General features: G+C 70.6%; 47 protein-coding genes, 2 tRNA genes and 2 pseudogenes (1 of these 51 running past the window's edge). 19 read left to right on the forward strand and 32 right to left on the reverse strand.

What is annotated here, in order from left to right; all coding sequences use genetic code 11:
- Positions 1-143 precede the first annotated feature (143 nt).
- The 7 genes from TA90_RS03880 to TA90_RS03910 all read right to left on the reverse strand — a co-directional run bounded on the left by TA90_RS03880 (position 144) and on the right by TA90_RS03910 (position 9,066).
- Positions 144-572 carry an ArsR/SmtB family transcription factor gene (locus TA90_RS03880; protein WP_231550650.1) on the reverse strand — a complete coding sequence of 143 codons (429 nt, stop codon included), beginning with the start codon at positions 570-572 and terminating at the stop codon, positions 144-146.
- A 447-nt stretch (positions 573-1,019) separates the two neighbouring features.
- Positions 1,020-1,604: a DUF4395 domain-containing protein gene (locus TA90_RS03885; RefSeq protein WP_082031397.1), complete on the reverse strand. Its 585-nt coding sequence runs from the start codon at positions 1,602-1,604 to the stop codon at positions 1,020-1,022.
- Positions 1,601-2,002, reverse strand: coding sequence for a thioredoxin family protein (locus TA90_RS03890; RefSeq protein WP_043534712.1), 402 nt, complete (start codon positions 2,000-2,002; stop codon positions 1,601-1,603). Before TA90_RS03890 ends, TA90_RS03885 begins: the two co-directional genes overlap by 4 nt.
- Before the next feature lie 190 nt (positions 2,003-2,192).
- Positions 2,193-5,675, reverse strand: a complete 3,483-nt coding sequence (locus TA90_RS03895; protein WP_147513366.1) for a hypothetical protein — start codon at positions 5,673-5,675, stop codon at positions 2,193-2,195.
- Positions 5,676-6,104: 429 nt separating this feature from the next.
- Positions 6,105-6,368 carry a GlsB/YeaQ/YmgE family stress response membrane protein gene (locus tag TA90_RS03900; protein WP_043534747.1) on the reverse strand — a complete coding sequence of 88 codons (264 nt, stop codon included), beginning with the start codon at positions 6,366-6,368 and terminating at the stop codon, positions 6,105-6,107.
- Between the two features lie 122 nt (positions 6,369-6,490).
- Positions 6,491-7,852 carry a 3'-5' exonuclease gene (locus TA90_RS03905; RefSeq protein WP_043534714.1) on the reverse strand — a complete coding sequence of 454 codons (1,362 nt, stop codon included), beginning with the start codon at positions 7,850-7,852 and terminating at the stop codon, positions 6,491-6,493.
- An 86-nt stretch (positions 7,853-7,938) separates the two neighbouring features.
- On the reverse strand, positions 7,939-9,066 hold the full coding sequence (locus TA90_RS03910) for a DNA adenine methylase (protein ID WP_052450480.1): 1,128 nt from the start codon (positions 9,064-9,066) through the stop codon (positions 7,939-7,941).
- 230 nt (positions 9,067-9,296) lie between these two features.
- Between TA90_RS03910 and TA90_RS03915 the strand changes: the two genes are divergently transcribed.
- Positions 9,297-9,950 (forward strand): iron chaperone, encoded by a 654-nt coding sequence (locus TA90_RS03915; protein ID WP_197067839.1) that lies wholly within the window; start codon positions 9,297-9,299, stop codon positions 9,948-9,950.
- On the opposite strand, the gene TA90_RS03920 is transcribed toward TA90_RS03915, so the two are convergent.
- Positions 9,902-10,792 (reverse strand): LysR family transcriptional regulator, encoded by an 891-nt coding sequence (locus tag TA90_RS03920; RefSeq protein WP_052450481.1) that lies wholly within the window; start codon positions 10,790-10,792, stop codon positions 9,902-9,904. The two genes, TA90_RS03915 and TA90_RS03920, sit on opposite strands and share 49 nt — an antisense overlap.
- 70 nt (positions 10,793-10,862) lie before the next feature.
- Between TA90_RS03920 and TA90_RS14900 the strand changes: the two genes are divergently transcribed.
- Both TA90_RS14900 and TA90_RS14905 read left to right on the forward strand, forming a co-directional pair.
- Complete coding sequence (locus TA90_RS14900) at positions 10,863-11,354, forward strand: EamA family transporter (protein WP_197067840.1); 492 nt, start codon at positions 10,863-10,865, stop codon at positions 11,352-11,354.
- Between the two features lie 15 nt (positions 11,355-11,369).
- Complete coding sequence (locus tag TA90_RS14905) at positions 11,370-11,843, forward strand: EamA family transporter (protein WP_074015272.1); 474 nt, start codon at positions 11,370-11,372, stop codon at positions 11,841-11,843.
- Between the two features lie 33 nt (positions 11,844-11,876).
- Here TA90_RS14905 and TA90_RS03930 read toward each other — a convergent pair whose 3' ends face one another.
- Entirely contained in the window at positions 11,877-12,482 is a 606-nt protein-coding gene (locus tag TA90_RS03930; protein WP_043534715.1) for a TetR/AcrR family transcriptional regulator, read from the reverse strand.
- Between the two features lie 49 nt (positions 12,483-12,531).
- Here TA90_RS03930 and TA90_RS03935 point away from each other — a divergent pair, with 49 nt between their 5' ends.
- Positions 12,532-13,353 (forward strand): class I SAM-dependent methyltransferase, encoded by an 822-nt coding sequence (locus TA90_RS03935; RefSeq protein WP_043534716.1) that lies wholly within the window; start codon positions 12,532-12,534, stop codon positions 13,351-13,353.
- A 100-nt stretch (positions 13,354-13,453) separates the two neighbouring features.
- Here the strand turns inward: TA90_RS03935 and TA90_RS03940 are convergent.
- The 10 genes from TA90_RS03940 to dnaA all read right to left on the reverse strand — a co-directional run bounded on the left by TA90_RS03940 (position 13,454) and on the right by dnaA (position 24,838).
- Positions 13,454-13,526 (reverse strand) — tRNA-Ala (locus tag TA90_RS03940).
- Positions 13,527-13,618: 92 nt separating this feature from the next.
- Positions 13,619-13,756, reverse strand: a complete 138-nt coding sequence (locus TA90_RS14910; protein ID WP_187120088.1) for a DLW-39 family protein — start codon at positions 13,754-13,756, stop codon at positions 13,619-13,621.
- A gap of 32 nt (positions 13,757-13,788) precedes the next feature.
- A tRNA-Ile gene (locus TA90_RS03945) sits at positions 13,789-13,865 on the reverse strand.
- 105 nt (positions 13,866-13,970) lie between these two features.
- Positions 13,971-14,372, reverse strand: coding sequence for a DUF3566 domain-containing protein (locus tag TA90_RS03950; protein ID WP_052450482.1), 402 nt, complete (start codon positions 14,370-14,372; stop codon positions 13,971-13,973).
- Positions 14,369-17,095 carry a DNA gyrase subunit A gene (gyrA, locus tag TA90_RS03955; RefSeq protein ID WP_074015276.1) on the reverse strand — a complete coding sequence of 909 codons (2,727 nt, stop codon included), beginning with the start codon at positions 17,093-17,095 and terminating at the stop codon, positions 14,369-14,371. Before gyrA ends, TA90_RS03950 begins: the two co-directional genes overlap by 4 nt.
- Positions 17,096-17,192: 97 nt before the next feature.
- The gene (gene gyrB / locus TA90_RS03960) at positions 17,193-19,229 is read right to left on the reverse strand and encodes a DNA topoisomerase (ATP-hydrolyzing) subunit B (protein WP_043534752.1); all 2,037 of its coding nucleotides are present in this window, start codon (positions 19,227-19,229) and stop codon (positions 17,193-17,195) included.
- A gap of 345 nt (positions 19,230-19,574) precedes the next feature.
- On the reverse strand, positions 19,575-20,276 hold the full coding sequence (locus TA90_RS13085) for a DciA family protein (protein ID WP_052450483.1): 702 nt from the start codon (positions 20,274-20,276) through the stop codon (positions 19,575-19,577).
- Positions 20,269-21,555 carry a DNA replication/repair protein RecF gene (gene recF, locus TA90_RS03970; protein ID WP_043534717.1) on the reverse strand — a complete coding sequence of 429 codons (1,287 nt, stop codon included), beginning with the start codon at positions 21,553-21,555 and terminating at the stop codon, positions 20,269-20,271. Before recF ends, TA90_RS13085 begins: the two co-directional genes overlap by 8 nt.
- Positions 21,556-21,566: 11 nt before the next feature.
- Complete coding sequence (gene dnaN / locus TA90_RS03975) at positions 21,567-22,703, reverse strand: DNA polymerase III subunit beta (RefSeq protein WP_043534718.1); 1,137 nt, start codon at positions 22,701-22,703, stop codon at positions 21,567-21,569.
- A 686-nt stretch (positions 22,704-23,389) separates the two neighbouring features.
- A complete protein-coding gene (gene dnaA, locus TA90_RS03980) occupies positions 23,390-24,838 on the reverse strand; it encodes a chromosomal replication initiator protein DnaA (RefSeq protein WP_043534719.1) in 1,449 nt (482 codons plus the stop codon).
- A 447-nt stretch (positions 24,839-25,285) separates the two neighbouring features.
- Between dnaA and rpmH the strand changes: the two genes are divergently transcribed.
- The 9 genes from rpmH (at position 25,286) to TA90_RS04030 (ending at position 33,332) form a co-directional block, all read left to right on the forward strand.
- A complete protein-coding gene (gene rpmH, locus TA90_RS03985; protein WP_043534720.1) occupies positions 25,286-25,423 on the forward strand; it encodes a 50S ribosomal protein L34 in 138 nt (45 codons plus the stop codon).
- An 11-nt stretch (positions 25,424-25,434) separates the two neighbouring features.
- On the forward strand, positions 25,435-25,794 hold the full coding sequence (gene rnpA / locus TA90_RS03990; protein ID WP_043534721.1) for a ribonuclease P protein component: 360 nt from the start codon (positions 25,435-25,437) through the stop codon (positions 25,792-25,794).
- Positions 25,791-26,267 carry a membrane protein insertion efficiency factor YidD gene (gene yidD, locus TA90_RS03995; RefSeq protein ID WP_082031405.1) on the forward strand — a complete coding sequence of 159 codons (477 nt, stop codon included), beginning with the start codon at positions 25,791-25,793 and terminating at the stop codon, positions 26,265-26,267. The genes rnpA and yidD overlap by 4 nt, the downstream gene beginning before the upstream one ends.
- 11 nt (positions 26,268-26,278) lie before the next feature.
- Positions 26,279-27,643 carry a membrane protein insertase YidC gene (yidC, locus tag TA90_RS04000; RefSeq protein ID WP_043534722.1) on the forward strand — a complete coding sequence of 455 codons (1,365 nt, stop codon included), beginning with the start codon at positions 26,279-26,281 and terminating at the stop codon, positions 27,641-27,643.
- Positions 27,644-27,727: 84 nt separating this feature from the next.
- Positions 27,728-28,339, forward strand: coding sequence for a Jag family protein (locus TA90_RS04005; protein WP_052450484.1), 612 nt, complete (start codon positions 27,728-27,730; stop codon positions 28,337-28,339).
- 203 nt (positions 28,340-28,542) lie between these two features.
- Entirely contained in the window at positions 28,543-29,121 is a 579-nt protein-coding gene (rsmG, locus tag TA90_RS04010; protein ID WP_052450491.1) for a 16S rRNA (guanine(527)-N(7))-methyltransferase RsmG, read from the forward strand.
- A gap of 198 nt (positions 29,122-29,319) precedes the next feature.
- Positions 29,320-30,150 (forward strand): ParA family protein, encoded by an 831-nt coding sequence (locus tag TA90_RS04015; RefSeq protein ID WP_074015278.1) that lies wholly within the window; start codon positions 29,320-29,322, stop codon positions 30,148-30,150.
- 727 nt (positions 30,151-30,877) lie between these two features.
- Positions 30,878-32,284, forward strand: coding sequence for a ParB/RepB/Spo0J family partition protein (locus TA90_RS14175; protein ID WP_407921578.1), 1,407 nt, complete (start codon positions 30,878-30,880; stop codon positions 32,282-32,284).
- Between the two features lie 394 nt (positions 32,285-32,678).
- Positions 32,679-33,332, forward strand: a complete 654-nt coding sequence (locus TA90_RS04030; protein ID WP_043534758.1) for an HAD family hydrolase — start codon at positions 32,679-32,681, stop codon at positions 33,330-33,332.
- 153 nt (positions 33,333-33,485) lie between these two features.
- Here TA90_RS04030 and TA90_RS04035 read toward each other — a convergent pair whose 3' ends face one another.
- From TA90_RS04035 to TA90_RS04065, 7 genes and pseudogenes are all read right to left on the reverse strand, one after another.
- Positions 33,486-34,478, reverse strand: a complete 993-nt coding sequence (locus tag TA90_RS04035) for a D-alanine--D-alanine ligase family protein (RefSeq protein ID WP_043534725.1) — start codon at positions 34,476-34,478, stop codon at positions 33,486-33,488.
- Positions 34,479-34,556: 78 nt separating this feature from the next.
- A pseudogene (locus tag TA90_RS04040) lies at positions 34,557-35,896 on the reverse strand (aminotransferase-like domain-containing protein).
- A gap of 113 nt (positions 35,897-36,009) precedes the next feature.
- Positions 36,010-36,441, reverse strand: coding sequence for a thioredoxin family protein (locus TA90_RS14915; RefSeq protein WP_082031409.1), 432 nt, complete (start codon positions 36,439-36,441; stop codon positions 36,010-36,012).
- Positions 36,390-37,328: a thioredoxin-disulfide reductase gene (gene trxB, locus TA90_RS04050; protein WP_043534726.1), complete on the reverse strand. Its 939-nt coding sequence runs from the start codon at positions 37,326-37,328 to the stop codon at positions 36,390-36,392. Before trxB ends, TA90_RS14915 begins: the two co-directional genes overlap by 52 nt.
- 30 nt (positions 37,329-37,358) lie before the next feature.
- Positions 37,359-41,201, reverse strand: a complete 3,843-nt coding sequence (locus TA90_RS14920) for a murein biosynthesis integral membrane protein MurJ (RefSeq protein WP_231550654.1) — start codon at positions 41,199-41,201, stop codon at positions 37,359-37,361.
- 161 nt (positions 41,202-41,362) lie between these two features.
- The gene (locus TA90_RS04060) at positions 41,363-43,621 is read right to left on the reverse strand and encodes a DUF6049 family protein (RefSeq protein WP_043534727.1); all 2,259 of its coding nucleotides are present in this window, start codon (positions 43,619-43,621) and stop codon (positions 41,363-41,365) included.
- Positions 43,621-44,085 carry an NUDIX hydrolase gene (locus TA90_RS04065; RefSeq protein ID WP_231550655.1) on the reverse strand — a complete coding sequence of 155 codons (465 nt, stop codon included), beginning with the start codon at positions 44,083-44,085 and terminating at the stop codon, positions 43,621-43,623. Before TA90_RS04065 ends, TA90_RS04060 begins: the two co-directional genes overlap by 1 nt.
- 298 nt (positions 44,086-44,383) lie before the next feature.
- Between TA90_RS04065 and TA90_RS04070 the strand changes: the two genes are divergently transcribed.
- From TA90_RS04070 to TA90_RS04095, 6 genes and pseudogenes are all read left to right on the forward strand, one after another.
- Entirely contained in the window at positions 44,384-45,946 is a 1,563-nt protein-coding gene (locus TA90_RS04070; RefSeq protein ID WP_082031413.1) for a CCA tRNA nucleotidyltransferase, read from the forward strand.
- A gap of 47 nt (positions 45,947-45,993) precedes the next feature.
- On the forward strand, positions 45,994-46,674 hold the full coding sequence (locus TA90_RS04075) for a TetR/AcrR family transcriptional regulator (protein WP_052450486.1): 681 nt from the start codon (positions 45,994-45,996) through the stop codon (positions 46,672-46,674).
- Entirely contained in the window at positions 46,667-47,620 is a 954-nt protein-coding gene (locus TA90_RS04080) for an ABC transporter ATP-binding protein (protein ID WP_052450487.1), read from the forward strand. Before TA90_RS04075 ends, TA90_RS04080 begins: the two co-directional genes overlap by 8 nt.
- Positions 47,617-49,212 carry an ABC transporter permease gene (locus TA90_RS04085; RefSeq protein ID WP_147513369.1) on the forward strand — a complete coding sequence of 532 codons (1,596 nt, stop codon included), beginning with the start codon at positions 47,617-47,619 and terminating at the stop codon, positions 49,210-49,212. The genes TA90_RS04080 and TA90_RS04085 overlap by 4 nt, the downstream gene beginning before the upstream one ends.
- A 93-nt stretch (positions 49,213-49,305) precedes the next feature.
- Positions 49,306-50,770 (forward strand): annotated as a pseudogene (gndA, locus tag TA90_RS04090) (NADP-dependent phosphogluconate dehydrogenase).
- 98 nt (positions 50,771-50,868) lie between these two features.
- Positions 50,869-53,067, forward strand: coding sequence for a transglycosylase domain-containing protein (locus TA90_RS04095; protein ID WP_052450488.1), 2,199 nt, complete (start codon positions 50,869-50,871; stop codon positions 53,065-53,067).
- Positions 53,068-53,284: 217 nt separating this feature from the next.
- Here TA90_RS04095 and rplI read toward each other — a convergent pair whose 3' ends face one another.
- The 6 genes from rplI to TA90_RS04125 form a co-directional block, all read right to left on the reverse strand.
- Positions 53,285-53,743 (reverse strand): 50S ribosomal protein L9, encoded by a 459-nt coding sequence (gene rplI / locus TA90_RS04100; protein ID WP_043534729.1) that lies wholly within the window; start codon positions 53,741-53,743, stop codon positions 53,285-53,287.
- A gap of 23 nt (positions 53,744-53,766) precedes the next feature.
- A complete protein-coding gene (gene rpsR / locus TA90_RS04105; RefSeq protein WP_043534730.1) occupies positions 53,767-54,009 on the reverse strand; it encodes a 30S ribosomal protein S18 in 243 nt (80 codons plus the stop codon).
- Positions 54,010-54,159: 150 nt separating this feature from the next.
- Positions 54,160-54,756, reverse strand: coding sequence for a single-stranded DNA-binding protein (locus tag TA90_RS04110; RefSeq protein WP_043534731.1), 597 nt, complete (start codon positions 54,754-54,756; stop codon positions 54,160-54,162).
- Positions 54,757-54,809: 53 nt separating this feature from the next.
- Positions 54,810-55,100, reverse strand: a complete 291-nt coding sequence (gene rpsF, locus TA90_RS04115) for a 30S ribosomal protein S6 (RefSeq protein WP_043534766.1) — start codon at positions 55,098-55,100, stop codon at positions 54,810-54,812.
- 255 nt (positions 55,101-55,355) lie between these two features.
- Positions 55,356-56,798, reverse strand: coding sequence for a GuaB1 family IMP dehydrogenase-related protein (locus TA90_RS04120; protein ID WP_043534732.1), 1,443 nt, complete (start codon positions 56,796-56,798; stop codon positions 55,356-55,358).
- Positions 56,799-56,866: 68 nt separating this feature from the next.
- Positions 56,867-57,671 carry the 3' portion of an MATE family efflux transporter gene (locus TA90_RS04125; protein ID WP_231550652.1) on the reverse strand. The gene runs 548 nt beyond the window's last position, so 805 of the gene's 1,353 nt are visible here — the last part of the coding sequence; the start codon falls outside the window, past its right edge; the stop codon is at positions 56,867-56,869.

The following is a 57,671-nucleotide window of genomic DNA, read 5'->3' on the forward strand; positions in this document are numbered from 1 at the left end:
GTCCTGCGTCGTCGTGGCGGTCGCGGGCAGCGGGGATGCGGGGGCCGGGCCGGTCGGGGTCGTCGGCTGCACGTGGTCGGGAGCCTCCACGGGGTCGGGGGACTGCCCGGGGTCGGGGGACTGCCCGGGTGCCGGTGGGGTGCTCACGAGGCCGCCCCCTCCGCCGTTGCCGCGGTGCGTGCCACGGCCCGGTGGTGGGCGGGGACCTCGTCGACCATGTGCTCGGCCTGGAAGAGGGCCTGGTGGATGAGGGTGCGTGCGTGCTCGTCGACGAGGCGGTAGTAGACGCGGGTGCCCTCCTGCCGGGTCGCCACCACGCGCGCCCAGCGCAGCTTCGCCAGGTGCTGCGACACCGCCGTGGGCGGTCGGCCCACCCGGCTGGCGAGCACGCCGACGGGCAGCTCCCCGTCCTCCAGTGCCAGGATCAGCCGGACCCGCGTCTCGTCGGAGAGCAGCGAGAACACCTCGGTGGCCAGGGCGACGTGCTCGTCGTCGGCGGTGCCCGGGGCCAGGACGTCTGCGCCCGGGTCGGGGAGGTCCGTGCCGGGAGCGGAGGGTCCAGCGCTGGGCACGGAAGGTCCGGCGCCGCGAACGAGGCGGGCCCCCACGGGCGCCGACCGCCGGGGGCCGGGACCCGGAGCGCTCACCTGCATGTCTGCATCCATGTGCAGATAACAGAAGCCTTGCCTCAGTCGGAGGAAGCCCTTTCGTCCCCTGCCGGGAGGTGGGCGGTGGTCCCACCGGAGTGACGTGGCGCCCCCGTGCCCGGGGAGGGGGTCCGGCCCCCACCGGCCCGCCGGGCACGGGCCCGGTCGTCGGGGGCCCGATCGTCGGGAACCCGGTCGTCGGGAACCCGGATCCGCGGGGTCGTCGAGGGCCGTCGCCGCCTGGTCCAAGGACCACGCAGCCACCAACTGATCCACCGACGGTCCCCGGTCCCGACCGGGCACTGACCACGCCGCCCCACCGGACCCATCCCCGGTGGGGCGGCGTCGTCGTCCAGGGGGTGATGCCTCCCCTCAGCCCGCCGATGCCCTCCCCCGACCCACGAGCCCGGCCCGCAGCAGGAGGACGTGGAGCTGGCAGCCGAGGCACAACCCGAAGGCAGCGTTGAGGAACGCCGCAAGGAAGGCGATCGCGGCCGAGACCACGACGGCGTGGGGCACCCCCACCAGCGCGAGCGCCAATCCGACCCCGGTCACCAGGAGGCCCACCCCCTGGGCGAAGGTCGGCGGAGCCGCGTCCTCGAGCTCGTCGGGCGGGGACAGACGCGGGCGCACCAGGCGTTGGAAGAGCAGACCCCAGGGATGACGTCCCACCCCGGCGAAGGCACCCCAGGCGAAGAGCACGACCAGCACCGCGAGCAGGACGAGGGCCGCAGTGCGGGCCCCCTGCAGGTCCAGGGCAATGGTCACCAACAGCAGCACCGAGGTGATCGCGGCACCGAAGCGCGGACCACGGGGGTCGACCCGGGTCGGGCGTATTCCGGCGCCGTTGGGTCCCCCCGCGGGGAGCGGGGCATGCGCGTCGGGGGGCGAGGTCCGCCCCACAGCCCGGGCACCACCCGTCGACGAGGACGGGGAACTGTCGGGTGAAGTGGTCATGCTGGCACCTCCAGGAGCTCGTCGATGGCGTGGGTGAGGTCGTCCCGCGAGGGTGCGCCGACGATGCGTCGCCGGACCCGGCCCGACCCGTCGACCAGCAGCAGGGTCGGCGTGCTCGCGACGTGGAAGCGGTCGGCGATGTCGGGGCGGTCGACCAGGTCGATCTCGCGGTGGTGGGCACCGGGACGCTGGTCGACCACCCCGCGCACGAGGCGCGCAGTCCCGGGGCAACGCGTGCACATGGGCGTGGACAGTTGGAGGACGGTCAGGCGGGAGTCGGGCTCAACGAGGTCGACCGCGGCTCCCTCCGCGTGGCGCACCCGCCCCTGACGGACACGGAGGACCACCCCGATGAGCACGCCCACCAGGACCAGGCCCGCAAGGACCGCCAGCGTCATGGTGGTGACGCTACGGGCGTTCGCACACGTGCGCGACCCCAGTCCTGCGCACCGGATGATTGTGAAAGATCCTCTGGGAAGGCATCCGAGGGGACCCGGTGCGAGCGAGGTCGGCACACAGCGGGGCGGGGCAGTGCCCGTTTCGTTCCGGACACTGCCCCGCCCCTGCTCCTCGGCCGAGAGCCCCGACTCAGCCGCGACGCCTGCGTGAGGCGAGCGTCAGACCCGTCCCACCGGCGGCGAGAAGGCCCAGTGCAACCAGGACTGCGGTGGACAGACCCGTGTGGGCCAGGCCCGTGGACTCCGACTGGTCAGACCCCGAGGCTGAAGACCCCTGGGTGGCGGAGGAGTCTCCACCGTTCGTCGACCCGCCGTTGTCGGACCCACCATTGTCGGACCCACCGTTGTCGGTGCCGCCGTTGTCCTCCGACCATGCGGGCACCAGGACCGAGGAGCCCGCGACGGGGATGTCGACGCTGTCGGTCAGGCCACCCTCGCCCACCGCATCGCCGGAGAGCTTGACGGAGGTCCCGTCGATGTCGACGTCGAGGGACCTGCCGAGGTACTTCAGGCCAGTGACACCGCCCGTGGCACCATCGAGGCGCACCACCGTCGGGGTGCCCTCATCGACCCGGTAGCCATTCGCGATCCAGATGTTGTCGATGTAGTTCGAGATCCCGAACAACGAGGGCCGGACACCGCTGGCGTTCGGCGTGCCGCCCGCCTTGTGGTCGCCGGTGGAGTTGTACACCTCTGCGAACCAGCCGGACTTCACCATGTCCCTGTTGAAGGAGTTGACGATGACCGTGGCCATGTCGCGCAGCTGTGCCACCGAGTAGGAGTCCGTCGAGGTGCTGGCACCGGTCGCTGCTCCGCCGATCGCCTCACCGTCCAGGAGTCCGTAGGTGGTGAGCTGCATGTCCGGTGCCTTCACCGCGAAGTGTCCGAGGCCCGCCAGCTGCTCGGTGTCGTCGTAGTCGCGCATGTACCGCTCCATGACCTTCTGGCGGTACTCGTCGTCCAGCTGGTCGGCGATCAGTGCGGTCGTCGTGTAGAAGGACCATCCGGCCTTGACCCAGCGCCCCTCCTGATCGCGGTAGTCGGGCCCCTCGGTCGGGTCCGACCACGGGCTCGAGGTCCGTGAGGTGTCGAGGAAGACCTTCTGCACGGTCGGGAAGACAGTTCCCTCGCTGTTCTGCGTGGTCGGGAAGAACCAGTCCTCGTAGTCCTTGGTCAGGTCCGTGATCATCGTCGTGAAGGTGGTGGCGTCGTCCTCGTGGCCGAGCAGCTCCGCGATGCGGGACCCGAAGTTGAGGTCGTAGATCAGGGAGGCGACGAACTCCGCGTCACGCTCATCCGTGTAGTTGTTCGAACCGTAGATCCACCGCATGTTGTGGCTCGCCCAGATGAGGTTGGCCCGGAGGTTGTCGTAGATCGAGGCCAGCTTGTCCTTGTCACCCGTCACCGAGTAGAGGATCCAGGCCGTCTGGGCCTTGCGGGACGGGAGCGACTCCCCCTTGAGGGCGCCGATCACCGGGCTCGAGTCCGTCCCCACACCGTTGGTGTCGGTCGGCTCTGCGCCGGTCATGGAGACCGACTCCATCATGCCGATGAAGGAGTCCCAGGAGGCGTCCGGATCGGTGTAGACGAGCTGTTGCATGCCCAGCAGGGAGTCCCAGCTGGCCACGTTCCTGGTGCCAGGGGTCCCGTGCATCCACAGCGAGGGCTTGCCCGTGCCCAGCTGCAGGTACTGGTTGCCGGTCTCGGGTGTGGCCGGGAGGACGTTCATCTCCAGGTTGACCCATGCCTTGTAGTAGAACGACTTCATCTGGTCGGCAGTCACTCCTCCGTCGGCCACCCGCTGGATCGAGTAGTCCTCGACCGCGGGGACACTGGAGACGTAGCCGTCCCAGAAGGACTGCCAGTGACCGAGTGAGCCCGCGGCGCGCGAGGCCGCGCCGAGTGCTCCGGCACGCGAGTTGGACGGCCCGTCCGCGTCGGACGGGGACAGCGCGTTCCCGGACTTGGCGTTGATCGCCCAGCCGACGCCCACGACAGATTCGGCATCCGCGGACAGGTCCGCGGTCCAGAAACCGGAGGTGGTGGTCGGGGTGGCCGAGGCCCCCATGTCCCGCTCCGCAGCTGCCTGGGAGCTGTAGAAGGTGGGCACGGACCCCTCGGGCAGGGCGATCGTCCGTGTGGCGTGCTCACCCACGATGGTGATCGTGTTCGAGGTGGAGTCGTAGGTCGTGCCGGACCCCTCGAAGGCTCCGCCGACGACGGGAACGGATCCCTCGGGAAGCCCCTCGGGATCGATGGAACGCACGAAGGCATCGACATCGGTGGAGTCGAAGTACTCCTCGGTGCTGATCGTGCCCGAGCTGTAGTGCCCGGTCATCGACAGGGAGGCCGGGGTCCAGGAGTAGTCCACCGAGTCGGCCTGGGAGAGCACCGCGGCCGAGGACGAGGCGTGGACCGACATCCGTCCGAAGGTGGTCGAGGTGCCCTTCCCGATCTGGAACACCTTGATCGAGAACGTCTTGGTCCCGGTCCAGCCCGTGATCTTCTGGAGGTCGAACACCAGCTCACCGGTGTCGGTGGTGTCGTGCCGCACCTCCTTGTCCCCACTGCCGTCATTGACCTTGAGCGCCCACTGACCACCTGTCATCGAGTCGACGTGGACCGACAGGTAGGGGGTGGCACCCAGGTCGGCCGTGATCGCCTTGGACTGCACGTAGCGGTAGTTCTCCCCCGCCTTCGATGACAGCGCGAGGGTGGCGGCCCCGTCTGCGGCCGTCAGGGAGATGTCCGAGTTCTGGGGGGTCCACCCGGCCGTCGTCTCGAAGTCGTCGCTCCAGGCCACCGCGGTTCCGGAGTCCGTCCTGATCGACATCGACTTCACGGTGACCGACGGCGCCGGACCTGACCCACCGTTGGAGGCCCACAGCTTGATGCGGAAGGGGGTGCTCGCGGAGATCTTGTTCGCCTGCATCGCCGCAGCCAGGTCGAAGGTCTGCACGGACTCCCCTGTGGAGGAGGTGTCGGCGACGACCGCCGTCTGGGCGTCGTCGCCGTTGCCGTCGGCGGTGTTGAGCTTGATGGCCCACTTCCCCGTCACGGAGGGGACGACGATCTCCAGCTTCGGGTTCGTCGCGGGGTTGATGGTGATGGGGTCCGAGTAGGCGGCCGACCAGTTCTTCCCGTCCAGGACGCGCACGGTCATCCCGTCCTGACCGACGGTCGCCGTCGCGCCGCTGAGCGTGTTCCACACCGAGGCGGAGGAGTCGAAGACCTGGTTCCACAGGACCTTGTCGCTGCCGGGATCCGCAGTGGATCCCTCGCCCTCGGCGGGCCGCAGGTAGGTCGTGAGCACATCCGCGGTCGACACCGCATTGTCCCAGGCATAGAACCCGGTGGACAGGGGCAGGTCGGTCCCTGAACTCCCCTTCAGCTCGGTGCTGGCACCGGAGGTGTAGGGGTTGAGGACGACCCTCGACCCGGGTACCGACAACCAGCGCTGCTGGGTGGCGCTGGAGTCCGACAGTGAGGCGTTGGTCGCCCCGCCACCGGTCTGCGGTGCCTCAGCAGCTCGTGCCGCTGCCGGGACCCCGACCGCGCCCGCCACGAGGGCGAGGACTGCGGGGACGACAACTGCGTGACGAGACAGTCTCATCAGCTCGACATCTCCTTCGATGGGACGGGAGCCGGGACGGTCACCCGGCTCTGCGAAGGTCCCGACGGCGCCGTCAGCCATCGACAGAGGTGCCTGAACAGCCTTGGTCCTGCATGGTCCACCTGTTACCGAAACGCTTCGCTTCCTGAGAGTCTAGCCCATGCACCTCGCTCGGTGTGACGCCCCGGACCCGCATGTCCGCCACGCACCGGGGCCGGGAGCCACCCACACCCCGACCCGGGGGCTCCCCCCGGGCGCCCACCCCCCCGGCACGGTCCCTGCGGCCCGCCGCCCGGACCACCACCTGACGGACGTGGGTGGACACGGAGGAGCCCCGACCCGGATGGGTCGGGGCTCCGATGGTCAGCGGGTACGTCGGTACCCGTCGCGAGCTGCGACAACACCGACAGTCCGATGACGTGTGCGGTGTCAGCGCTTCCGGCCGGTGAGCGCCCCGTAGATGAGCAGGACGATGATCGAACCGACGATCGCCATGATCCAGGCGCTGAGGGACCAGAAGTCCTGCATGACGTCGACCTTGAAGATCAGGCCGCCGAGCCAGCCGCCGACCATGGCACCGATGACGCCCAGGATGAGCGTCGCGAACCAACCACCCGGCTGGTCACCGGGAATGATGGCCTTCGCGATCGCCCCTGCGATCAGGCCCAGTAGAAGGAATCCCAAGAATCCCATGATGTCCATCCTCTCTTGATGTCGATGGGAAGCATCAACACCCCAACCCTCACACACCCTCCCGGGGGTCGCATCCGCTGGCGTGCGGGCACCTGCTCCGCGCACCGTCCGACAGCCGGGTCTCAGCGGACCTCCGCACCGGTCACGCGCTCATCGAGGAGCCTGACCATCGCCTCCTCCGTGATGATCGGGATCCCGTACTCCCGGGCCTTCCGGGCCTTTCCCGACATCGAGTCCGGATCTCCCGCCACCAGCACCTTGGCGGACCGACGAATCCCACCTGGTTCGAGACCGGCCCCGAGGATCCGCCGCTCCCACTCCTCCCGGGAGAGCAGGCGCGGGCTGGTCACCACCACGCGGTCTCCCGCGTCGAGCACCAACCCGCGACCCGCCCTGCACGGCCTCGGGGAGCCCGGGGAGCCCCCCATCCGTCCGTCGCCCGCCACGCGGCCCACCCCACCCTCGGGAGTGGCTCCCCGTCCCGTCTCCGTGCCGACGGAGCGCAGGGTCCCGGACGCGATTCCGGCGGGGACGCCGAGCAGCCGTGCCACGGCCGTGAACTCCTCGACCTCGGAGTCCTCCAGGACACCGTCCTCCCATGCCGCACGGGCCAGTTCACCCAGGTAGCGCACGTGCAGGTCGAGGAGCCCCTGCTCCGACAACCCCGAGCGCGCCGCGAAGCCCAGCAGTTCCGCCTGCTCGGACTGGCTGAGACACCGGTCCAGGAGCGCCCTGTCCACCAGGGCGAAGTACTCCTCGGCGTCGGCGCCGTCCGCGGTGTCCCTCGTGCCCACCGCCCGGGTCATCCACCGCGAGCCGGCCCCACGCGCAGCGGCTCCGTCCGCACGCGTCCACCGTGCGCGACGGGGACCACCACGGGGACGTTCCGTGCCGGGGTCCAGGGGTGAACCGTGCCCGTGGGGCGCCCACCCGCAGAAACCGTCGACCTCCCCCAGTACATCAGCCCAGGGGAGGGACCCACCCGCCCTCGTCAGGTAGTACCCGAAGAGCTCTGCGGTGGCCCTGGCGTCGCCCAGCGCGGAGTGCGCGTTGCGGAGGTCGACACCCGCCGCGGCGCAGCAGTCCGCGAGCCCGACGCTCGGTACCGACAGGAAGCGGCGGGCGTTCCTCATGGTGCACACCGACGGCGGCACCGCGCCAGTGGCCAGGCGTCCGGCGCGGACCATCTCCGAGGTGAGGAAACGGACGTCGAAGGAGGCGTTGTGCGCGACCAGGGCCCGCCCCTCCAGGACCTCCTCCAGGTCCTCGGCGACGTCCCGGAAACGGGGTGCCCCCAGGACGTCGGAGGCAGTGATGCCGTGGACGCGGGTCGCACCCACGTCACGGCCCGGATTGACGAGCGTCTCCCACTCGTCCTCGACCGAACCGTCAGGGTGCAGTGCCACGACACCGACCTCCACGATCCGGTCGGACCTCGGGCTGAAACCGGTCGTCTCCAGGTCGAAGACCGCGTATCCCCGCATGGGTACCCTCCCGTTGCGCATGTGTCCGTCCAGGTTCCCACGTCGTCCGCGTCCGGGGACGGTCCATTCCGGCGCGGTACCGGGCGTCAATCCCGGGGACGGGCGCGTGGTGGGGCGGACACGGACCCGAGGGACCCGGGGAGGTCCGCACCTGGCACCACCCCCGCCGTCGCCGCCCCCGCCGCGGACCCGACGCGCTCGGTCGGACCCGCCACGAAGAGGTACTCCGTGTTGCGCAGGTGCGAGACGCGACCGACCTTCTCGCCCGAGGCGTTGAAGATCCCGATCTGGGCGCCGACGTAGCGCTTGGAGTCGAAGGCCAGCACCCGTACGTCCTCGTACCCCGCGGTCCGCAGCGAGTGCACCATGTCTCCGGGACTGACCCAGGACTCGTCGTTGTAGGAGACGACCAGGACCTCCGCGCGGGCGCAGGCAATGATCCCCGCGAGCGCGACCGGCATCTCGCGCTTGCGGTTGAAGACCGACTTCGTGGACTCGTCCCGGCTGTCCACACGCTTGTTCGCGACCCCGTAGTGTTCGGGGGCGTCCCACCGCACCAGCGTCTCCCAGACGTGGTAGTTCGTGAAGTACCGGTGCTGGTTGTAGGGAGGGTCCAGGTACATCAGGTCCACGGTGGGCAGGGATCCCACGAGCTCCACGGCGTCCCCTCGAACCGCCCGACCGGGGCCCTCGAGGAGGTGGGGGGCACGCAGCTCGAGGGCGTTGTGGGACCGCGGGGACCAGGTCTTGAGGTAGGCCATCTGCATGCCGGTGGTGGAGTCCACGCGGTCCGCCGCCTCGACGAGGCTGGTCAGGAGGACGGGGAACAGGGGGGAGTCCCGGTACTCCGCCTCCAGCACGTCACGGATCGCGTCGATGCGCCGACCGTTGGCGGGCTGGATGTAGCGGGCGTCCTCGCAGAAGGTCCGGGTGAAGTAGCCCCGCCGTCCCGGCAGTGCGGACAGGCGTGCGAGGGCGTCCCCGACCTCTTCCCGGTCGACATCACGGGCATCGGTGGCGACGTAGCACTGGGCCAGGACCTCGGAGTAGGTCGCGATGTCGCAGGCGGTGACGTGCAGACCACGCCTCTTGAACTCCTGCGCCACCCGGGTGGTACCCGTGAAGAGGTCCACGGCCGTGGTGGCCCCGGTGGCCGTGGCGATCCTCCCCAGGGCGGGGACCAGTGTCCTCTTCGACCCCAGGTACTTGATCACGTGGGAAGTCTAGGTGCGCCCCACCCCCGGGGGAGGTCCGTCCGGCGGTCAGTGGGACACGGTGCTCCCCACACCCCGTGACCACCCCGACGCGACGAGGGCGGGAGCGACCACTGACCGCACCGGTCCCTCCGCGCGCGCTGGCGCACACTGTCCCCTAGCGTGGACACCGACCTCCGGACCGGCACCGACGCCGGGCCCGGTCCACCCATCCGCGGAGGAGACCACTGATGACCACCCAGGACGAACCCACCGAGTTCACCGCGGGGGAACGCGCCGCGATGAAGGAACGCGCGAAGGAGCTCAAGGCGGCGCGGCCCGGGAAGGGCCGGGCCAAGGTCGACCCCGAGGTCGCCGTGCTCGAGAAGATCGCGGAGATGCCCGAGGACGACCGGGCCATGGCGGAGAGGATCCACGCACTCGTCAAGGAGCACGCCCCGGACCTCGGCACGAAGACCTGGTACGGCATGCCCGCGTACACCCGCGACGGGAAGGTCGTCTGCTTCTTCCAGGCGGCATCGAAGTTCGGCGCGCGCTACGCGACCTTCGGTTTCGTAGGGCGCGGCCCATCTCGACGAGGGCGACATGTGGGCGACCTCCTTCGCCCTCCTGCACATCGGGCCGGCCGAGGAGGAGCGCATCGTGGAGCTCCTGGAGAGGGCCGTGGGCTGAGGCCATCCCCGGCGGTCGTCGGGGCCCTGACCGAACGGGTCGACCGCCGCGAGCATGCTGGCGCCGTCACGCGGCGCATCTCCGACGGGGCCGAGCGGCTGGACACCCCGTCGCGGCCCACCTCGGTCCCACGTGCGGCCCGCGGCGAGGATTCCTGTCAGTGTCATGGTCCCGGGTGGGGGGTCGAGCTCATGGGGGGACCACTCCGGTAGAGCTCGGTGACGAGGTCGATGAGGCTGTGGACGAGCGGTGGCGGGTCGTCCCTGCGCCAGGCGATGGAGACGGGGATTCGGGGCCCGTCCGCGATGAGCCGGTAGGTGACGCCGGGTCGGGGATAGTGGGCACGGGTGGCCTCCGCGGTGGTCCCGACACCCTCGCCGGCGGCGATCGCGTCCAGCCATTCGTCGACGTCGCCGGTGTGCACGACGGAGTGGGGTCCCTGACCCGCTGGCCAGAGATCGAGGTGGGTGGTGCCGGTGCGGGCGTCGATGAGAACGGTGCGCCCGGCGACCTCGGCCATGCGCAGGCTGCGCCGACTCCTCCAGGGGTCATCGGTGGCAAATGCGACGAGGCGTCGCTCCAGGCCCACGACGACGGAGGCGAACCGGTCGGAGTCGACGGGGGTGCGCACGACGGCCGCGTCGCAGTGGCCCTCGGCGAGGCCGGAGGTGGTCGTGTTCGCGCGGACGAGCGCGAGACGTGTTCCGGGATGGGTGCTCACCCATCGACGTTGCAGGGCGACGGTGTGGCTGCCGAGGGCGGCCCACGCATAGCCGAGCCGGAGGCTGGTACGCCCCGAGCCGGCCACGTCGGCGATCCTGTCGGCCTCCACGAGCACCCGTCGGGCCTGGTCGGTGACCGCCAGGCCGACCGGGGTCGGGACGCTGTGCCGGGGCCCGCGACGGATCAGGGTGACACCGAGGTCGTTCTCCAGGGCCTTGAGCGTCCGGGAGACGGCGGCCTGGGAGACCCCGAGGTCGATGGCCGCGTCCGTGAACGTGCCTGCGTCCACGACGGCGACCAGGGCACGGAGGTGAGCGAGCTCGACTGCCATGCGCCAAGCGTATGGCACTGCTGGTGCTTTGCATTTTGTGGATGGTTCCCGTGTCCATACGTTGCTGTCCATGGAGAAGACGGAAACATCTGCACCTGCTGCGCGGCAGCGGGTCCTCGGGGTCGCCACGATGCTCCTCAGCACGCTGTCCAACCAGGTCGGGGCCGGCCTCGGTTCACTCGCCTTCCCTGCCCTCGGACCACTCGGTGTCGTCTCGGTGCGCCAGCTCGTCGCCGCCGCCGTGCTGGTCCCGATCGCCCGTCCACGTCTCCGCACCCTCACGCGGCGCCAATGGTGGCCGATCCTGCTACTGGGAGTGGTCTTCGGGGTCATGAACATCGCCCTGTACTCCGCCATCGACCGGCTCGGCCTCGCCCTGGCCGTCACCCTTGAGTTCCTCGGGCCCCTCACCCTGGCTCTCGCCACCTCGAGGCGGCGACCCGACGCGGTCTGTGGACTCATGGCGGCAGTCGGCGTCGTCCTCATCACCGCCCCGAAGCCGTCCAGCGACTTCCTCGGGATCGGCCTGGGACTCGCCGCCGCCGCTGCCTGGGCCGCCTAAATCCTGCTCAATCAGGTGGTCGGTGCCCGCATCCCCGGGGGGCGCGGTACCTCGGCCGCCGCGGGCGTCTCGGCCCTCATCTGGGCGCCGGTCGCCGCTGTGACCTTCCTCCTCCGACCCCCGACCCCGGGGGCGCTCCTGCTGGCCGTGGCCTGCGGGGTGCTCTCCTCGGCGGTGCCCTACCTGGCCGACCTGGTCACACTGCGCCGGGTGCCCGCCTCCCTGTTCAGCGTCGTCATGAGTACCAACCCCGTACATGCGGCCCTCATCGGCTGTCTCATCCTGGGAGAGGCACTCGCCGTCAACGAGTGGGTCGGCATCGCCGTCATCGTCACCAGCAACCTCGTCGTCACACTCCTGCCCGGTCGGAGTGGGGACCGTGTCACCGGGATCCCCTCGGGCACCCGCGTGCTGCCGCCCGCACGCGGACGCGGTGTCCACCGCCCACAGCGCGCTGGGCAGTGGCGTGCTGCCGCGCCAGACAGCTGAAGCGTCAGGATCTCTGCGAAGCAGACAGTCCTGTCACCGACGCTCGGTGACGCCGGGCTCGGCGCCGACGATGATCCCCTCGACGACCTCGTGGACGGCGGACTCGTCCGGCGGACCACCGAGTTCGGCCGCGAAGAGCAGATGCCCCGTACCGATGAGCGCGTTGGCCAGTACAGCGGGGGTGGCGTCGGCACGGATGCGGCCGAGCCGCTGTTCGGCAACCAAGTACTCCGTCAGGCCGCCGGCCGCCTCGGTGAGCATCGGAACTCCTTGACGAGCCCCTGTCCGGAGCCGCGCGCGAAGCCCGTCGCGGGAGAGCACGAGTCGGACGACTGCCAGCCCCAGCGGGTCGAACAACCGAACGAGCGCCGTCGAGAGGTTCTCGATCACGGTCCGTCTGCCAGCTCGGTCGCCCAGGTCGACCGACATCGCGTCGACAGCAGCGATTCGCTCGCGAACGAGTGTCGCGAGGAAGTCATCGAAGTCGGCGAAGTGCCGGTGCAGAACGCCTTTGGCGACACCGGCCTCCTCGGTCACGGTCCGGCTCGTGAGACCTTCTGGTCCGTCGCGGAGCAGCACCCGCTCCCCAGCGGCGAGAAGACGGGAACGCGCATCGCGCAGCGCCACTCCGGTAGGCATCGCACTCCGTCCGCTTGTGAATGGGCACCCGCCCACTTAGAGTGGGCGCATGGTCACTCTACCTCCTGGGACTCCTCCGGCGGACGACGCCCCGCACAACCACCGCGAACTCGCTGAGTCATTCGGATCGGATGCCGACAAGTACGATCGCGCGCGGCCCCGGTACCCCGCCCCACTCATCGGCGCCATCGGCGATCGACTGCCGGGTCCCACGGTCCTCGACGTGGGAATCGGCACCGGCATCTCCTCCGAGCCGTTGCGCCAACGCGGACTCTCCGTGCTCGGCGTCGAGCCCGATCCGGACATGGCGGCGCTTGCGCGCGCCAAGGACTTCTCGGTCGAGACAGGACGGTTCGAGGACTGGGACCCGGCCGGTCGGACCTTCGACGGCGTGATCGCCGGGCAGACCTGGCATTGGATCGACCCGGACGCAGGGGCGTCGAAGGCCGCGAGCGTCCTGCGCCCGAGCGGTCAGATCGCGCTCTTCTGGAACCTGGGACTCCCATCGCCAGAACTGGCTGCCGAGTTCGCCGAGGTCTTCGCCTCCCTGGACACGGGTCTCCCGTTCAATCCCTGGGCTGCCGCGCCACGCGCCGACCCCTACGGTTCGATCATCGACCGTGCCGGCGCCGGTCTGCGTGCGACCGGCGCATTCGGGCCGGTCGAGCGTCTGGCCTTCGCGTGGCAGTCGACCATCGGGCGTGATGCCTGGCTTGAGCGGGCCTCGACCTCGGGCGGCATCAACCGTCTTCCGCAGGACAAGCTCGACACGCTCCTGCGAGGGATGGGGACGGCGATCGATGCCGTTGGCGGGACACTGCTGATCGACCACACGACGGTTGCGGCGCTGGCCGAACGGCTGCCCGACTGATCCGTTGGGGACGAGGAGGCAACCCTCCGGCTCGCGGAGCCGTTCGCCCTCGTGCCGGGCGGGAACGCCCTTGTCAGGGGTTCGACCGTGTCCGGAACTGTGGAGCCAACGGGACTCGAACCCGTAACCCCCTGCTTGCAAAGCAGGTGCGCTACCAATTGCGCCATGGCCCCTCGAGTGACGGGACGCGAGCCCCGCACGTGTGCCGGTGTCACGGACCTCCCGATCCGGCGACTCCGACCCCGCCCTCGTGCGCCCTCCGGGGTCAGAGCCCCGAGGGATCGTCGGTGACGGACCTCCACAGGTCGGCGTTGGTGGACAGGTCCTCCATGACCTGACGGACGACCAACCCCATCGCCGCAGCGGTGCCGACGGCAGCAAGGGTCGTGATCCACTTCTTCACGGGGGGTCCTCCACATCTCCGCCGACTGCGGATGGTGGGCCTAGATGGACTCGAACCATCGACCTCAGTCTTATCAGGACTGCGCTCTAACCTACTGAGCTATAGGCCCTCCGTGCCCGTGCGGGCACCGGACAATGCTACCCGAGCCCCCCGCCGGCGACAAAACCGCGTCCAGTGAACTGGACCACCGGCCAGCACCGCGGGGAACGGTGGGTCACTCGTCCATCAGGGAGACCCGGACACCGCCCACCAGGGAGGCGATGACGTTGTACAGCAGGGCCCCCAGCGTGGAGATCGCCGTCATGATGATGACGTTGGCGACGGCGAAGACCGTCGCGTAGGACACCACCTTGGGCAGCTTGACGTAGTCGAGCAGGGCCACGAACTTCGTGGCACTGATCTGGTTGAGGAAGTCCTCGATCGAGGAGAAGACGTGCATCCCGTCCAGCATCGCCCACACGACGATCGTGGCGATGACCGTCGCGATCCCCATGGCCACCGAGAGCAGGAACCCGACCTTCATCACGGTCCACGGATCGACCCGGGCGACCACCAGGTTCACCTGGCGCGGCGCGTCCTCGGAGATCTCGATCTCCGTCCCGACGCTTGCACTCATTCGTCACCCTCCTCGACGCCGTCCTGCCCCGACGCTACAGCGTCAGGAGTGCTCCCGTCAGCCGCCCCACCGTCCGTGGTCCCCTCCGGGTCCACAGTTGTCCCCGGGACGGACGAGGGCGACGCGTCCTCCCGCGACGCTGCGGGCGCCCCGGCGGTGCCGTCGGCGGCAGGTGCCTCCGCCGGGGTGTCCGTCGTGGTCGACGTGGGGTCGCTTGCCCCCTCCTCGCCGTTCTCCTCGGGCAGTTCGTGCTCGGTGTTGCGGGTGATGGCGATGATGCGGTCGTGCTCGTCGGGCCGGGCGAAGATCACACCCATCGTGTTGCGTCCGGTCGGACGCACGTCCGCCGCACTGACCTGGACGAGCTTGCCGGACTCCGTGATGACCATGACGTCCTCGTCGGGGTCGACGATGAGCGCACCCACCAGCGCGCCGCGCTCCTCGACCAGCTTGCCCACGCGTACACCGAGGATCCCACGGCCCTTGGTCGGGTACTCCTCGACCGGGGTGCGCTTGGCGTAGCCGCCCTCGGTGACGATGAGCAGGTCCGCGCCCTCGCGCACGACCTCCATGCCCAGCAGCTCGTCGTGACCGCGGAAGCGCATGCCCTTCACCCCCGAGGTGGAGCGCCCCATGGGACGCAACTGCTCGTCGGAGGCGGTGAACCTGGAGGCCTGTCCCTCCCGGGAGACGAGGATCAGGTCGTCGTCGGCGTTGACGATCTGGGCGGAGACCAGCTCGTCGGGTGTGCCGTCCTCCTGCTCACGCAGGTTGATGGCGATGATCCCGCCCGAACGCGGGGAGTTGTACTCCGACAGCCGGGTCTTCTTCACCAGTCCGGACTTGGTGGCGAGCACCAGGTACTCGGCCTGGTCGTAGTCCTCGATGGCCAGCACCTGGGCGATGGTCTCCTCCGGCTGGAAGGCGAGGAGGTTCGCGACGTGCTGACCCTTGGCGTCGCGGCCGCCCTCGGGGATCTCGTAGGCCTTGGCGCGGTAGACGCGCCCGAGGTTCGTGAAGAACAGCAGCCAGTGGTGGGTGGTGGTGACGAAGAAGTGCTGGACCACGTCGTCCCCGCGCAGCTGTGTCCCGCGCACACCCTTGCCGCCACGCCGCTGGGAGCGGTAGGCGTCGGTGCGGGTGCGCTTCGCGAAGCCGTCGCGGGTGATGGTGACGACCACGTCCTCCTGGGGGATCAGGTCCTCCATGGACATCTCCCCGCCGTAGGGCAGGATGCGTGTGACGCGCTCGTCGCCGAACTTGTCGACGATCTGGGCGAGTTCGGAGGAGATGATGTCGCGCTGGCGCTGGGGGGTTGCGAGGATGTCCTCGAGGTCCTCCACGCGGGCGCGCAGGGCCTCGTGCTCGTCGAGGATCTTCTGGCGCTCCAGGGCGGCCAGGCGGCGCAGCTGCAGGGCGAGGATCGCGTCGGCCTGGACCTCGTCGATCTGGAGGAGGTCCATGAGGCCGGTGCGGGCCGCATCGGCGGTGGGTGAGCGGCGGATCAGGGCGATGACCCGGTCCAGGTCCTCCAGGGCCTTGAGGTAGGCGTCGAGGATGTGGAGGCGTTCCTTGGCCTTGACCAGCCGGAACTGGGTGCGCCTCTCGATGACCTCCATCTGGTGGCGGACCCAGTAGCGCACGAACCCGTCGAGGCTGAGCGTGCGGGGGACGCCGTCCACCAGCGCCAGCATGTTGGCCGGGAAGGAGTCCTGGAGCTGGGTGCGCTTGTAGAGGTTGTTGAGGACGACCTTCGCCACGGCGTCGCGCTTGAGCACGATGACGAGGCGCTGGCCGTGGCGGCCCGAGGTCTCGTCGCGCATGTCGGCGATCCCGGTGATCTGCCCGGTCTTGACGAGGTCCGCGATCTTGGCGACGAGGTTGTCGGGATTGACCTGGTAGGGCAGTTCCTTCACCACCAGGCACTGGCGGCCGTGGATCTCCTCCACGTCCACCACAGCGCGCTGGATGATGGACCCGCGCCCCGTGCGGTAGGCGTCCTCGATGCCGCGACGCCCCAGGATGGTGGCGCCCGTGGGGAAGTCGGGGCCCTTGATGCGGGCCATGAGTGCCTCGAGGAGCTCCTCGCGGGTGGCCTCGGGGTGCTCGAGTGCCCACTGCACGCCGGAGGCGACCTCACGCAGGTTGTGCGGGGGGATGCGGGTCGCCATGCCGACCGCGATCCCCTCGGACCCGTTGACCAGCAGGTTCGGGAAACGGGAGGGCAGGACGACCGGCTCCTGGGAACGGCCGTCGTAGTTGTCCTGGAAGTCGACGGTGTCCTCGTCGATGTCGCGGACCATCTCCAGCGCGAGGGGTGCCATCCGGCACTCGGTGTACCGGGGGGCGGCGGGGCCCAGGTTGCCGGGCGACCCGAAGTTGCCCTGCCCCGCGATCAGCGGGTAGCGCATCGACCAGGGCTGGACCAGTCGCGCCAGTGCGTCGTAGACGGAGGCGTCGCCGTGGGGGTGGTAGTGCGCCAGCACGTCCCCGACGACGCGCATGCACTTGTAGAACCCCGCCGTGGGGCGGTACCCGCCGTCATACATCGCGTAGAGGATGCGGCGGTGGACGGGCTTGAGGCCGTCGCGCACGTCGGGCAGGGCGCGCCCGACGATCACCGACATCGCGTAGGCGAGGTACGACTTCTGCATCTCGCCCTCGAGGTCGACGGCGTCGACCCTCCCGTGCGGGTCGAAGACCGCGGTGTCCTGGGGGGTCACGGCGGCGTCGCCGTCCTGGGGGGTGGTGCGTGCCTCGTCCGGCTGGGAGGGCTGGTCGCTCACTGTGGATGTTCTCCTTGGGATTGCTCAGGCGCGATCAGGCGTCGATGAAGCGGACGTCCTGGGCGTTTCGCTGGATGAAGGCGCGACGTGACTCCACGTCGTCCCCCATGAGGAGGGTGAAGACCTCGTCCGCGGCGGCGGCCTCCCCGACCTCCACCTGCTTGAGGATGCGGTGGGCGGGGTCCATGGTGGTCTCCCACAGTTCCTGGTCGTTCATCTCGCCGAGACCCTTGTACCGCTGGATGCCACCCTCCTTGCGGTCCTTGGGCATCTTGCGGCCGGCAGCCAGTCCGGCGGCCAGGCGCTCGTCGCGCTCCTTGTCGGTGTAGACGAACTCGTGGGGGGCGTTGGTCCACTTGAGACGGTAGAGGGGCGGCATCGCCAGGTAGACGTGACCACCCTCGACCAGGGGCTTCATGTAGCGGAACAGGAAGGTCAGCAGCAGGGTCGCGATGTGCTGGCCGTCGACGTCCGCATCGGCCATGAGGACGATCTTCGCGTAGCGCAGCTTGGCGAGGTCGAACTCCTCCCCGATGCCCGTTCCCAGGGCGCCGATGAGCGCCTGGATGGTCTCGGAGTTCAGCGCGCGGTCGAGTCGCGCCTTCTCGACGTTGAGGATCTTCCCGCGCAGCGGCAGGATCGCCTGGTGCTCGGGATCGCGTCCCTGCACCGCCGAACCACCGGCCGAGTCGCCCTCGACGATGAAGATCTCGCACACGGAAGCATCCCTGGAGCTGCAGTCACGCAGCTTGGAGGGCATGGACACCGTGTCGAGGGCCGTCTTGCGACGGGTCGCCTCGCGGGCCTTGCGGGCGGCGACCCGGGCCAGCTGTGCCTGCATGCCCTTGGCGACGATCGCGCGGGCGTCCGCGGGGTGGGCGTCCAACCAGTCGTTGAGCTGCTGGTAGACCTGTGTCTGGACGAAGGTGCGGGCCTCGGTGTTGCCGAGCTTCGTCTTCGTCTGCCCCTCGAACTGCGGCTCCGTCAGCTTGATGGAGATGACTGCGGTGAGGCCCTCACGCACGTCGTCACCGGAGAGGTTGTCGTCGCGGTCCTTGAGGAGCCCCTTCTCGCGGGCGTAGCGGTTGATGACCGTGGTGAGCGCCGTGCGGAAGCCCTCCTCGTGGGTGCCGCCCTCCGTGGTGTTGATGGTGTTGGCGTAGGTGTGCACCGAGGAGCTGTAGGACCCGGTCCACTGCATGGCGATCTCGAGGGACATCGTGCCCTCCGGGTTCTCCGACTCGAAGTCGATGATCTCGGAGTTGATGACCTCGGACTTCTTCGTGGAGTCCAGGAACGCGACGTAGTCACGCAGTCCGTGCTCGTACATGTAGGACACACGCCGCACGCCGGGCACCGGGTCGTCGGAGGTGCCGGCCTCGTCACCGGTGATCTCGTCGCCCTCGTCCTGGACGCCGGGACGCTCGTCGGTCAGCGTGATGCGCAGGCCCTTGTTGAGGAACGCCATCTGCTGGAAACGCTGGCGCAGGGTCTCGAAGTTGAAGTCCACGGACTCGAAGATGTCGGGGTCCGGGTAGAAGGTCTGGGTGGTGCCGGTCTCGTCGGTGCCCTCACCGCGCACCAACGGGGTGATGGGGTGACCACCGTTGGCGAAGGACATCCGCCACACGTGGCCCTGACGGCGGACCTCCGTGTCGACCCGGGTGGACAGCGCGTTCACCACGGAGATGCCCACCCCGTGGAGGCCGCCGGACACCGCGTACCCGCCGCCGCCGAACTTGCCGCCGGCGTGGAGGATCGTCATGACGACCTCGACCGTGGGCTTGTGCTCGGTGGGGTGCATGTCCACCGGGATGCCGCGGCCGTTGTCGACCACCCGCAGGCCGCCGTCGGCCAGGATGGTCACCTCGATGTGGGTGGCGTACCCCGCCAGTGCCTCGTCGACGGAGTTGTCGACCACCTCGTAGACCAGGTGGTGCAGCCCCCGCTCCCCCGTCGACCCGATGTACATGCCGGGCCGCTTGCGGACGGCCTCGAGGCCCTCCAGGACCGTGATGTCCGAAGCCCCGTAGGTGTCCTCGCCATTGCCGATGACGACCTCGTGTTCGATGTCGTCATCACCCCGGTCCGTCCCAGTCGTCTCAGCCACTCAGGCTCCCCTCGTCCGTGCGTGCGAACCGAACGCACGCGGGCCACCGTCGGGCCCCGGTCCGACGTCACGCGCCGGACCCCTCAAGGCGCACGAATGCGCGTCCTGATGGTGAATTCTCCGTCCCCATCCTACCAAGGATCTGCGATCCGCCCCCGGTACCCCGGACCTGGGGACAAGCGGGCCAATAGCCTCTGACCAGCAAAGACACCGACGACCAGGCGATGTGTCCGGGGTCACCCGCCGCGGGTGCCGGAGGGACGGTCGAGACGGGGGACCGAGGCGGGTCCCGCCCTCCCCGACCCCTCAGCCGTAGGTGTCCCTCGGGCCCCTCCCGGGCACCGACAGACGGCCCCTCTTCCACGAGGGAGCCGCCGGACCGCGCACGATCACCTGGTCCACCACACCGGGTCCGACCTCCTCCTCGATGCGACGCTCGATGTGGGGCAGGAGCAGGCGCAGCTGCTTGGTCCACGCCGTCGACGAGCAGCGCACGACCAGACGGTGGCCCTCGAAGGTCTCGATGACGCAGTGCTCGGCGACCTGGGCCCCGACGATCGCGGGCCACCTGGCCAGCACGGACCCCATCGCCGCGGGGCCGTCCCAACCGCGCCGGTGCGACATGCGCCCGATCACGGCCCCGAGCGCACGGGGCTCCGCCCAGCGCGTGCGGGAGGCGGCCATCCCCGGTGAACGGTGCCAGGAGGTCGACACGGCCGCCGTGCCGGCCGGGACACCCCCCGCCCCGTCACCGCCGTCGGCCGGCTCGTCCCCGCCGTCGGGGGCGCCCTCGTCGGCCTCCCGGGGTCCGGGGGCCGTGCCCCTGCGTCGCGGTGCACGCCGCAGGTCACCGCGTGCCCGCGCCGCCTCCTGGAAGCGGGCGAGCACGCCGAGCGCGACCTCACCGAGCTCCTCGGGCGTCGGCTCTGCGGCACCACCGGCCGGCGCGGGGCCCGCGGTCCCGCCGTCCTCCCCGTCCAGGGGGACGGCCGGTCCGTCCTCATGCATCCTCGACCACCGACCCCCCCTGCTCGTCGACCCTGACCACCAGGCGGTGACCCTGGAGACCCTCGGGCACATCCTCCTCCACCGCGGCGGTCACGAGCACCTGGTCCGCGCCCGACACCATGCGGGCGAGCCCCCGGCGGCGCTCGACGTCGAGTTCGGCGAAGACGTCGTCGAGGACGAGGATCGGTTCCTCGCCGTCCTGCTCCAGGACGGCGAAGGCCCCCAGGCGCAGTGCCAGTGCCACCGACCAGGACTCGCCGTGGCTGGCGTACCCCTTCACGGGCATCCCACCCAGCTCCAGCACCAGGTCGTCACGGTGGGCGCCCACCAGGTTCACACCGCGCTCGACCTCCCGTCCGCGCACGACGGCGAGGGCATCCAGGAGACGCTGTGTCTGTGCCCCGACATCGGTGAGGTCCGCGGGCCCGGAGGGCGGTGTGTCCGCCTCCCGGGCCGGTCCCCCCGGGTCCTCCGCCACCCCCGCGGAGCCGTCGGGGGCACCTGCGGGCACCGCGCCGTGGTCGTGCGGGTCGATCCGGTCGACGGAGGCATCGAGGGACAGACGCAGGGCGCGCGGGGAGTCCGAGACCTCCTGGTAGGCGTGGGCCGCAGGCTCCCGGAGCCGCTCGACGAGGGCGGCCCTCGCGGCGGTGAGCTGCGCGGACAACGTGGCGAACTGCTGGTCCCACACCTCCAGCGTGGACAGGTCCGGGGACATCCCCCGCCTCATGCGCGCCGAGGCCTGCTTCATGAGCGCAGCCCTCTGCCGGGCGACCCGGTCGAAGTCGGAGCGCACCACCGACAGTGTCGGTCGCAGCTGGGTGGCGAGGTCGTCCAGGAAGTGGCGGCGCACCGCGGGGTCCCCCCGGACCAGCTGCAGGTCCTCCGGGGCGAAGACCACCGTGCGCACCAGGCCGACGATCTCACGCGGTCTGACGCCGGTGCGGTTGAGCCTCGCGCGGTTCGCCCGTCCACGCACGATCTCCAACTCGATGACCTGCTCACGGGGGGCGCCCTCGTCACGGTGCTCGCCCGTCACGAGCTTGACGCGGACCACTGCCCCGCCGGGGGGTTCCTCGTCCCCGTGCGGGAGCCTGACGAGCGCCCCCTCGGCGGCGACGCGGTGGGAGGAGAAGGCCGAGAGGTAGGCGACCGCCTCGACCAGGTTCGTCTTGCCCCGGCCGTTGCGTCCCACCAGCACCGTGGTGCCCGGGGGGAGTTCGACCACCGCGTGCCTGTAGGAGCGGAAGTCGTCCAGTGCCACGTGCGAGACGCGCATGGCGGCTCCGCTCAGATGCCGAAGCGGATCGGCATCAGCAGGTAGCGGAAGTAGGTGACCTCGCCGCCGTCGGCCTTCGTCTGGCCGGTCATGACGGCGGGCTTGGTCGGGTGGGTGAACCCGAACCGCACCCAGTCCGTGTCCGCCACCGTGAGGCCGTCGATGAGGAACTGGGGGTTGAAGGCCGTCGCGATCGGTTCGCCGAAGAGCTCCGCCTCCATGGCCTCCGAGGCCTGGGCGTTGTCGCCCTGTCCGGCCTCGAGGACCACCTGGCCCTCCGAGAAGGCCAGTCGCACCGAGGTCTTGCGCTCGGCGACCAGGGAGACACGCTTGACCGCCTCGAGGAGCGCCTGGCGCTCGCACACGGCCTGGATGGTGGTCGTCTCGGGGAAGAGCCTGCGCACCGGCGGGTAGTCGCCGTCCATGAGCGTCGACGTCGTGCGCCGACCGCCCGCGGAGAAACCGATGAGGGAGGACGCCCCGGGCTGGGACTCCTGGGACAGGCCGATGTCCACGCGGGCTCCCGATGTCATCGACTTGGCGACATCGGTGAGGATCCGGGCCTTCACGAGGGCGGCCTCCGACACCGAGGTGTCCAGGGGCTCCCAGGTCAGTTCCCTCATGGCCAGGCGGTAGCGGTCGGTGGCGAGGAGCGTCATGTTCTCGCCCTCGATCTCGATGCGCACCCCGGTGAGGAGCGGGAGGGTGTCGTCGCGGGAGGCGGCGATGGAGACCTGCTGCACGGCCTGGGTGAGGACCTGGGAGTCGACGGACCCGCGCATCTGCGGTTGGGCAGGCAGGATCGGGTACTCGTCCAGGGGCATCACCGCGAGGGTGAAGTGCGAGGAACCACAGGTGAGGTTCACCTTCTGGCCGTCGAGCGCCAGGTGGACGGGCTGGTTCGGCAGCGACTTCGAGATGTCGGCGAGGAGACGTCCGGAGACGAGCACCTCCCCGTCCTCCTCGACGGTGGCGGGCACCTCGGAGTTCGCCGAGACCTCGTAGTCGAAGGAGGAGAGCGTGAGGACCTGGTCATGGGCCTGGATCCGCACCCCCGCCAGGATCGGGGTCGCTGGACGCACTGGCAGCGCGCGGGCTGTCCACGACACGGCCTCGGAGAGGACGTCACGAGCGACGGTGAACTTCATGCCGGGTCCCTCCAGGATGGTACGGATGTGCCGTCCAACTCTACGCGACCGGGCACGTCGGTGGCGAAACTCCACGGCGCGCGAACGCGAGCCGTGGTGGGAGGGTCTTCCCGCCCCAGGTCGTCGGGGTGGGTGGCCGGTGGGCGGATGGCTGCAGTCGGGGGCCTTGAGGGCTGTCCACATCATTCTTGGAATTACAGGAATCGTCGCCGTCATCGGGGGTGTGGAAACGGTGGACAACCCAGGTCCGTGCAGGTCAGGACGATTTCAGGCATGTGTAGTCACACGGGTGGGATCTGTGGAGGCGCCGTCGCGCGCTGTGGAGGGAAATTGTCGTTCCGCAGGGTTTCCACAGCAGGACCTCGATTGTCCACAGCGTGGGTGGTCCGCGTCCACCGGTGAATCACAACTTGGTCCCCACCCCCCCTCCGACCCCGTCCGGCACCCCTGCCCCGTTCGGGACCGCCCACCCCCGCCCGGGACCCTCGGGGCTGCAGGGGGCGGGCGGTCCGGGGGGTGGGGACCTGGCCGGGTGGTGGCGGTGCGGGCGCAGGGTGTGGCGCACCGCGCCGGGTGGGTGGACGGACGCGGCGCCGGGGACGGTTGCCGACGGGACACCTGGGTCACCGAGGACGGAGGAGAGCGGACCTCAGCGTCGGGACAGAGCGGACCTCAGCAGGAGGGGGTCAGGACTCCCGGGCCTTCTGCTTGATGCGGTTGGTGAGCTCGGTGACGTGGTTGAAGGTCTCCCGCTTGGCGGCCATGAGCTCGGTGATCTTCTTGTTGGCGTGCATGACCGTGGTGTGGTCGCGCCCGCCGAAGGCTGCACCGATCTTCGGCAGGGACAGGTCGGTGAGCTCCCGGCACAGGTACATCGCGATCTGACGGGCCTCCACCATGGTGCGCGAGCGGTCGGCACTGGAGAGCTGGTCGATGGTCACCCCGAAGTAGTGGGCGGTCTGACCCATGATCAGGGCTGCGGTGATCTCTCGGTTCTCGGGGTCGGAGATCATGTCCTTGAGGACCAGCTCGGCCAGGGGCAGGTCGATTCGCTGCTGGGTGAGGTTCGCGAACGCCGTCACCCGCAGCAGCGAGCCCTCGAGCTCGCGGATGTTCGAGGAGATGCGCGAGGCGATGTACTCCAGGACCGCCGGGTCCACCTCCAGGTTCTCCGCGGCCGCCTTCTTCTGGAGGATGGCGATGCGGGTCTCCAGGTCGGGGGGCTGGACGTCGGTGAGCAGACCCCACTCGAAGCGTGAGCGCAGGCGGTCCTCGAAACCGTTGAGCTGCTTGGGCGGCAGGTCGGAGGTCAGCACCACCTGCTTGTTGGCGTTGTGGAGGGTGTTGAAGGTGTGGAAGAACTCCTCCACGGTCTGGGGCTTGTCCTGGATGAACTGGATGTCGTCGATGAGGAGGATGTCGACCTTGCGGTAGCGGCTCTGGAACTCCTCGGCGCGACCCTCGCGGATCGCGTTGACGAAGTCGTTCGTGAACTCCTCCGAGTTGACGTAGCGCACGCGCAGGTGCGGGTACAGCGACAGCGCGTAGTGCCCGATGGCGTGGAGCAGGTGGGTCTTGCCCAGACCGGAGTCCCCGTAGATGAACAGCGGGTTGTAGGCCTTGGCCGGGCTCTCCGCCACGGCGGTGGCAGCGGCGTGGGCGAAGCGGTTGGAGGGGCCGATGACGAAGGTGTCGAAGGTGTACTTCTGGTTGAGGTGCGTCTGGGTCGAGTCGATGTTGACCGCGTCGAGGATCCGTGACCCGTGGGGCTCGCGCGGGGTCTGCAGGGGCGGGTAGTGCTCGTCACGGTCCCGTCCACCGTCCTCCTGCGGACCGCCGGCCGTGTCGGGGGCCCCCCGGTCCTCGTCCTCCTCGGGCAGGAGGGAGGAGTCGACGGTGACCGCGATGCGCACGTCACGTCCGATGGCACCCGAGAGGGCCTCGGTCAACTGCTGGGAGACGCGGGTCTCGATGAAGCCCTTGGTGAACTCGTTGGGGACCGCCAGGAGGATCGTGCCCTCGATGTCCCCCAGGGGCTTGGTCATGCGCACGAAGGAGGCGGCGACCGGTCCAAGGTCCAGGGAATCGAGCGACTGCAGGGCCACGGACCACGCGTCGGAGAGTGCATTGCCCACAGCCGGGACCTCCAGAGACCAGGGGCGGGGTGACGTTCGACACGGGGGTGACGCCCCAGGGTTCCCGCATCGGCTCTCCACATTAGCGTTCCGGAAGTCTGTCCACAGCTTGGGGACAGAGTTGTGGAGAACTTCCCGTCGAATGACAGAAATGTAGTTACACGGCCGAATGCGGCAATGCCGCCGAATTCTCCCTGTCCACACTCCTGTGGACACAACACCCGAATTCACCGGTGTGGACGTCCCCGTCCACCGATGGGTCCACAGATGTGGACAGATGTCCCGTTTCGGCGCCGTTGACGCACTCCGCCGCGGCTCCTAGGCTGGACTCCCGTATGTGCCCGACCTGTGGGCACGTCCGGCCACTCCCTGCGAGGACATCTCGGTGGGAATGGTGCACACCGACCGATGTCCGGGGGCCCGCCCCCGTACCCGAGGAGAACTGTCGTGACCAAGCGGACCTTCCAGCCCAACACCCGTCGCCGTTCCAAGGTGCACGGCTTCCGCCTGCGCATGAGCACCCGCGCCGGCCGTTCCATCCTGGCCAACCGCCGCCGCAAGGGCCGCGCCAAGCTCTCTGCCTGAGAGCGGCGCAGGTGTTGCCGCACGCGCACCGCATGGTCGATGCCGAGGACTTCCGGAGCACGATCCGTCGCGGGTCCCGTGCGGGGAATGCCATGGTGGTCGTGCACTGCCGAACCGACGTGGACTCCGATGAGCGCCTCGTCGGTTTCGTCGTGCCCAAGCGGGAGATCCCCCGTGCGACCGGTCGCAACCGGGTCAGGCGCCAGCTCCGCCATCTGATGAGGGCGCGGGTCGGGGCACTCCCCCCGGGGGCGAGGGTGGTCGTGCGCGTCCACGCAGAGGCCCTCGGTCACGACTCCACCGAGCTGGGCCGCGCCCTGGACAACGCGCTGACGCGTGCCTGGGACCGCTCCCGCAGGTCCCGTCCATGAGCGGACGTCCCGGCCCCGTGGCCTGGCTGCTGATCCAGCCCGTGCGCGCCTACCAGCACTTCATCTCCCCGCTGCTCGCCCCGCGCTGCCGCTACGCGCCGAGCTGCTCCGCCTACGCGGTCGAGGCCCTGCGCGTCCACGGTGCCGCGAAGGGCCTGCTGCTGGCCGCGTGGCGCCTCCTTCGCTGCAACCCGTGGAGCACCGGCGGCGTCGACCACGTCCCCCCACGTGGGCGCTGGCGCGCGGACCCGTGGGTCCCGCCCGAGGACTGGGCCGGCAACGCGGACATCGAGGTGCCGCTCCCCATGGGGTTCACACCGCCCAGGCCTGCGGGCCCGGACGCACCACGCGCGCAGCGGGTGCCCGGCCCCCACTCCCCCACCACCGACGAGGGCGGCGCCGCCCTCGTCCGCACTGACCTCCCGGCCCCGGCCGGACGACCCGTGGACGCCCTGGGCGTCCCGACCACCTGAAGGAGCACCCCATGTGGGAGAAAGTCCTCCACCCCTTTGCCGTCGCGATCGCGTGGCTGTGGGTGAAGATCCACGACGTCCTGAGCCTGGTCGTCGGGTCAGGGTCCGGCATCGGCTGGGTGCTCTCCATCGTGGTGCTGACCCTGTTCGTGCGGGTGCTGATCCTCCCGTTGTTCCTCAAGCAGATCAAGTCCGCCCGCGGCATGCAGGCCGTGCAGCCGGAGCTGCAGAAGATCCAGGCGAAGTACAAGGGCAAGACGGACACGGTCTCACGCCAGAGGATGGCGGAGGAGACCCAGGCCCTCTACAAGAAGCACGGCACCAGCCCCTTCGCGTCCTGCCTGCCGCTGCTCGTGCAGATGCCGATCCTCTTCGCCCTCTACCGGGCGATCTTCGCCATCAAGCCCCTCATGCAGGGCACGTACTCGATCGGCGGCACCCACTACGACGCCCTGGGGCCCATCACGAAGGCCGTGGCCACGGAGATCGACGGGTCCACGGTGCTCGGCGTGCCCCTGTCGCACACGATCCGCGACGGGGACGGCGGACTGGGGCTGTTCGCCTTCGTCGTGATGATCGTGCTGATGGTGGTCATGCAGTTCCTCTCCATCCGCCTCTCGATGACGAAGAACATGCCCCCCCAGGCGGACCCGAACAACCCGATGGTCCGTTCGCAGAAGATGATGATGTACCTGATGCCGGCCATGTTCATCTTCACCGGCCTCGCCTTCCAGATGGGCCTGCTGGTCTACATGGTGACCACCACGGCGTGGTCCTGGGGTCAGCAGGTGTGGACGATCAAGTTCATGCCCACCCCGGGTGCCCCGGCCTACAAGGAGCTCGTCTCCAAGCGCGAGAGGGCCTACAAGGAGTGGGCCAAGCCCTTCTTCTCCGACTACGACCGTGAGCGCTCCGAGCTGGAGGGCTCGCCCGAGCAGGTCGACGAGCTCAACGAGGGCACGCTGGCCGAGGCCCAGCGCCGCGCCAAGGGCCAGAAGGTGGCCAGCGACTTCCCCGAGGTCATGGGCACCGGCGAGAAGGTCTCCGTCTACCGGAACCTCGCGAACCAGGAGTGGACGGTCCTCCCCGACGAGATGTGGATGCGCGGCGTCAAGCGCGCGACCGAGAAGACCCAGGCACAGCGCGCCCAGCAGGCGGGCCGCGAGCAGCCGCGCCGCCTCAGCCGCGAGCAGCGGCGCCAGCAGGCGTTGCGCGAGGAGGAGGAGGCGCGCCAGGCCGAGCGCCGGGAGGCCCGCAAGGCCGGCTCCAAGCCCGCCTCCAACCTCACCCCCGAGGAGATCGAGCGTCGCCGCCAGGAGCGTCGCCAGGCCCGCCGCAAGCAGGGCAAGAAGAAGCCGAACCCGTCCCAGGAGTGAGTTCTGCGGGTCCCGGCCGAGGACGGTCGGGACCCCCGGACCACACCCCCGCTGACATCCACACACACCGCCGGAGGACACATCATGAGTGACAGCACGCAGAAGGACCGCATCGCCCAGCTCGAGGAGGAGGGCGAGATCGCCGCCGACTACCTCGAGGAGCTCCTCGACATCGCCGACCTCGACGGGGACATCGAGATCGACGTCGAGAACGGCAGGGCGTCGGTGGAGATCGTCTCCGACAACCCCAGGTCGATCGACCGTCTGGTGGGGGAGGACGGCCACGTGCTGGATGCGCTCCAGGAGCTCACACGCCTCGCGGTCCAGACGGAGACGGGTGAGCGCTCACGCCTGATGCTCGACATCGCCGGATTCCGTGCGGACCGCAAGGCACAGCTCCAGGCGGTCACCGAGGAGGCGATCGCCCGGCTGCGCGCCACGGGTGAGCCGCAGCGCCTGGAGCCGATGAACCCCTTCGAGCGCAAGGTCTGCCACGACGTCGTCTCCGCCGCCGGCCTGGTCTCCGAGTCCGAGGGTGCCGAGCCCAACCGCAGGGTGGTCATCCTTCCCGCGGAGGACGAGGGCGACGAGGCTGAGGTCGTGGAGGAGGTCGTGGAGGTGACGGACGCGTCGGACGCGGACGTCACCGGTGAGGGCGCGGCGTCCGCCGCGGCCGCCCCGGAAGGGGACGAGTGAGCGGGCAGGCGGAGAGCGACCCCACGGTGGAGGCCCCCGTCGGGTCACCGTCGGACGGGAACGCTGGGGCCCCCTCCGCTGGGGGTCCTGCCGCTGGACGCCCTGGCGCGGGCGGGGACCGTCCCGTCGGAGCGGGTGGCGACGCTGCGGTTGCGGTCCCCACACCCGAGGTCCCCACACCCGAGGTCGAGGATCTCTTCGGACTGTCCTTCCCTGCGGTCGAGGAGTTCGCCCGCATGCTCGAGGACGAGGGCGAGATCCGCGGGCTCATCGGCCCGCGGGAGGTGCCGCGGCTGTGGTCACGGCACATCGTGAACTCCGCGGCGGTCCTGGACTTCCTGCCTCGGAAGGGACAGGTGCTCGACGTGGGGTCGGGGGCCGGCTTCCCGGGCATCATCATCGCGATCGCCCGGCCGGACCTCGACGTCCACCTCGCGGAGCCGATGCAACGCAGGTGCGAGTGGCTGGAGGACGTGGTCGGGGCCCTGGACCTCGACAATGTCACGATCCACCAGGCGCGTGCCGAGGAGCTGCGCGGCAAGGGCAAGGCGGATGTGGTGACCGCCCGTGCGGTGGCCAACATGTCCAAGTTGATTCGGTTGACATCCAAGCTCATCGCACCCCACGGGTCTCTGGTGGCCCTCAAGGGACGCCGTGCACCGCTCGAAGTCGAGGAGGCAGCCGGCGAGCTCAGGCGCCACCACCTGTCGGCCAAGGTCCACGAGGTGCCCAGCATCATGGAGGAGGACTCGACCTACGTCGTGGTGTGTCGGCGGGTCTGAGGTCCGCTCCGCGCAGGCACGGCGCGCGTCGGCCCCGTCGGCGGCACGGGAGCCGTTCCCGCCTGCGTGTGGGGCAGGTTCCCGGACCCGTCCCACGTAGACTGTGCGGGTGGCGAGAGAGGTGGACGTGTGACCGATCGGAATCCTGCGGACACTCCCCTGTCCGCACAGATCGAGCAGAACCTGGCTGATCGCCGGATGCTCGAGGAGGCAGAGTTCCCCCGCCCCGGGAGGCCGGTCGTCATGACGGTCGCCAACCAGAAGGGCGGGGTCGGCAAGACGACCTCGACGGTCAACATCGCGGCCGCCCTGGCCCAGGGCGGGCTCAACGTCGTCGTCATCGACGCGGACGCCCAGGGGAATGCCTCCAGCGCACTGGGTGTGCCACATGGTGCCGGTGTGCCCTCGACCTATGACGTCATCGTCGGGGGGGAGACGCTGGCGTCGGTGCTGCGGCCCTGTCCCGACGTCGACGGTCTGGTGGTGGCTCCCGCCACCATCGACCTGTCCGGTGCGGAGATCGAGATGGTCGATCTCCCCCGTCGGGAGTTCCTCCTGGCGGATGCGCTCTCCGAATTCCTCTCCCTGCACCGGGAGGTGGACGTCGTCCTCATCGACTGTCCTCCCTCACTCGGACTGGTCACGCTCAATGCGTTGGTGGCGACGGACCAGGTGCTGATCCCGATCCAGACCGAGTACTACGCACTGGAGGGCCTCACCCAGCTGTGGTCGACGATCCAGCGGATCTCCCGCGAGTTGAACCCCTCGCTGCGGGTGTCGACGATCCTGCTGACCATGTCGGACAGGCGCACGAACCTCAGCCAGGAGGTCGAGGAGGAGGTGCGCTCGCACTTCCCGGACCTCACCCTCTCCACGGTGATCCCCCGCTCCGTGCGGATCTCCGAGGCACCGAGTTATGGTCAGAGCGTCGTGACCTACGAGCCCCGGAGCACCGGCGCGATCGCGTACCGCAAGGCGGCGCTCGAGCTCAGCCGACGTCTGGCCGGGGGTGGCAGTCCGGTGCTGTGACCACCGTCGCTGGCGGGCGTGCGCGCCGGTCACCGTGGTGCCGATGATCGGTTGGCCCCACTGGTCGGGGCGTGTGTGCGGAGGCGGTGCCCAGGCCCGGCACACGGAGGAGTGTTTCACGTGAAACATTCCCGCTCGGGATTGCAGGGGAGGAGCCCCAGCTTCCGGTGAACGGGCTGCGGGGTCCTCGGGCTGTTCTCAGTTCCGGCAGGCCCACAGCCTCCGGACGGGTCCCGGAGGCCTGGTGGTGGTAGCCGTGGGAGTGGGCCACGCGGGAAGGACAGAGGCCGGGATCCTGCCCCGGGGGCGCCGGGAAGCAGGTTGTGACACTCCGTCGGGGCACCAGTGTCGGCGGTGGATGATGCGACAATGGCAGATGGGTGCGGAGGACCGAATGTTTCACGTGAAACACTCGGTCCCGTCCCGCTGGAGATCGACGATGAGGAGGCTTTCAGTGAGCGCAGAGCGACGGAACGTGTCGGCGGGCGAGGAACACGAGGCGTCGGAACTCGCGGACCGTGACGCCGCAGCTGCCGTCGCGTCCGGTGGCCGACCCACCCGAGGCACATCGGGTGCGACCGAGCGCTCCGGCGGTCATGGTCGTCGGTCGGGACTCGGTCGCGGTCTGGCTGCGCTCATCCCGGCGGAGCAGGATGAGGAAGCGGTTGAGGGCACCCGTCCCCTGGACGTCCTCTTCCCAGGACGGACCACGGAGGGGGGGACGCGGGTGCGGGGAGGCTCCGCGCGGGACCTCCTCGTCCCCGGGACGAGGTCGGCAGCGAAGGGACGGTCGTCCCATCCGCGTCCGACCGGGGCCGGCGGCGTGACCGGACGGGGGTCAGGAGCGGGATCCGGCGGGAGACCCGCACGGGATCGGGCGGACGAGGGTCACGAGCTCTTCGAGGACGTGCTCGCCGAGGCGCGGACGGACGGATCCGCCGCGGCGCGCGGGCGGGACGGCACGGAGGGTGGGCCCACACGCACCGCGAAGGCGCGAGTCGGATCCGCGGCGGGGGGATCGGGGAGTGTGACCCGGGAGGCAGGCACAAGTGTGCCTCCGGTGCACGGAACGGGGTCCCCGGCGTCCGCACCCACGCAGCGTGAGGCGCGACCGGCCCGGGAGGGGGGGAATGTTTCACGTGAAACATCAAGCGTCGCCCCTTCGACCGCTCCGACTGCCGGACAGGTGCCGGAACGCAGCGTCGCCGAGGAGGAGGCGGGAGTGGGAGCCGATGACCTGGTAGCGGTCCCGGGAGCGACCTTCGCGGAGGTGCCGACTTCATGGATCATCGCGAACCACCGCCAGCCACGAGAGGTGTTCGACGAGGAGGACCTCGAGGAGCTCGCCGCATCGATCCGGGAGGTCGGCGTCCTCCAGCCGGTGGTCGTGAGGCCGATCGACACGTCGGACGGCCCCGCACCCGAGTTGCTGGCCCTCCTGGAGGAACGGCCGGACGCCCGGTACGAGCTGATCATGGGGGAGCGGCGGCTGCGGGCCTCCGAGCTCGCAGGCCTCGAGTCGGTCCCGGCGATCGTGCGGCGGACCGAGGACGCGGACCTCCTCCGCGACGCGCTGCTGGAGAACCTGCACCGGGCACAGCTCAACCCACTGGAGGAGGCGTCGGCGTACCAACAGCTCATGGCCGACTTCGGGGCGACCCAGGAAGAACTGTCCCGACGCATCGCACGTTCGCGGCCACAGATCGCCAACACCCTGCGGCTCCTGAGGCTTCCCCCCGCGGTCCAGCGGAAGGTGGCGGCAGGTGTCATCTCGGCCGGACACGCGCGGGCCCTGCTCTCACTGGAGTCGACCGAGGAGATGGATGTCCTCGCGGAGCGGATCGTCGCAGAGGGTCTGTCCGTGCGCACCACCGAGGAGTTGGTCAGACTCGGACAGACCCGGAGGCCTCGCCAGCTCAGGGCCACCCGCGGTCGCCCACTGTCCCCCCTCGGTGAGAACCTGGTCACCCGCCTCGGCGAGGCGTACGACACGAGGGTCACCATCACGGAGGGACGCACCAAGGGCAGGATCGTCATCGAGTTCGCCGGTCCGGAGGACCTCCGGAGGCTCGCGGAGCTCATGGTCCCACTCCAGGGAGACGAGCCTGAGGGCGACGAGCCGAATAGCCTCTGAGCTGCGGAGATAGCCCCGTCTCCGGGGTGATGGGGTGTGACCGTCCACCGGTGGAACCCCGGCGCCCTGCCCCCGGGCGCGGGACCCCACGGCCCCGCCCCGGGCCGCGTGCTGGCCCGGCACGGGGCGAGCCCGTGCGGGACGCCTGCTGCCCGGTGCGACGTGGCTGGAACCACCGTGCAGCGCCCGGGAGGGCGGGGAGCGACCGGCCATCCCCTGACCGCCCAGTCAGGAACCGCTCCACCCCTTGGTCCCCCCGCGCAGGCGTGCACGCGGACCGTGGGAGATGTGCTCCACCTCCCTGACCGTCACGGGTGTGAATCCTCACAGGTCGTACCGCGCACCGTCCTCCGCGGGGACAATGGATGGCATCCACGTGGCGCAGGGGGAAGACATGACTGAAACGGTCCGACACACGACGGCGGTGCTCTTCGACGTCGGCGGCGTGCTGGTCACCAACCGTCCCGATCCCACCCGCGTCGCGCGCATCCTCGGCCTCGACGGTTCCGCCGAGTCGGTGTCCCTGGTGGACCACTCCACCTGGTTCCACCGGGACGCCTATGACGCGGGATGCTCGGACCGGGAGTTCTGGGACAGCGTGGCGGGTGACTGCGGCCTCGGTGAGACCAGTGAGGAGACCCTGGCCGCCCTCGTCGCCGAGGACGTCAGCCGCTCCGAGGACCCCGATCCCGCAGCCCTGCAGGTCGCCCGGGAACTGCACGCCCGCGGGCTCCGCCTCGGCATCCTCTCCAACGCACCGGTGGCGATCGCAAGGGCCATCGAGAACCGCCCTTGGGCGGTCGGGCTCTTCGAGAGCTTCACCTTCTCCGGCCCACTGGGGGAGACGAAGCCGGAACGGGCCATCTACCGACGGGCGGTCCACGACATCGGGGCACCGGTCGAGGAGATCCTCTTCATCGACGACCGCACCCCGAACCTGCGCGCCGCGAGCCTGATGGGCATGGCCACGCTGCAGTGGACCACCGCGCCGGTGGCCCGGGCCGCCCTCGAGGACCTGCTCGACCGGACCGGCGCGCTCGCCTCCTGAGTGGGACACCCGTGCCGACCCACAGGGCGTCGGCCACGGCGCGGCGGCCTGTCCCGCACCTCCGTCGGTGCATCCGCACGTGACGCGCACAGGTCGGGGGACGTGTCCGGCATCCGGCCGGGGACAGGGCCGGGGTCACGGCCGGTGCGACCTTCAGTCCAGCGGCACCGCGGAGCCGCCCTCGTCGTCCACCGGCACGGAACCGGCGCCCGAGGCGGCGTAGGCGACCAGGCGCGCGCACACGTCGGCGAAGGAGCCATCCGCCTCTGCGGCCTGGGGGAACAACGAGGTGTCCGTCATCCCCGGGGCGACATTCGCGTCGATGAACCAGATCGTCGAGCCCCGGACGATGAAGTCGATGCGTGAGAGGTGTCGCAACCCGAGCACGCGGTGGACGTCGACCGCCGCCGCGCTGACGGCCCCGACGAGTTCGGCTTCGAGCCGGGCGGGCACGAAGTACTGCGTGGTGTCGGTCGTGTAGCGGGCGTCGTAGTTGTAGTGGCCGTCATCGGTGACGATCTCCACGGGCGGGAGTGCGACGGGGCCGTCCTCGAGGTCGACGACGGACACCGCGATGTCGTGGCCCTCGACGTACTGCTCGATCATCACCCGCTCGCCGTAGGCGAAGGCGTCGACCATCGCGGAGCGGAGGTCCTCGGAGTCCTCCGCACGGGAGATGCCCAGGGCCGAGCCCCCGTCGGTGGGCTTGACCACCACCGGGAACTCCATGTCGTGCTCGAGGACCTCGAGGACCTCACTGGCGCCGAGCTGGCGGAACAGGGACTGGGGGAGTGAGACCCACCCCGGTGTCGCGAAACCCGCGGCGGCGACGAGGCCCTTGGCAGTGGGCTTGTTCGAGGCGAGCATCGCCTGCACGGAGTTGGAGCCCACGAAGGGGACCCCCAGGCTCTCCAGCAGGGCCTGGAGAGAACCGTCCTCCCCGACCGAGCCGTGCACCAGCGGCCAGATGACGTCGGGGCCGAACTCCTCGACCAGGGGGAGCAGACCCGAGTCGAGGTCGGACACGCGCACCACGTGACCGAGGTGCTGGAGGACGTTGGCGACCCGACGCCCCGAGCGCACCGAGACGTCGCGCTCGTGGGTGAGGCCGCCGGCAATGACGAGGACTCTCAGGGAGGTGCTCATGTCGTGCTCCTGGTGGGGTGTGGATGACGGGGGGAATGGTCCGGGGCGGCTGGCTCGGTGGTGTCCGACCACCAGGGTTCACACCGCATCGGGGCCCGGACCCGGGTCCTCGGGGGGCGTGAGCGGAGAGGTGGCCGCGGGCGCATCGGTGGGTGCTCCACCCGTGCCGAACATCTCCACCAGTTCCTTCTCGGCGTTGACCACCGCGGCGAGACGGCGGACGCCCTCGCGGATCTCCGCGGGGGAGGGGTAGCAGAAGGACAGGCGCATGTGGTCGGCACCGCGACCGTCGTAGTAGAACGCCGTGCCCGAGACGTAGGCGACCTGCCCGCGCACGGCTCGGGGGAGCATCGACTTGGCGTCGAGCCCGTCGGGGAGGGTGACCCAGGTGTAGAAACCACCCGCCGGGGTGGTCCAGGAGCAGTCGGGCATGTACTCCGCCAGTGCACCGAGCATCGCCTCGCAGCGCTCCTGGTACATCGCGCGGAAGTCCTTGACCTGCCCGTACCAGTCGTACTCCGCCAGGTACCCGCCGATGGCCATCTGGCCGACCATCGAGGGGGAGAGGATCGCGGACTCGGAGGCCAGGACCAGTTTGTCGCGGATGGCGTGGGGTGCGTAGGCCCATCCGATGCGGAACCCCGGGGCGAACATCTTCGAGAAGGACCCCAGGTAGACGACACCCTCGGGGGAGTAGGACTTCAACGCCGGCAGGGGATCGGAGTGGAACCCGAGGAGCCCGTACGGGTTGTCCTCGAGGATGAGGATCCCCTCGCGCATGCAGATCTCGGCGATGACGGGACGGCGCTCCTCGGAGAGGGTCACGCCGGCGGGGTTCTGGAAGTTCGGGATCGTGTAGAGGAGCTTGATGTGGCGGCCCTGCCCGCGCAGCTGCGGATCGTGGTCTCCAGGGCCTCGGGGACGAGGCCGTCGTGGTCCATCTCCACGTGGACGACGTCCGCCTGGCGGGCGCGGAAGACACCCAGGGCGCCCACGTACGAGGGCGACTCGGCGAGCACCACGTCACCGGGATCCACGAAGAGCTCGGTCATGAGGTCCAGCGCCTGCTGGGAGCCGGTGGTCACCACCACGTCGTCGGGGTCCGCGCCCGCGATCCCGTCGTAGGACATGACCTCGGTGATGCGCTCGCGCAGGACCTCCCAGCCCTGCCCGGAGCCGTACTGCATGGCCACGGTGCCGTCGCGCAGGATCAGCTGCTTGGCGGACTCCGCGAGGTCCCTGATGGGCAGGTCCTTGAGGTTGGGCATGCCACCGGCCAGGGAGACGACCTCCGGGCGTGAGACGACGGAGAACAGCGCCCGGATCTCGGAAGCTCGCAGGTTGTGGGCTCGCTCGGCGTAGGAGCCGAACCATGGATCGAGCCTGTTGCCCTGCGTGCCGCCCGAGGGGCGTGTCATGTCGCTCACGGGACCTTCCTCCGTCGCTGTGGCGCAGCCCGGACGGGCCGCGTCCCCCCAGTGTGCCACCCGACACGGGCGTCCTGCGACGCGCGCTGCCGCACCCGGTGACCTCAGGTGCGGGGGGTGAGGAGGGCGCGCAGCTCCGCCTTCGGGCGGGCGCCCACCAGCCGGGCGGTCTCACGGCCCCCGGTGCACGCGAGGTAGCAGGGCACGGCGGTCACGCCGTGGGCGCGGGCCACCTCGGGGTGCTCCCCCACGTCCACGGTGAGGACCAGGGCCCGGCCCGTGAGTTCGCGGGCCAGCTCCCCCACGACGGGTTCCATCTGCCGGCACGGTGCGCACCAGTCCGCGGTGAAGGCGAGGAGGACGGGCACGGCGGAGGTCAGCACGCGTTCCTCGAGGTCGCGCGGTTCCTGCAGGCCGCCGGACCCCCGCCGGGCGGCCGGGTCCTGCGGTGGCGGCCCGGGGGGAGGGGTCGGGAGCGGTCGGCTCACCGGCCCCGGACGGCCAGCCAGCGCTCCGCGTCGAGTGCCGCGCGGCACCCTGAGCCGGCTGCGGTGATGGCCTGACGGTAGGTGTGGTCGACGGCGTCCCCGCAGGCGAAGACGCCCTCGAGGTTGGTGCGCGTCGAGGGCTCCTCCACCTTGATGTACCCGGCGGGGTCCAGGTCCACCTGCCCGCGGACGATCTCGGTGCGCGGGAGGTGCCCGATGGCCACGAACACGCCCTCCACGGGGAGGATGGTCAGGGTCCCGTCGGTGGTGGAGCGCAGCTGCACACCCTCGACGTTCTCCTCACCCAGCACATCGGCGACCTCAGCGTTCCAGGCGAAGTCGATCTTCGGGTCCGCCTTGGCGCGGTCCACCATGGCCTTGGAGGCGCGCAGGGCGTCGCGCCGGTGCACGACGGTGACGTTGCGGGCGAACCGGGTGAGGAAGGTGGCCTCCTCCATGGCGGAGTCGCCCCCGCCGATGACGGCGAGGTCCTTGTCACGGAAGAAGAAGCCGTCACAGGTGGCGCAGTAGCTGACGCCGCGACCCGAGAGGCGTTCCTCACTGTCCAGGCCCAGGTGCCGGTACTCCGAACCGGTGGCCAGGATCACGGCCCGGGTCAGGATCTCCTCGTCCTCGACGAGGACGCGCTTGACGTCACCGGTGAGGTCGAGCTCGGTGGCGTCGTCGAAGCGGACCTCGGCCCCGAAACGCTCGGCCTGCTCGCGCATGTGCTCCATGAGGTCGGGCCCCATGATGCCCTCGGGGAAGCCGGGGAAGTTCTCCACCTCGGTCGTCGTCATCAGGGCACCGCCGGCCGTCACCGACCCTGCCAGGACCACCGGCGCCAGGCCGGCCCGGGCGCAGTAGATGGCCGCCGTGTAGCCGGCGGGGCCCGATCCGACGATGACGACGTCGTGCACGGTGGTGTCACTCATGGAAGGAGGTCTCCTTGTCCGTCGGTGAACTCACTTGAGGGAGAGTTCGTAGATCCACGCCCAGTTCTGGCCGTCGGGGCCCGTCGGCATCGTCCTGAACGACAGTGACAACGCGGAGAGCTCCGTGGGCTGGGCCAGTTTGATGGTCGTGTTCGGACTCAACGCGGAGGTCGCCAACTCTGTTCCCGTGCGCGGGTTGGAGGGGTCGGTGACCTCGCGCACCACGAGCTCCCCGCCCGAGGTCTCGGGGGCCATGGTCAGGTCGATCTCGGAGACCAGGGCCTTCTCCTTGAGGGTGAGGAGGATGGTCACGGTCTGTTCCTCACGGAACTGGTTGAGGTCGTAGGAGCGCGAGTGCCACTGGGTCGTGGGATCGCCGTCGATGAGGTTCATGACGGAGTCGGGGTTGTCGCCGCCGTCGTCACGCCAGGAGAAGATGGTCGGCGTGGCGATCTGCGGGGCCGCGACCGGGGTCTCCGACTCCGAGGGCTCGGGGCTCTGGCCGGACTGCTCCCCGCTCTGGGACCCGGACTGCTCGCCGGACTGTCCCGACAGGTTCGGGATGTCGAGGTCGCTGCCGATGGGCGTCAGTGCGGTGCGCACCCCCCAGAAGCCACCGCCCAGGACCAGGACCAGGGCGAAGACGAGGGCGGGGACCGTCGGGTCGAGGCGGCCACGCGAGCCGCTCCTGCGTGCGGGACCACTGCCGCTGGGGCCGTCGCCCCGCGGTGCCGCGCCCGACGCGGAGGAGGGCGGCTGGGGGGGTCGGCCACCCCCGGCACCGGAGCCTGTGACGGGGGTGGGCGCGAGGACCTCGGTACGTGTGGAGGTGTCGTCGCCCGGTGTGGCCGCCGGTGGTGTGGCGGGGATCCGGTGGGGGCCGGGGGCCGCTCCGAGGACGGTGGTGGACTCCTCGTCCCCCGTGAGGACGGGGGACCCGCCCTCCGTGGGGATGTGCCCGTCGTCGCCCGGGTGGGACGGGACGTCCTCCGGGGTGGGCGCCACCTCGTCGGGGGGCACCGCGCCGTCGGGCAGGCCGCCCGTGGACGTGGCAGGGGAGTCGGTCGGTGCGCCGTCAGCCGGGGTCCCGGCCGGGGACGCTGTCGGGGTGTCCGGGCCGGGCAGCGGGGGAGTGGTGTCCCCCGGCCCGTCGCCGGTCGGTACCTGCGTCAAGGGGACCGGGCCCGCGTCGGGCCGGGTGGGCTCGGCGGAGGTGGGGGTGGCCGAGTTGCGGAGCGCCTGACGGGTCCTGCCCAGCCAACTCGAGAAGGACCGGCCCGCCGTGGCCGCCAGTGTGGTGCCGGCGGCGAGCATGCCCGCGCCCGCCGGCGCCCCGGGTGCACCCGGCTCCGTGGACACCGGTTGCGTGGGAATGGCTGCCGAGGGGGGTGCCGGGAGGTCGGCGGGGAGCTCCTCGCCCCTCCGGCCCGTGTCCTCCGGCGCAACCCCGTCAGTGTCCGAGTCCGGTGCGGCGGGGGTCGCGGACGGGTGGTCCCGCTCCGCGGGGGTACCGGGGAGGCCACTGCGGTCCTCGCCGTCGGGGGACGACGGGACGGGCCCTGCCTCCGTGTCGGCGAAGGTCGAGGGGTCGAAGGGGATTCCCGGGGGCGGGGGCGCGGGGAGCACGTCGGCGCCGTCGGTCCCGTCGGCGGTTCCCGTCACGTCGTCGTCGGGAGGTGTCCCCCCGGCCGGCGCCCACTCCGGCGACGGGCCCACCGTGTGCGGACGGGCGTCCGCATCGGCGGTCGGTGTCGCTGCGGTGGACGTGGGCGTTCCCCCCTGCGGTGACGGCGGTGCGGGCGGCTCGGTGCCCGCCCGGTCATGCCTCACGTCCGGGTCCTCGGCCGCCTCGTGCTCGGGCGCCGTGTCCTGGGCCGGGGGAGGCGTGGTCGCCCCCGTGGGGCGCAGGATCTCGTCGAAGGACGGCAGGTCGGTGCCCTGGGGGCTTCCGGCCCGGCGGACGGAGAAGCGGGGGACCACGGGGAACTCGCCGGTGTTGGTCGGGTCGCTCGCCGACCAGGCCGTGCCGACGGACGACCAGGTCAGCGCGTCCTCGTCGGGGGTCGGGGCCGTCCCAAAGGGACCTGTCCCGCTGTCGGCACCGGCATCGCCGTCAGCACCGGTGTCGCGCTCGTGCCCGGCACCGTCCTGGTCCCGTTCCATTGCGTCCTCCGTGGCTCGCCCGTCCTGTGTCAACCCATTATCACCGTCCGCGCCCCCGGATCGCCCCACCATGACGCGGCGCAGCGTGGCGGGCAGGGGGAGGCGGCGGGCGAGGGAGGGCAGGACCTGGCCCGAGTCCTCGGGATCGATGAGCCGGAGCACGAGTGCGTAGACGGCTGTGACCACCACGGCCACCACCAGGAGCTTGCAGCCGGCCATGAGGTAGCGCACGAGTCGCGACCCCGGGTCGGAGACGGGACCGAGCAGCGAGATGACCCCCAGGCCGACCAGGAACCCCGCCACGGCGGCGATGAGGAACTTGAGGTACGAGGCGATGATGCGGCCCGGATTGACCTCACGGACCACCCGCGCCACCCAGAAGACCGCGATGAAGCCCTGCAGGAGACGGCACGCCGTCTCCCCCAGCGCCGCGCCCGCGGTCCACCACTGGGGTCCGGCCAGCGCGAAGACCGACCACCCGACGGCCACCTGGAGCAGGGTCGGCACGATGCCCATGAGGAACACGGGGCGTGCGTCCTCCAGGGCGAAGAACACCCGCTGGCTCATGAGGACCATGCCCGTGGAGGCGACCCCGGGCATCAGGGCGAGGAGGACCCAGGAGTACGCCTGGGCCACCTCCGGCGTCGTGCGCGGCGGCAGGGCCAGTTGCATCATCGGGACGGCGCCGGCCATGAGGATCGCCGCGGCGAGCAGGGAGAGCAGCGTGATGAGACGGACGCCCTGGTGGTAGTTCGCGGCCACCGTCTCCCCGTCGTGGTCGGCAGCGGCGTCCGCGAGGCGGGTGAAGATGGCCGTGGCCAGTGACACCGAGATCAGCGACTGCGGGACCATGTAGATCATGAACGCCGTCGTGTAGGAGGCGATGCCCGCCATGATGAGGTTCGTGCCGGCGGCGTGGGTGTCGACCTGCGTCGCCAGGTTGGAGGTCGAGAGGATTCCGATCTGGCTGATGCCGAGCGTCGCGAACGTCCACCCGGCCACCTTCGAGGCGGACCCGAAGGACGTGCCCCGGAAGTGGAAGTCCGGACGCAGCTTCACACCCGCCCTGCGCATGGGGAGGATCAGCACGAGAGCCTGGAACACGACGCCGATGGTGGCGGAGCCCGCCAGAACCCAGAACTGGGCGGAGGTGAAGTCCTCCACGCGGAAGATCCCGTCGTCGGGCGCGGCGCCCCACAGGAGGAGGAATGCGACGAGGCCGGCGATGCCCACGACGTTGTTGACCACCGGTGCCCACATGTAGGGGCCGAAGATCCCCCGGGCGTTGAGGAGTTCCCCGAGCAGGTTGTAGAGCCCGTAGAAGAAGATCTGGGGCAGGCACAGCAGGGTGAAGGCGATGCTCAGAGAGCGCAACTCACCCGTGTACCCCTTGGCGAAGAGGGTCACCAGCAAGGGGGAGAGGACCATCGCGATGAGGGTCACGCCGAAGAGGATGGTGCCCGCCAGCGTCAGGAGGCGGTTGACGTAGACACTCCCCGACCGTGACTTGAGGGCGCGCACGATCTGTGGGACCAGGACCGCGTCGAAGACTCCCGCCGCCAGGAGGTTGTAGACGGTGTTGGGGAGGTTGTTGGCGACCCCGAATGCGGCCGAGACGCTGCCCGCACCCGTGCCGATGCACGCCAGGAGGAGGAAGTTGCGGAGGAACCCGAGCACGCGGGAGACCATCGTGCCCGAGGCCATGACCATCGAGGAGCGCAGCAGGGAGGTCTTCTGCGGCGCGCCGACCACCGCGAGGTCCTCGTCGCCGAGTGGTTCCGCGGGCGATCCGGGGACCAGCGGGAATGCCGGGACCTCCGGCGCCCCGTCGGCGTCGGGCGGTGGGGGCGCCGGAACCGCGTGGTCGTCACTCATCGTTCCTCCTCGGATGCCGGACGGTCCCGAAGTCTACGGCGCACCGTGCGCGCCACACCTGCGACGAGCATCACCACGAGCGCCCCGGCGACCACGGCGGTGCCCATGTCCTCCCACTCGGCGCGCATGCGCACCGTGACGGACTGGGCGTCGTCGAGGACCTGGCCCCCCGGAGTCGTCACGAGGTAGCCGACCGTGATGTCGCCCGACCCGATGGCGGAGACCGGGACGTCCACGGAGGCGGTGCTCCGCGCCGGGATGGTGGTGGTCTGGGGACTGGTGACGCTCAGGCGGGGGTCGGAGGGCTCCAGGGTGACGACCACCGTGACGTCCCAGGGGAGGTCGTTGGTGACCCGGACCGGGAAGTTGGCGGACTTGTTGATGAGGTTGACCGTGGCGGAGGGCTCCGCGCGCACGGCGGTGAGCAGGGAGTGGACGAGCTGCTCGAAATCGGAGAGCCGCTCACTGCGCTCCTCGGTCGTGCCCGTCGCCGAGAGCGTCTCCAGGGCCGCGTCCTCCAGGCGGTCCTGGAGGTCGCGCGGCTGCGGGATCGCCTCCGCCAGGGAGGCGGTGCTGGACAGGGCGTCGGAGATCGAGGTGAAGACCCGGGAGGTGAGGTCGTCGAGGGCAGGCGCCTCGGCCACGGTCTGGCGCTGGAGGTCCGTCGGATCGGAGTCCACGACGTCGGTGAAGGACAGCGGCGCCACCCAGCGCTGGTCGAGGAGGGCGGTGAGGCGGGAGGTGAGGGAGGAGTCGAATGTGGTTCCCCGGGAGACGGGGACGAAGAGCGTGCGCGACTGGTTGGGCAGCTCACGGGTGATGACCGCGGACAGGGCGGTGAGGACCTGCTCGGTGTCGAGCTCGTCCGCCGCGCTCGTCGGCTCCCAGCTGAGCAGCTCGGCCAGTGCGGTCCGGGAGGTCAGGACGGACACGGTGGCGTCCGTGGCCCCCTGGGTGGAGGACTTCCCCGTCGTGGGGTCCACCTCGACCCGCGCCACGGAGGTGAAGGAGATCTCGTCGGTGGGTTCCAGCGATCCGGGTGGTGCGATGAAGGTCTCGCCGGGGAAGGCCTGGAGGGCCTGGCGTCCGAAGGTCCGCGTGGTCGGCCAGACGACGTCGCGCACCACCGTCGCAGTGCCCTGGTCGAGGGAGGAGTCGCGGGACTTCGAGGCCAGGTCGAGGAGGCTCTGCGAACCGCCCATCGCCAGTGCCGCGAGGTCCGCGTCCCAGCTCGGCAGCGCCACCACCTCGTCAGCCGTGTCCAGGAGGGTGCGCGTGAAGGACGTCGTGGTGCCGTCCCCGCTCTGGCCGGAGGTGGGCGACCCTGCGTCCGAGGTGGGCGACCCTGCGTCCGAGGTGGTGCCGCTGGGGGTGGGGGAGGCGGTCGTGGTCGGGGAGCCCGTCGCCCCCGGGGTCGTGGTGCCGGTGGGTGTGGGGGTCGCCGAGGGCGAGGAGGAGGGTGCGGACGGGGGCACACCTGACTGGGCCCCGTCCACGGAGTCCGGGTCCTCCGTGCCCGTCAGCACCTCGGGGTCGATCGCCAGGGTGACCCCGGGGGTCGCGGCGAGGTCGAGGGCGGTCGCGCCCTCGGCGCTGGGATCGGTGCCCGAGGCGCTCGTCCAGGGCACCAGGGTGCCGATGCCGGTCGACGCGACCTCGTACCCGGAGTCCCACACGAGCACCGTGCGGTCCCGACCGCTGGCGTCCCCCACGCTCGCGTCGACACTGAGCCCGCGGGGGCCCCAACCGAAGGAGCTGCCCAGGGGGAGGTCGGAGGTGGCGACGGTGACGGCGAACGCCGCGGACTGCCCGGCCGCGAGGGGGCGGTCGAGGGTGGTCGTGGCGACGAGGGCGCCCGAGGGCTGTGTCCCGGAGAGGAAGCCGGTGAGTTGCTCCTGGCTGAGGGGGGTGACCGACTGCAGGTGCACCTCGATGTGGATCCCCCCCTCGAGGGTCCCCTCAGTCGTGTTGGTGATGGTGCCGGAGACGACCACGTGGTCCTGGGTGGTGAGCACACGCGGGGAGAGGTCCTCGATCGCGACGTCGAGGCCCGAGCTGTCCGAGCCCGCCTCGGTCCCCAGCACCGCGGGGCGGGTGTCGGTGGTGGAGGCGTCGTCGGCGAGGGCCGGGGACACCGGTGCCAGCACGGTGGCGGTGGGGACCAGTGCACAGGCCGCGAGCAGGGCGAGGAGGACCCTGCGGGCGCGGCGGGTGGGTCCGGGGCACCGCCGTGGGGCCGGGTGTCGCGCCCCCATCAGCCCTCCCTGTACAGGAGGTCCATGGCGAGTCCGACGATGCGTCGTTCGTTCGGGTAGGCGAGCTGGCGGCCCAGGTCCGCCAGGGGGATCCAGGCTGCCGCTTCGGCCTCGTGGTCGGGATCACCCTCCACGGTGATCTCGCCCGAGACGTAGCCCATGAGGAAGTGGTGGACGACCTTGTGGACACGGCGGTCGGGACCCGAGAACCAGTAGTCGATGGTGGCCAGGTGACGGATGACACGGCCGTGGATCCCGGTCTCCTCGGCGACCTCCCGCAGGGCGGCCTCCTCGGCCGTCTCCTCACCCTCCAGGTGGCCCTTGGGCAGGCACCACTCGATGCGGCCCGCCCGGTTGCGCCGGGCGATGATGGCCGCGTAGGGGACGGTGTCGACCACGTCCACCACCAGACCCCCCGCCGAGGTCTCACCCACGACGGGCAGGTGTGACCCGTGGGCATGGATCGGCCGCAGCGACGCGTGACTCCGCGGTGGCCGGGGCACTCCGGGGCGGCGGTCGGTCGAACGGGCGGGCATGTCCCCACTCTAGGCGGCGATCGGGGAGGGAACCCCATCCGGCACCAGTCGGACGCCGGTCGACGGGGGAGCCCCCCGGGGTCGTGGCCCCGGGGGGTCCGGGCAGGACCGTCTCCCGCCACCTGCCCACCGTCCCCGCCCCGCACCTCGGGGGAGCGGTGGCGCGCGACGGGCGTGGGGTGGGGCCGGTTCCCCACCCACGGGTGGACGTGGCACGCTTGGGTCGATGACCGACCACGCCCCCTCCCCAGCACCACGCCCCTCCACGCCTCCCGATGACAGGGTGCCCGGGGCCACCTCCGCAGTCCACCGGCTCCCGGTGGGGGCGTCCGCCCCCGTCACGGCCCATGACGTACCCACCCTGCTCGCCAACGCCCGACGGGCCTTCTCCCACCTCCCCGCCGGCGTCGTCGAGCTCGGGCACGTCTTCGAGGAGGCCGGCGAGGAGATCGCACTGGTCGGCGGGCCCGTGCGCGACGCCTTCCTGGGTGTGACGCCCCACGATTTCGACCTCACGACCTCCGCACGCCCGGAGCGCACCGAGGAGCTCCTGGGCCGCTGGGGGGACACCACCTGGGACGTCGGACGCGAGTTCGGCACCATCGGGGCCCGGAGGGGCGGGCTGGTGGTGGAGGTGACCACCTACCGCACCGACTCCTACGACATCGGGTCGCGCAAGCCGGAGGTCACCTACGGGGACACCCTGGAGGGTGACCTCACGCGGCGGGACTTCACCGTCAACGCCATGGCGATGCGCCTGCCGGGCATGGTCCTGGTGGATCCCCACCACGGCCTCGAGGACCTCGCCGAGGGCCGCCTGCGCACCCCGGTCACCGCCGAACAGTCCTTCGACGACGACCCGCTGAGGATCATGCGCGCCGCGCGCTTCGCCGCCCAGCTCGGCATCGACGTGGACGAGGACGTCATGGACGCGATGGGTGCCATGGCGCACCGGCTCGACATCGTGTCGGCGGAGCGCATCCGGGCGGAGCTGGAACGGCTCATCGTCTCGCCCCTCCCCCGCCGCGGCCTGGAGCTCATGGTCCACACCGGTGTCTGCGACGTGGTGCTCCCGGAGTTCTCCGCCTTGGTGGACACCCGCGACGAGCACAACCGTCACAAGGACGTCTACGAGCACACCCTCACGGTCCTCGACCAGGCCATGGCCCTGGAGACGGGACCGGACGGTCCCGTCCCCGCCCCCGACTTCGTGCTCCGCTTCGCGGCGATCATGCACGACGTCGGCAAGCCCGACACGCGACGCTTCGAGCCCGGTGGCGCCGTCTCCTTCCACCACCACGAGGTGGTCGGTGCGAAGCTCACGCGCCGACGCATGAAGGCCCTGCGCTTCGACCGGCACACCACCGACGCGGTGGTGCTCCTGGTGCGCCTGCACCTGCGGTTCCACGGCTACGGGGAATCGCCCTGGACGGACTCCGCGGTGCGCCGGTACGTCACGGACGCCGGTGACCAGCTGGAGCGGCTCAACAGGTTGACCCGTGCGGACTGCACGACACGCAACCGGCGCAAGGCCATGCAGCTGGCCGCCGCGTACGACGACCTGGAGGCGCGCATCGCGTCGCTGCGTGAACGCGAGGAGCTCGACTCGATCCGTCCCGACCTCGACGGTGACCAGATCATGGCGGTCCTCGGCATCACCCCCGGCCCGGAGGTGGGCTCGGCCCGGAAATTCCTCATGGACCTGCGCATGGAGCGGGGTCCGATCGGTCCGGAGGCCGCGGAGCAGGAACTGCGACGGTGGTGGGCGGAGCAGGGGCACAGCTCCTGACGCACGTCTCCGCCACACGCCACTGAACGCGTGTTAAGATGTTGAACATGCGTTCAACCCCTGGGGGTTCCACGGCGGACCGGATCCTGGAGGCGGCGATCCGTCGCTTCGGTGAGGACGGGCTGGACGCCCCCCTGCGCGTGATCGCCGCGGACGCGGGGGTGAGCGCCCCCCTGATCCTCCACCACTTCGGGTCGAGGGCCGGTCTGCGGCAGGCCTGCGACGCGCGCGTGGCGGCCCTGACGAGGGCGGCCAAGTCCGCTGTCCTCGACCCGTTCACCGGCGTCTCCGCCTTCGTCGACCAGTCGAGGGACGCCGGTGGGTACGCCGAGGTCATCGCCTACATCATCCGTCTGCTGCAGGCGGGCGGCCCCACGACCGGGAGGCTCGTCGACAGCCTCGCCGCCGCCACGTCGGACTACCTCGAGGAGGGGGTCCGGGCGGGCACGGTGCGACCGAGCCGCTTCCCCGCCGAACGAGCCCGCGTCCTCGTGGAGTCCTCCCTGGGCGCGCTCCTCCTGGGGCTGCCCGCCGACGGCGGGAGGATCGACCTCGACCAGCTGCCGGGCCGGCTCGACGAGCTCCACCGCCGCATCGCGGGGCCGTTCCTCGAGCTGTACACCCAGGGCCTGCTGACGGGCCCCGAGCTCCTCGAGGCCCACCTCTCCCCCGACCTGTCCCCGCACGCGGCGACGCCGCCGTCGACCCAGGAGGAACCCCATGAGTGAACCCGTGATCGAGACCCGTGCCCTGCGCAAGGCCTTCAGGACCGTCCAGGCGCTCGACGGCCTGGACCTGGTCGTCCGGCCCGGGGAGGTGGCGGGCTTCCTCGGACCGAACGGGGCAGGGAAGTCCACCACCATCCGCATCCTCCTGGGAATGCAGCGGGCCGACTCCGGGCACGCCCGGGTCCTGGGGATGGACCCCTGGACCGAGGCGGTCGAGCTCCACCGGCGACTCGCCTACGTCCCCGGTGACGTCACACTGTGGCCCAACCTCACGGGCGGGGAGACCATCGACCTCCTCACCCGCCTGCACCGCACCACGGCCGACCGGCGGCGACGTGCCGAGCTCCTCGAACGGTTCGAGCTCGACCCGACACGCAGGACGCACACCTACTCCAAGGGCAACCGGCAGAAGGTGGCCCTCGTGGCGGCGCTGCTCACCGACGCTGAGCTCTACCTGTTCGACGAGCCCACCTCCGGCCTGGACCCGCTGATGATGGCCGTCTTCACCGAGGAGGTCAGGGCACTGCGCGACCGGGGGCGGACCGTCCTGCTGTCGAGCCACATCCTCGGTGAGGTCGAGGCCCTGTGCCACAGCGTCACGATCATCCGCGGCGGCAGGGACGTGGAATCCGGCACCCTGGCGGACCTGCGCCACCTCACCCGCTCCTCCGTGGTGCTCACCTCCGACATCGACCCCGCCCGCCTGCGCGGCCTCCCGGGTGTCCACAACGTGACGGTGGATGACGACCGCGTGGACTTCGACGTCGACAACGCGGCGCTGAGCTCCGTGGTCGACGCGATGGCCACTGCCCATGTGCGCGGACTGCAGGTCACCCCGCCCTCGTTGGAGGAGCTCTTCCTGCGCCTCTACGACTCCCATTCCGGGTCGTCGCAGCCGGGGAACGACGGGGCCGACGACGGGCTCCCCGGGGCGGGTGTCCGATGATGACCGGGGTGGGGACGCTCGTGCGCCTGGCGCTGCGCCGTGACCGCGTGCGGCTCGTGGCGTGGGGACTCGGCTTCCTGGTGACGATGTGGTTCTCCGTCGCCGCGGTGATCGACGCCTACAGCGGTCCGGGAGCGCTCGAGGCGCGTGCGGCACTCGCCCACAGCCCGGGCACCGTCGTCATCGCCGGGCCCCTCTTCGGTGCCGACGAGCCCGGCATCGGGCCCGTGGTGGCCAATGAGCTCACCACGATGCTCCTGGTCGTCGTCGCCGTCATCAGTGTGCTGTGCGCGGTCCGCCACACCCGCGCCGACGAGGAGGCGGGCCGCACCGAGCTGGTGCGCGCCCAGGTGACCGCCCGTCGCGCCCCGGCCGTGGCCGCCCTCGTGGCGGTGGCCACCCTCGACCTCGTGGTGTCCGCAGCGGTGGTCGTCGCCCTGGTCGGCCAGGACCTCCCGGTCGTGGACTCCCTGGCCCTGGGGGCGTCCTGCCTGCTCACCGGGTTCCTCTTCGGAGCGGTCGCAGCCGTGGCGGCGCAGGTGGCACCCTCTGCACGGGGCGCCTCCTCCCTCGCCATGGGTGTCCTGGGGTCGTCCTTCGCGGTGCGCGCCGCAGGGGACGTGCTCGAGCCCTCGACCGGTTCGTGGCTCTCCTGGCTCTCGCCCCTCGCCTGGGCGCAGCAGATCAGGGCGTACGCCGACCTGCGGTGGTGGCCCCTGGCCCTCGTCCTCGCGGCGACGGTGGTGGCACTCGTGGTGGCGGCTGCCCTCTCGGACCGGCGGGACCTGGGCTCGGGGCTCCTGCCCTCCCGCCCGGGTACCGGGGTGGCCCGCCCCCCGCTGCTGTCGGGCGGTGGGTTGGCGCGGCGTCTGCTGCGTCCGGCATTCCTGTCCTGGGGCACGGGCATCGTGCTCACCGCGGCCCTGTCGGGGTCCATGGCCCGTTCCGTGGAGGGCATGCTCTCGGAGTCACCTGAACTGGCCGCGTGGATGGGCACCTCCTCCCACGACCTCGTCGCCTCCTTCTCCACCTACATGCTCGGCTTCCTGGTCGTGATGACCACCGCCTTCGCCGTCTCGTCGGTCCTGGTGCTGCGCGGGGAGGAGAGCTCCGGCCGCGCCGAGCTCGTGCTCGTGTCGGGGGTCCCGCGCACGCGCTGGGTCACCGTCTGGATCGCGGTGGTCGCGGTGGAGACGGTCGTCATCCTCGTCACGGCGGCCCTCGCGATGGGCGTGTGCACGGTGGTGGCACTCGGTGAGTGGCGCTGGGTGGGGGACCTCCTGGTCGCCGGCCTGGTCAACGTGCCGGGCGCCCTCGTCGCACCGGCCCTCGCGGCGGCACTGGTCGCCTGGCTGCCGCGATGGGCGCCGCTGGCGTGGGTGATGGTCGGGTGGAGTGCCTTCGTGCTCCTGCTCGGCCCGGTGCTGGGCCTGCCGGAATGGGTGGGGCACCTCTCCCCCCTGGGACTCACCCCGAAGCTCGCGGAGGCCGCGTTCACGCCCGCACCCGTCCTCGCCCTCGCCGCGGTCGTGGTCGTGCTGGTGCTCCTGGTGCGTCCGGGGACCGCCCGGAGGGACCTCCTGACGGGCTGACGCGGGCATCCTAGGATGGGACCACGCCGCCGGGCGCCCGGGGAGTCCGGTGGGAGGGACTGTCCGCCCCGCCCTCGTGAAGGAAGACCTGACATGACCATCCCCACCCCTGCTGCGGCCAGTGCGGACATCGGCGTCTACGGGCTCGGCGTCATGGGATCGAACCTCGCCCGCAACCTGGCGCGCAACGGGTACCGCACGGCGGTGTTCAACCGGACCCCCACCCGCACGGAGCGCCTCATGGCGGCCCACGGCGACGGCTCGGAGGGCGTCTTCGTCCCCTCCCTCGACATCGACGACTTCATCCGTTCCCTCGAGCGTCCCCGCGTCGCCATCATCATGGTCCAGGCGGGGGCCGCCACCGACGCCGTCATGGAGCAGCTCGCCGCCCGCATGGAGGCCGGGGACATCATCGTGGACTGCGGGAACTCCCTCTTCACCGACACGATCCGCCGGGAGGCGTGGGCGCGCGAGCGGGGGCGTCCACTTCGTGGGTGCCGGGGTCTCCGGCGGCGAGGAGGGTGCCCTGTGGGGCCCCTCGATCATGCCCGGGGGCACGAAGGAGTCCTACGACCGCCTCGGCCCCATGTTCGAGAGGATCTCCGCCCACTACGAGGGCGTCCCCTGCTGCACCCACATCGGACCCGACGGGGCGGGTCACTTCGTGAAGATGGTCCACAACGGCATCGAGTACGCGGACATGCAGGTCATCGCCGAGGCCTACGACCTGCTGCGCCACGGGCTGGGGACCGGGCCCGCGGAGATCGCCGACATCTTCTCCCAGTGGAACACCGGTGAACTGAACTCCTTCCTCATCGAGATCACCGCCGAGGTGCTGCGCCAGGTCGACGCCTCCACGGGGATCCCCCTGGTGGACCTCATCGTCGACCGGGCCTCCCAGAAGGGCACCGGCAAGTGGACCGTGCAGACGGCCCTCGACCTGGCGGTGCCCGTCACCGCCATCGGCGAGGCGACCTTCGCCCGCGGCGCCTCCTCGGCCACGGCGCAGCGCACGACGGCCAGGGTCCTGGACGGGCACGCGGCGCCACTGCAGGTCGCGGACCGTGACGCCTTCGTCGAGGACGTGCGCCAGGCCCTCTACGCCTCCAAGATCGTCGCCTACTCCCAGGGGTTCGACGAGATCACCGAGGGTGGGCTCACCTACCACTGGGACATCGACAAGGGGGCGCTCGCGCGCATCTGGCGGGCCGGGTGCATCATCCGCGCGGCCTTCCTCGACGACATCTCACGTGCCTACGTGGACGCCCCTGACCTCCCGCTGCTCCTCGCGGCGGAGCCCTTCGCCACCCGGATCCAGGAGGCCGTGCCCTCCCTGCGCCGTGTCGTGGCGCTCGCGGCCGGGGCGGGGGTCCCGATCCCCGTGTTCGGCTCCTCGCTGTCCTACTTCGACACGATCCGGGCGGAGCGGCTGCCGGCCGCGCTCATCCAGGGGCAGCGGGACTTCTTCGGGTCCCACACCTACCAGCGCACCGACCGCCCGGGCACCTTCCACACCCTGTGGGCCCAGGAGGGCCGCCCCGAGGAGCAGTGGGACTGATCCCGGGCGGGGATCGTCGCGCGCGCCACACTCCGTGGAGGATTCCCAGACTCCGTGCGTAGTCTGGAGGTTCGAGGCTCTGCACGGAAGGTGGACACGTGGCGAACAACGACGGGAAGATGGACTGGGACCAGGTGGTCTCCGGATCCACCTCCTCCCCCCAGCCCTCCTCGCGCCGGGGCGGCACCGGGGCGAGGTCCGGGTCATCGCGCGCGGGCTCCGGTGGGCGCAGGGGCAGGATCGGTCGGCGCATCGGCCTGGGCATCGTCTTCACCGTGCTCGGCGCCCTCATCGCGGGGCTCGCCGCCTTCCTGGTCCTCTACATGCGACTCGACGTGCCGGCGGCGGACGAGGTCGCCCTCGCCCAGACCACCACCGTCTACTACTCCGACGGCACCACGACGATGGGGACCTTCTCCGACATCGACCGGAAGATCATCGACACCTCGACCCTGCCCGACTACGTCGGGAACGCCATCGTCGCCTCGGAGGACCGCACGTTCTACACGAACGCGGGCATCGACTTCAAGGGCATCTTCCGCGCCCTGCTCAACAACGTCTCCGGCGGGGGCCGTCAGGGTGGATCGACCCTCACCCAGCAGTACGTGGAGCGCTACTACCTCGGGGAGACGACGTCCTACAAGGGCAAGATCAAGGAAGCGGTCCTCGCGGTCAAGATCAACCGCGAGCAGTCGAAGTCCGAGATCCTCGGCAACTACATGAACACGATCTACTTCGGACGCGGGGCCTACGGCATCGAGGCGGCTTCGGAGGCCTACTTCGGTCATCCCGCCTCCGAGCTCTCCCTCTCCGAGTCGGCCCTGCTCGCAGGGATCATCCCCGCGCCCTCCGCATGGGACCCCGCGGTCGACGAGACCCAGGCGAAGGACCGCTGGGAGCGGGTGCTGGGCCTCATGGTCGAGGACGGGCACATCAGCCAGGCCGAGGCCAGCGCCGCCACGTTCCCCGAGACGATCGAGCCCTCGACGGGCACCTCGTCGATGACGGGGACCAACGGCTACCTCATGGAGCAGATCCGCAAGGAGCTCATCGCGACCGAGCAGTTCAGCGACGAGGACCTCGACACCGGTGGTTTCCAGATCGTCTCCACCATCGACAAGACGAAGCAGGACGCGGCCGTCGCGGCGGCGTCGTCCATGACACAGGTCGCGAACTGGGACAGCGACACGATGCACACGGCGCTGTCCTCCATGGATCCGGCCACGGGTGAGATCGTCGCGGAGTACGCCGGCGCGGACTACCAGAAGCGTCAGCAGAACGCCGTCACGCAGGACATCGCGGCCGCCGGGTCGACGTTCAAGACCTTCGCGCTGTTGGCCCACGCCGAGGAGGGGGGATCGATCCTCGACACCTATGACGGGAACTCCCCCCAGTCCTTCCCGGGTCTGACCGACCCGGTCCAGAACGACGGGAACTATTCCTTCGGCACGGTCTCGCTGGAGACGGCGACGAAGTACTCGATCAACACCGCCTTCGTCGGGCTGAACGAGGAGGTCGGACCGGCGAACACGATGAAGGCGGCCATCCGGGCGGGCATCCCCGAGAAGACCAACGGACTCGAGGACACCCTGCTCAACGTGCTCGGCTTCGCCGCCCCCCACAACATCGACATCACGCACGCCTATGCCACGATCGCCTCCGGCGGTCTCAAGGTGGACCCCCACATCGTGCGCCAGGTCAAGGACTCCGACGGGAAGGACGTCTACACGACGCCCGTGAACCCCGAGCGGGTGTTCTCCGCGGAGGACGTCTCCGAGATCATGCCGGCCCTCGAGGCCGCCATGGGCACCGGCGGCACCGGCGAGAAGGCCGCCTCCCTGGGGCGCGTCGTCGCCGGGAAGACCGGCACCTCCGAGGAGCAGAAGTCCGCGCAGTTCGTCGGGATGATCCCCCAGTTGGTGACCACGGTGTCGATGTACCAGACCGGCGAGGACGGGACCTCCTCCGTGCCCCTGTCCGACATCGGCGGGCTCGACCAGTTCCACGGTGGCGACTGGCCGGCCGACGTGTGGCTGAAGTACATGCAGGTCGCGGTGCAGGACCTGCCGGACGAGGGGTTCTCCTGGCTCACGACGAGTACGAGGGCGCCCTCGGTGGCCCCTGTGCCGACCCAGACCCACGCACCGGAGCCGGAGCAGACGGAGACCCAGACCTACGCACCGGAGCCGGAGCAGACGGAGACGGAGACCCAGGCCCCGGAGCCCTCGGAGCCGACGGAGCAACCGGTGACCCCGGATCCCGAGCCGGACGACTCCCCTCAACAGTCCGGGCATTGAGGGCGTCGCTGACTCCCGTGCCGCGCACGGCCCCCCGGTGCGGGTCCACGTCCCGGGTGGTCGACCGGCGCCCGACCAGGACAGCCCCCGACAGGACCGTTCCCGTCACAGGGTTGGGGCCCCGATCCATCCGGATCGGGGCCCCAACTGTGTGCGAGGAGTGCGACCGGTCAGGGGGTCAGCTGGTCAGCTGACACCGACGGACCGGCCGGCCCGCTCACTTGGCGACGACGCGCACCGTCAGGGTCGCGGTGACCTCGGGGTGCAGGTTGACGAACACCGTGTGGTCGCCGAGCGACTTGATGGGCGTGCGCACGACCACCTTGCGGCGGTCGATGGTCTGCCCCAGGTCGTTCTTGACGGCCTCGGCGATGTCCGCGGTGGAGATGGCGCCGAAGAGGCGGTCGTTCGTGCCGACCTTGCCGGACACCGTCACGAAGGAGGCGTCCTGCAGGGTGTCGCGCACGAGACGCGCGTCATCGATCGAGGCGATCTCGCGCTTGCGGCGCGCGGCGGCCATCTGGTCGATCTGCTTCTGGGCGCCCTTCGTCCACTTGGTGGCCAGGCCACGGGGGACGAGGTAGTTGCGGGCGTAGCCGTTCTTGACCTCGACGACCTCCCCGGCGGTGCCGAGGTTGGCCACGTCGTGGGTCAGGATGAGCTTGGTGGTAGCCATGAGTCTTCTTCCTTCCCCGTCGGTCAGCGGCCGGTGGACGAGTAGGGCAGCAGGGCCATCTCGCGAGCGTTCTTGACGGCCTTGGCGATCTGGCGCTGCTGCTGGACGGTCACGCCGGTGACGCGACGGGCGCGGATCTTCCCACGGTCGGAGATGAACTTCCGCAGGAGTGCGGTGTCCTTGTAGTCGATGTGGTCGATCTTGGCCGCCCGCAGCGGGTTGGCCTTCTTCTTGATGGGCTTGTTGCGAAGTTGGGGCTTCGCCATGATGTTCTCCTAGGTGATCCGGACGGGGCGTCCCCGTCCTCGAGCGTGGTGTGGAGCGTTGCCGGTGACATCCGCCGACGGTGTCGGTGCTGACGAGGGCGGACCCGCACGTCCCGTGGTCGGGACCGACGGGGGCCGCCCTCGTGGACGTCAGAAGGGCGGCTCGTCCCCGAAGGAGGTCGCACCACCTGCATCGGTGCGCCACGGGTCGTTGGTCGACCCACCCGTCGGGGCGTTGTAGCTGCCCTGGTTGCCCTGTCCTCGACCGCCCTGGCCGTACCCGCCCTGGGGGGCCTGGCCGCCCTGGGAGCCGTAGCCCCCCTGGCTGCCCTGCCCGCTCGGGGCGCCGCCCTGGCTGTAGCCACCCTGTCCGCCGCCCTGTGAGGCGGTGCGGGTGACCTGCGCCTTCGCGCGGCGGAGGGACGGGCCGACCTCGTCGACCTGCATCTCCACCACGGTGCGGCGCTCGCCCTCGCGGGTCTCGTAGGAGCGCTGCGTGAGCCGCCCCTGGACGATGACCCGCATGCCCTTGCGCAGGGACTCCGCGACGTTCTCGGCGGCCTCACGCCACACGCTGCAGCGCATGAAGAGGGTCTCGCCGTCCTTCCACTCGTTCGCATTGCGATCGAAGGTGCGCGGTGTCGATGCCACCGTGAAGTCGGCGACCGCGGCACCCGAGGGCGTGAAACGCAGCTCGGGATCGGCGGTCAGGTTGCCGATGATCGTGATGACGGTGTCTCCGGCCATGTCGGCTCCTCGGTGTGGGTGGGTGCTCCGGCACGGTGGCCGGGCGGGGTTGGTCAGTGGCTGTCGGGGCGCTGGAGCTTGGTGCGCAGGATGGCCTCGTTGAGGTTCATCTGACGCGTGATCTCCAGGGCGACGTCGGGGGTCGTCGTCATGTCGATGACGACGTAGATCCCCTCGGAACGCTTGTTGATGTCATAGGCAAGACGACGCTTGCCCCAGATGTCGACCTTCTCGACGGAGCCCTTGGCAGCGGTCACCTGCTGCAGGTACTTCTCCATCGAAGGGGCGACGGTGCGCTCGTCGATCTCGGGATCGAGGATCACCATCAGTTCGTAGGCACGCACGTGGGTACCCACCTCCTATGGTCTCTGCGGTCACGGTCCTTCCGTGACAGGAGGGTGTTGCGGCGGTCCGTCCCCACCCGGGTCGGGTGCGGGGCAGTCCGCCTGTCCACTCTAGTCGTGGGGTGGGCGGGCGTGCCACCCGCCCCGTCGGGCCGCGGGGGTTGTGTGGGACACACCGGTGGGGCCATGGCCCTCCTGCGCGCACCCGTCAGGTCTCCGTGGGTCCCGGTTGCGTCGTACCCGGTGGCGCCGGGCTCACCAGGAACTGGGGACCGGTCGGCCCTCGGCGTAACCGGACGCGGACTGGAGGCCGACGACGGCGCGCTCGCGGAACTGTTCGATCGTCGCGGCGCCCGCGTAGGTGAAGGAGGAACGCACACCGGAGATGATCTGGTCGATGAGGTCCTCCACGCCGGGACGCTCGGGGTCCAGGTACATGCGCGAGGTCGAGATTCCCTCCTCGAACAGCGCCTTCCGGGCCCTCTCGAAGCTGCCCTCACCAGCGGTGCGGCGGCGGACCGCACGCTTGGAGGCCATGCCGAAGGACTCCTTGTAGGCGCGCCCCTGGTGGTCGTACTGGACGTCCCCGGGGGACTCGTGGGTGCCGGCGAACCAGGAGCCGACCATGACGTTGGAGGCCCCGGCCGCCAGGGCGAGGGCGACGTCGCGCGGATGGCGCACACCGCCGTCGGCCCACACGTGGGCGCCGAGTTCGGCGGCAGCGGCCGCGCACTCGAGGACGGCGGAGAACTGGGGCCGGCCCACGCCCGTCTGCATGCGGGTGGTGCACATGGCGCCCGGACCCACGCCGACCTTGACGATGGAGGCCCCGGCCGCGACGAGGTCGCGGGTGCCGGCGGCGGTGACGACGTTGCCCGCCGCGATGGGGACGGCCGGGCAGGCGGTGCGCACTGCGGACACCGCCTCGAGCATGCGGTCCTGGTGGCCGTGGGCGGTGTCGACGACGAGGACGTCCACCCCGGCCTCGACGAGGGCGGCCGCCCGTCCGGCCGGGTCGCCGTTCATCCCGATGGCGGCACCGATGCGCAGACGCCCGGAGTCGTCGACGGCGGGACGGTAGATGCCGGAGCGCACGGCGCCGGCGCGGGTGAGCAGTCCGACCAGTCGGCCCTGCGCGTCGACGACCGGGGCGAGCTGGCGGTGCGCGGCGTGGAGCCGGTCGAAGGCCTCGTGGGGGTCGATGCCCTCGGGCAGCGTCATGAGCTCGGTGGACATGACGTCGCGGACCTGGGTGAAGCGGTCGACCCCGGTGACGTCCTTCTCGACGACGAGGCCGACGGGGACGTTCGTGTCCGGGTCGACCACGACGGCCGCGCCGTGGGAGCGCTTGGGCAGCAGGCCCAGTGTGTACCCGCAGGTGTGGTGCGGTTTCACCGTGACGGGGGTGTCGTAGACGAGGTGGCAGGACTTGACGTTCGCGACGGTCTCGATGACGAAGTCGACGGCGATGTCCTGGGGGATGATCGCAATGGCACCGCGGCGCGCGACGGTCTCCGCCATGCGCTTGCCGGACACCGCGGTCATGTTGGCCACGACCAGGGGAATGGTGGTCCCGGTGCCGTCGTCGGTGGCGAGGTCGACGTTCGTGCGCGAACCCACCGAGGACCGGGAGGGCACCATGAAGACGTCGTCGTAGGTGAGGTCGAAGGTGGGCAGGAGGCCGTTGAGGAATTCCACGCCCCCACGGTATCCGGATCGCGGTGGTCCGCGCGGGCTGGGGAGCCCACCCCCACTCCTGCCCCGGGTCAGCGGGTGCGCGGGACGAGTGCGTGACGCGGGGACCACCAGGTGCGCCACGCATTGCACGCACCCCTGCTGGCCAGGAACAGGCCGCCGAAGCACGCCCACAGCCACACCATCGCCCGGGTCTGCCCCGCCACGTCGAGGGTCCCGGCGGCGTGCACCCACTGGAGCAGGGCCCACAGGCCCGGCAGGTAGACGGCCAGGGTCACCACCCCGGCCACGGCCAGGTAGCGTCCCTGCGAGGCCCCGATGAGGACGCCGTCCAGGAGGAAGACGAGCCCGGCCAGCGGCAGGAACACCGCGGCGGTGAGCAGGGCGGCCGTCGCGATGTGGTGCATGTCGGGGTCGGAGCCGAACGCGAGGGGGATCCACGCAGAGGCGGCCGCGACCACCACACCGAGCACGGCTCCGCTCCCGAGGCCCCACAGGGCGAGGCGGCGCAGCAGGTCCCGCAGGCGGGTCACGTCACCAGCCCCCAGGGCGTAGCCGACGAGGGCCTGGGCGGCGATGGCCAGGGCGTCCATGACGAAACCGGTCAGGTTCCACACCGCGTTGACGACCTGGTGGGCGGCCAGGGCCTGGGTGCCCGCCGCGGTGGCGACGGCGAGGGTCGCCAGGAGTGCCACCCTCAGGGCGACGGTGCGCACCAGGAGCGGTGCGCCGTCCACCGCGGCTCCCCACACCCCGCCTGCCGAGGGCCGCAGCGACACGCCCAACCCCCGGGCGCCGCGCACCACGACCCACACCAGGGCCACGGCCATCAGGGTCTGGGTCACGGCCGTGCCCGCGCCGGAGCCGGCGATGCCC

The organism is Actinomyces polynesiensis, assembly GCF_000820725.1.
Taxonomy (GTDB): domain Bacteria; phylum Actinomycetota; class Actinomycetes; order Actinomycetales; family Actinomycetaceae; genus Pauljensenia; species Pauljensenia polynesiensis.

Coding starts and splice junctions, on each gene's coding strand:
- TA90_RS03885 (WP_082031397.1), bottom strand. CDS start 1,604: ATGACCACTTCACCCGACAGTTCCCCGTCCTCGTCGACGGGTGGTGCC.
- TA90_RS03890 (WP_043534712.1), bottom strand. CDS start 2,002: ATGACGCTGGCGGTCCTTGCGGGCCTGGTCCTGGTGGGCGTGCTCATC.
- TA90_RS03895 (WP_147513366.1), bottom strand. CDS start 5,675: ATGAGACTGTCTCGTCACGCAGTTGTCGTCCCCGCAGTCCTCGCCCTC.
- TA90_RS03900 (WP_043534747.1), bottom strand. CDS start 6,368: ATGGGATTCTTGGGATTCCTTCTACTGGGCCTGATCGCAGGGGCGATC.
- TA90_RS03905 (WP_043534714.1), bottom strand. CDS start 7,852: ATGCGGGGATACGCGGTCTTCGACCTGGAGACGACCGGTTTCAGCCCG.
- TA90_RS03915 (WP_197067839.1), top strand. CDS start 9,297: ATGACCACCCAGGACGAACCCACCGAGTTCACCGCGGGGGAACGCGCC.
- TA90_RS03920 (WP_052450481.1), bottom strand. CDS start 10,792: ATGGCAGTCGAGCTCGCTCACCTCCGTGCCCTGGTCGCCGTCGTGGAC.
- TA90_RS14900 (WP_197067840.1), top strand. CDS start 10,863: ATGGAGAAGACGGAAACATCTGCACCTGCTGCGCGGCAGCGGGTCCTC.
- TA90_RS03930 (WP_043534715.1), bottom strand. CDS start 12,482: ATGCCTACCGGAGTGGCGCTGCGCGATGCGCGTTCCCGTCTTCTCGCC.
- TA90_RS03935 (WP_043534716.1), top strand. CDS start 12,532: ATGGTCACTCTACCTCCTGGGACTCCTCCGGCGGACGACGCCCCGCAC.
- TA90_RS03950 (WP_052450482.1), bottom strand. CDS start 14,372: ATGAGTGCAAGCGTCGGGACGGAGATCGAGATCTCCGAGGACGCGCCG.
- TA90_RS13085 (WP_052450483.1), bottom strand. CDS start 20,276: ATGCATGAGGACGGACCGGCCGTCCCCCTGGACGGGGAGGACGGCGGG.
- recF (WP_043534717.1), bottom strand. CDS start 21,555: ATGCGCGTCTCGCACGTGGCACTGGACGACTTCCGCTCCTACAGGCAC.
- dnaN (WP_043534718.1), bottom strand. CDS start 22,703: ATGAAGTTCACCGTCGCTCGTGACGTCCTCTCCGAGGCCGTGTCGTGG.
- yidD (WP_082031405.1), top strand. CDS start 25,791: ATGAGCGGACGTCCCGGCCCCGTGGCCTGGCTGCTGATCCAGCCCGTG.
- yidC (WP_043534722.1), top strand. CDS start 26,279: ATGTGGGAGAAAGTCCTCCACCCCTTTGCCGTCGCGATCGCGTGGCTG.
- TA90_RS04005 (WP_052450484.1), top strand. CDS start 27,728: ATGAGTGACAGCACGCAGAAGGACCGCATCGCCCAGCTCGAGGAGGAG.
- TA90_RS04015 (WP_074015278.1), top strand. CDS start 29,320: ATGCTCGAGGAGGCAGAGTTCCCCCGCCCCGGGAGGCCGGTCGTCATG.
- TA90_RS04030 (WP_043534758.1), top strand. CDS start 32,679: ATGACTGAAACGGTCCGACACACGACGGCGGTGCTCTTCGACGTCGGC.
- TA90_RS04035 (WP_043534725.1), bottom strand. CDS start 34,478: ATGAGCACCTCCCTGAGAGTCCTCGTCATTGCCGGCGGCCTCACCCAC.
- trxB (WP_043534726.1), bottom strand. CDS start 37,328: ATGAGTGACACCACCGTGCACGACGTCGTCATCGTCGGATCGGGCCCC.
- TA90_RS14920 (WP_231550654.1), bottom strand. CDS start 41,201: ATGGTCATGGCCTCGGGCACGATGGTCTCCCGCGTGCTCGGGTTCCTC.
- TA90_RS04060 (WP_043534727.1), bottom strand. CDS start 43,621: ATGGGGGCGCGACACCCGGCCCCACGGCGGTGCCCCGGACCCACCCGC.
- TA90_RS04070 (WP_082031413.1), top strand. CDS start 44,384: ATGACCGACCACGCCCCCTCCCCAGCACCACGCCCCTCCACGCCTCCC.
- TA90_RS04075 (WP_052450486.1), top strand. CDS start 45,994: ATGCGTTCAACCCCTGGGGGTTCCACGGCGGACCGGATCCTGGAGGCG.
- TA90_RS04080 (WP_052450487.1), top strand. CDS start 46,667: ATGAGTGAACCCGTGATCGAGACCCGTGCCCTGCGCAAGGCCTTCAGG.
- TA90_RS04085 (WP_147513369.1), top strand. CDS start 47,617: ATGATGACCGGGGTGGGGACGCTCGTGCGCCTGGCGCTGCGCCGTGAC.
- rplI (WP_043534729.1), bottom strand. CDS start 53,743: ATGGCTACCACCAAGCTCATCCTGACCCACGACGTGGCCAACCTCGGC.
- rpsR (WP_043534730.1), bottom strand. CDS start 54,009: ATGGCGAAGCCCCAACTTCGCAACAAGCCCATCAAGAAGAAGGCCAAC.
- TA90_RS04110 (WP_043534731.1), bottom strand. CDS start 54,756: ATGGCCGGAGACACCGTCATCACGATCATCGGCAACCTGACCGCCGAT.